We start from the raw sequence: 49,592 nt of genomic DNA, 5'->3' as shown, positions 1-49,592 counted from the left end.
GCCGGCCCCGCCCCCGGCCCCGACACCCTTGGCCGGGGGGGGGGGGGGGTGCCACGTTGGGGGGGCCCGGCCCTCGCCCCGGCCCCCACTCATCTGGCGTCGGTGAGTTGCCGGTGCCTTCGCCTGACGGGGCGAAGGGCGTCTTCGGGGTCGGTGAGCGCCGCCTCTGTGACCGGTGATCAGCCTCCCCGTGATGCCCGACTATTCGCCCGTCCCGGCCTCGGGATCGGAGGCGGTCACGAACGAAAGCAGCTGACGCCCGAGACCTCTCCTCTCTCCCCCGGCCGGGGCGGCTGTGGGAGGGTTCCCTGGCCCGCCGTCGGCTCTGGTGCCGGCGGCAGGGGCCTGAGGTCTCGGGCAGCCGGCAACTCGGACGGGCGGTGTCCTTATGCGGGTTCACCAAGCTGTCCGTTGTCCGCATCGCGAACCTGGCAACCGCCCTACTACGGCAGACGATGGTCGTCGAAGGGGTTGTCGGGCTCGTGGGGTTCGTACCGCTCGAAGTCGGGGCGGTCGATGAGCTCAGCGACTGAGAAGGGGTGCCGGTGGTCGGTGAGGAGCCGGTGGACGAACTCGGCGGTGGAACCCTCGAACCGCGCCCAGCTGTCGCCGTCCTCGTTGCGGGCGATGACCGGCCACCGGTTCGGGTCTGCGTCCTCCGTCAGCCAGTAGAACTGGTCGGCCTGGACGGAGCCAGCCCACTGCAGGAGCCCGCCCGGGGCCGGGTGGAGCTGGTGAGGCCGGTAGAGGTCGGCGATGCCGGGGTCGGCGGCGGCGAGTTCGGCAAGGTGGAGGGTGTGCTCGACGAGGCACAGGAACTGCGGGAACGGGTCGTCGTGGCCGGGCGGGGGGCCGGGCAGGGAGATGTCGAGGAAGCCTGCGAACGTGCCAGGGCCGAAGTGCTCCGCCAGGTGCCGGTAGTCGGGGGGGCAGGGCGGTACCGAGCCTGGCCTCGGCCGACGACCAGTCGACGGGCCACTGCCGCGACTTCGGCCGGCCCGTCGCGGCGGCGAGCCGCCGAACCCAGCGGTCACCCGGCACGTCGACCTCTTCCTCCCCGTCCTCGGCGAGCAGGCAGGCCGTCGCCGGGTCGGCCCGGCGGGCCGTCACCGCGACCAGGTGCGGCGCGCCGCCGTCGTTGTCCCGGACGATCCCGCAGCCGATCCAGCGCTCGCCCACCGCCCACCCGCACAGCTCGACCAGACGCCCGGCGAACGGGGCTACCAGCGGCAGCCCGCTGTCGCCGTCGAGCGTCGGGTCGACGAAACCGCCGGTCGCGAGGTTGCGCGACGACCCCCAGCGCGGGCGCAGCGCCTCAACGAGGCGGCGGTGGGCGGTGGTGAGGTCGCCGTCGGCCGGCAGGCAGGCGATGCCCGGGGCCGGGCGGGCCAGCAGGGCGTCGATGCGGTGCAGGTGGTCGGTGGTGTCATCCATGGCGTCAGTCAACCGCGGGCCGCTGACAGGGGTTTCGGTAGTTCTCGCCGCTGGCGATCACAGGTCGACGGTCAGCCGGCGGATCGCCTCGGTGTAGATGCGGACCAGCTTGCTCAGGTCGCTGTTCTCTCGTCGTCGCCCGGGCGCGGTCCTTCGCGGGCGTGGACGAGCGGTGTCATGCGGCTGGCGGAGGTCGAGAGCCTCGAATGGCCTACCTGGTCGACCAACTCCTGAAGCCCGCGAACTATTCAGTATTCTACCATAATTCGATGGAAAGTCATATTCATTGGGGATGTGGAAAATTGGCAACTCGTTCGCTATGTTGGCGCCCATGACTGCTAGCGCTGAATTAATTGTCGAATCCGGCGAATTGCGCCTGTGGACCGAACGGGTCGGCAACTCGAACGACCCGGCGGTCCTCCTGGTGATGGGGACCGCCGCACCCGGCATCGGATGGCCGGACGAGCTGGTGGATGTGCTGGCCGCCAGCGGTCGCCAGGTCATCCGCTACGACCACCGGGACACCGGCCGCTCCACCTGCCTGGACTTCGCCACCCACCCCTACACGCTGGCGGACATGGCAGCCGATGCGACGGCCGTGCTCGACGGCCACGGAGTCGCCGCCGCGCACATCGTCGGGGCCTCCCTGGGCGGTGCGATCGGCCAATGGCTGGCCGTTCACCGCCCTGAACGCGTACTGACTCTGACCGCGATGATGACCGGCCCGATGGGCCACAGTGCGGGCCCGGCCTGGGCGCGCGCCATGGCCGGCCAGGCACCCGACCCCAGCGACCTGCCGCCACCCGCAGCACGCTTCCTGGCGCACCTCGCACAACGCGCCGCTCTCCCGCAGGGGACTCGCGACGAGTACGTCACAGCGAACCTGGAGACGTGGCGCGTGCTCAACGGCGACATCCTTCCCTTCGACAAGCCTGCCGCTCGCCGCTTCGTGGAAGCCTCCTTCGACCGGACCGGTAACCACAGTGCGGCCCTCAACCACGATCTGGCTGGACGCCACATGACCGAAGACCGCCTTGCTCCGCTGTCCTCGATCAGGGCCCCGACACTGGTCATGCACGGCACGGAAGATCCCCTGCGCCCGCTACCGCATGGCCGTGCCCTCGCCGATGAAATCCCTCACTCCCGATTCCAGCCGATTCCCGGTATGGGGCACACACTGTTCTCCCCCGGACTTCCCCAGCAGATCGGCGAAATCATTCGCGAGCACACCGTGTAGGGAGCGGAACGTCGGGCAGGCAGCGGTCAGTCGGCGACGGCTCGCCAGGCGGGGCCGTCACCGTCGAGGTGAACCCGGCCGAACACCACGTCCGCGAAATGGACGCCGAAGCCGATCGTGCCCGGTCGGGCCAACTCGGCGACCAGGCGCCGGCGTTCCTGTGCGGCCCGGTCGGGGTCGAGGTCGGCGGCGGCCGACCATTCGGGGTGGTCCACCTGGACCGGTGAGTGCATGGCGTCGCCGAAGGCGATCAGCCGCTCGCCGCCCCCGGCGATGACGTAGGACGCGTGCCCGGCGGTGTGGCCGGGGGTGAGCAGCACGTGCACGCCGGGGAAGATCTCGTCGCCGTCGAGGACGGTGCGCACCTGTGGTGCCATGATCCGGAGGATCTCGTCGGTGATGCCGCGCGCCGCCAGGAGGTGGCGGTGTGCCCATTCGGGTGCGGCGACCAGGAGGTCGCGGCCGGCGAACGCGGGCAGGTCGCGGCCCGGGGCGGGGTTCCAGGCCCAGCCGATGTGGTCGAGGTGCAGGTGGGTGATGGCGACGGCCTCGATCGTGGCCGGCGGACGGCCCAGTGCGGCCAGGTTGTCGAGCAGCGCACCGCCGTGAATGGCCCCGCGCGGATTGCCCGGCTGGGCCGGGATCGACTGCGGGCCGAAGCCCGTGTCGATCAGCAGCGCACGGTCGCCGTGCTCCACCAGCAGCGCGCCGATGCCCGCCGCCAGGTTGCCGGAGTCGTCGAGGTACTGGGGGTGGGCGGCCCAGTCCTCCTCCGTGCTGCGGGGGAACCAGCCGCGCGCGCTGAGTTCCACCGCCCCGTCCGGCACGTAGGTCACCTTCGTGTCGCCGAGTCGGAGTGATCGTGTCATCGCCGGTCGCCGCAGTCGCTCGGCCAGCGGCGTCCGGTCCGTGGCCTGTTCCTTCGGGGTGTTCGTCATGGTCGCTCTCCTGGGGCGTGGCGGTGAAGGCGCGTTCGGTCGGTTTCGGTCCGACGTGGCGCCGGCCCGGTGGCGGGCGTGCCGAGCAGGGCACGGCCCGCGGATCGAGTGGGGAACCGTGGTCGGCGGTACCGGCCGCATCGGCGGCAGTGACCGCGGGTGTCCAGTTCACTCCGGTTGGAGCTCGCGATCCAGCAGCACTTCGAGTTCGCGACGATCACGAATCGCGATCGTCGCGCGCCGCCTCCCGACAGGCCTCCAGCAGGAAGCGCACGCGCTCGGGGGCGGCGGCACCGTGCACCGCCAACACGGTGGGCAGGGAGAGTGCCGCCTCGGCGCTCCGCGCTCCGGCCGGGGAACGCACCGGCAGGAAGGCCACCTGGTCGCCGCGCAGCTGGTGGGCGTGCGCCGCGTACACCACCGTCCAACCGGCAGCACCCGCGCCCAGCGCCGCAAGGGTGTCCTGGAGTGAGCTGTGCGGTGGTCCGGGCACGGGCTCGAACCCGGCGTCCCGGCAGGCACCCATGACCAGATCGACCAGCGGCGGGTTGCTCCGGCGTTCCGTCAGGTGAAGCGGTAGCTCCGAGAGCCGGACGAGGTCGACCTCGTCCGCCCCGGCCAACGGGTGGCGGGCCGGCAGGGCGACCACGAGTTCCTCCTGCCACACCGGGATCAGCCGCACGCCTTGCGGCGTCGTCACCTCCCCGCGCACGAAGGCCGCGTCCCACTCCCGGTCGGCGACCCGCCGCAGGCGCTCCTCCGGCGCCGCCGACGCCAACTCCACCCGGGTGCCGGGCGCGTTTCGCCCCAGCGCCGCCAGCACCCGTTCCAACCGCACGCCCATGCCCCGGCTCGTCCCGACGCGCAGCACGGTCTCCCGCTCGGCGACGAAGCCGCCGACCAGGTCCAGGGCCCGTTGTTCGGCCGCCAACACCTCACGGGCGCCGGGCAGGAACGCCGCCCCCGCGGCAGTCAGCCGCACGCGGCGCCCCGAGCGGTCGAACAGCTCGACGCCCAGCTCACGCTCCAGCCGACCGATCTGCTGGCTGACGGCCGACTGCACGATCATCAACCGCTCGGCTGCGCGACCGAAGTGCAACTCCTCCGCCACCGCCACGAAGTACCGCAACTGACGAAATTCCATGACCTCGACCGGATCGGGAGCAGGGCACCGCCAGGCTACGGCAAGCACCGGTGCCCCGGTCCGACCGCTCACCTCACCCCGTCGCGGGGGGCCTATCCCTGGGCGGTGGGGCGAACGACGATGTCGCCGACGTCGACACCGTCCGGTTGCTCGATCGCGAAGGCGATGGCGCGGGCCACTGCGGCCGGCGGGAGGGCGATCTCCATCAGCTTGTCGATCTGGGCCTTCGCCGCCGGGTCCATGTGCTCCGCGAAGTCGGTGCGGACGGCGCCGGGTGAGACGACGGTCACGCGCAGGTTGGGGCCGGCCTCCTGACGCAGGCCCTCGGAGACGGTGCGCACGGCGTTCTTGGTGGCGGCGTACACGGACTGGAGCGGGACGATGCGCAGTCCGGCGGTGGACACGGTGTTGACGAAGTGTCCGAATCCCTGCTCCCGGAAGAGGGGGAGGGCCGCGGCGATTCCGTACAGGACACCTTTGAGGTTGACGTCGATCATCTGCTCCCAGTCCTCGACACGCAGGTCGTCGAGGGGGGAGATCAGGCCGATCCCGGCGTTGCTGACGAGGACGTCGAGCTTGCCGTATCGGTCGCATGCCAGCTTGACGAGGTTGGGGAGGTCCTCGCGCCGCGTCACGTCCGTGCGGATCCAGGCGGCCTCGCCACCGACCTGTTCGATGCGGGCGGCCAGGGCCGCGAGACGCTCCGGACGGCGTGCCCCGAGGACGACCTTCGCGCCGCGCTCGGCCAGCAGAAGCGCGGTCGCCTCGCCGATGCCGCTGCTGGCGCCTGTGATCGCCACGACCTTGCCTTCGATTCCTGGCATGCTCGCCTGTCCTTCCAGAGTGCGGATTGCGGAGTTGGAGTGCGGAGTGTGGAGTGCGGAGCAGAGGGGGCGTCCGGGCAGGTCGGACCATGCCCTAGAGTGAAAGTGGAGGCTCCGCCACTTCGCCCAGGTTAAGTGGCGGAGCCTCCACTTAGCAACGGAGAATGAGCAACGGAGAGAGGGAGCGAGCCGCCGATGACCCGAGAGGCAGGGCGCCCGCTGAGGGCCGACGCGCAGCGCAACCGGGACAAGATCCTGGCCGCCGCGGTGCGCGTGTTCAGCGAGGAGGGGCTCGACGCGCACTTCGAGCGGATCGCCAGGGAAGCGGGCGTGGGAACGGGCACGCTCTACCGCAACTTCCCGACCCGAGAGGCGCTGATCGAGGCGGCGTACCGCAACGAAGTGGCCCGGCTGTGCGAGGCCGCCGCCGGCCTCCTGGCGACGATGCCGCCCGTCGAGGCCCTGCGGGTGTGGACTCGCCGCTTCATCGACTACGCCACCGCCAAATACGGCATGGCCGATGCCCTGCGAGCCGTCGTCGCCTCGGGCAGCAACCCCTACGCCGACAGTCACGAGATGATTCAGGGCGCCCTCGACTCCCTGATGGAGGCCGGTGCCGCCGCCGGAACGATCCGCTCCGACATCCGTCCGACCGACATGTTCGCCGCCCTCGCCGGAATCGCCCTCACCTCGGCCAAACCCGAGCAGCGCGAGCAGGCCGAACGCCTCCTCGACCTCACCCTGGACGGGCTGAAATCCGTGCCGCCTCAGTTGCCCGGTAACTGACGACAGAACCCGGACGTCACCAGGTCGCCGGTTCACCGCTCGTGCCGCTCGCGCCGACGAGCGACGGACGCCGCCCCGGACAGCGGCCCCACCGAGATCTGCTCGACGGGGGGAGTGGTTCGACCCGGACAACGCCCCCGCTCGCCTTCAGCGGCGAGGCGCCCGAACGCCCGCAGGACTGCGTAGACAGCGCATCAACGCACCGCTGACCCCGGCGTCCCAGACGGCGGAGGGCGTGTCCAGGCCCGCGCCGACCCCACGGGCCCTCCGGGCTCGCACACGGCCTTCGGCGTCAACACAAGCGTTGATCAAGTGTCAATTCCTGCTTCGCAAAGTCTCGACTTCCCTGTGCCGTCAACGGAAGGGAAGACCTGGAACACACGTCAATGCGCGGCAGTCACCCCCCGAGCGGGATTCCACGATGTCGACCGACCATCTGGCGTCGAGTCGCCGCGACACTCGTCCTCACCCTGACCGTGGGCCTGTTGCAGGCCCTCGCGGTCACGCAGGGGGCGCCCGCCGTCAATGCCCCATCTGCCACCGCGACGTACCCAAATCCATACAAACCTGACCAAGTCCTACTAGAGATGCCGGGGGCCGGGCCTGCAGGAGCGACCTGCCGGCCCGGCCGCTGCTGTGGGGAGCGGGCGCCCTACTCGGAGCTCCTCCCCGCGTTGACGTGACGTATACCGCCCACTGCTTCGATCGAGCGTCACTCGACACCCGGTGTCTCCTGATGAGGCGCCGTGAGATATGAGGAACGGAATGCTTGACCGTCATATACGTTCACAGTTGGGAAAAAGGTCGCCGATGACGCGATCTTTCCCGGCGCGCGTAGCTGTCGTCCTGGTGCTCGCTCTGATCGCCGTGCTCGCGCAGACACTCCCGACGTTCGCACCTCCCGCCTCCGCCGCGATCACAGATGTCACGGTGGCGACCTGGAACATGCGCGGGGGCACGGCGAAATGGTCGAACCCCGACGACCTGCCCCACCTCCTGGACCGGTATCACGTGGTCGCGTTGCAGGAGCATCCCGACACCGTGCCGCCCGGCATGGTGCAGACGGACATGAAGTTCGTGCGTCCGGGGTTCGACACCGATACGCCCGGGTGGAACGACGACGCAGACGGCGCGTTCCGCGTCGTCACGTACCAGTGGACCCACCCACAGAACGGCCGTGTCTACTACGTCTACTACCTGGAAACCCCTCGAAATGGCCGGGCGCTGGTGACGGTCAGCGATCGGGAGGCAGTCGCAGTCGGCGTTCTTCCGGCGGTGGGGGGTGTTGCCAATCCGCGCCCCGCGTTCGGTATCCGCCGCGATGACGCTTGGTTCTACAACATTCACGCGGACTCCCCAGGAGGCCCGGATGCCCCTGGCCTGGTTCAGGCCGTTGCGAACAAGTACCCAGGTCCGGCGGCCTCGTGGACAGTGATGGGCGATTTCAATCGGGAGCCCGACACACTTCCGCTGGGGCTGGGCGGGCCCGGGACTCAGATCATCGACTCCGGACTCCCGACGTACAAGGTACCGAACCCTGAGTCGGAATACGACTACATGGTTGCCCACGGGCTTCAAGCCGGCCATCAGTACGCGGCACGCCGCCTCACGTATATGGAGAGCTCCGACCACTACCCCGTTTCCTTCGCCGTCGACCCGAGCGGTCGGGGTCAGGTCTGCAACCGACCAGGTCCTCCGGTCCCCGCGCCCGCTCCCGCCCAGGCGCCGGTCGTACCCAGGTCGGCTCCGGCCTCCGAGGCCGGTGCCGACACCGCCGGGTCCACGTCTGAGGCGGACTGCGCTCCGTCCAAACCCAAGGCGATCGTCTCGCTGGGGGACAGCTACATCTCTGGCGAGGGCGGGCGCTGGGCGGGCAACGCGAACACGAAGGAGGAGGGGGACGTCTGGGGGACCGACCGGCGGTCGCGGTGCCAGACGGGGCAGGACTGCGTGTACGACGCGACGTCCTACGACTTCAACGGCAACCGGTGCGATCGCTCGGACGTGGCGCCGATCAAGGGGACGGAGTACGCGGACGTGCCGCCGGAGCGACGCTTCAACCTCGCCTGCTCCGGGGCGACGACCAAGAACATCCTCTCCGACGGGTTCAAGGGGCAGAAGCCACAGGTCGAGCAACTGGCCGACCTTGCCGCCGTTTACGACATCCGCCTGGTCGTGGTGTCCATTGGCGGCAACGACCTGGACTTCAGCGGCATCGTTGCGAACTGCGGGGTGGCCTACTTCGTCGCCGACGCCACCCTGAAACAGCCCTGCTCCCGGGCCAAGGAGGGCGAGTTCGCGGGCAAGCTCAACACCGTACGGGCCGAGATCGTCAAGACGCTGACCGCGGTCCGAGCCACGATGCTCCGGGCCCGACAGTCGAACTACGAGCTGGTGCTCCAGTCCTACCCGAACGTGCTTCCCGGCAAGGACGCACTGCGTTACGGCGAGGGCCAGACCTCGGAAGGCGGGACGGGCGACCGGAGCCGCTATGTGACGGGCGGGTGCCCGTTCCTCAAGGTCGACGCGGACTGGGCCCACACCTCCGTCGTGCCCCGGATCAGCGAGATGCTGCGCCAGGCGGCCGGGACGGCCGGGGCACGCTTCCTGGACGTGCAGAACGCCTTCGCCGGACACGAGCTGTGCGCCAACACCGCGCAGCAGGCGACGAGCGCGAACAGCAACGGCGCCCCACTGCCGACGGACAAGGCCGAGTGGGTGCGCTGGGTCCCCTACCTTCCGGGCTGGGAGAAGTGGGCGACGGCGAAGCAGGGCGACGTCCAGGAGGCCATCCATCCCAACGCGTTCGGGCAGCAGGCACTGTCGCGCTGCCTGACCGAGTTCGGCAAGGCGGCGTCCGGCTCCGATCGGTACATCTTCAACTGTGCCGGTTCGAACGACGGTATGAAGGTCACTCCGGACACCTCTGCGGTGCGTGAGGGCATCGTCCGACTGCGCAACGCCCGGACGGGGGAGGTGCTGGACGCCGAGACCGACAAGTTCGACGACTATCTCGTCACCCGCCCGGACAGCGGGAAGGCCAGCCAGCGGTGGCTGCTCCACAACGTGGGTTCGCAGATCTCGTTGCAGTCGGTGCAGCACGTCGGGCGCTACCTGGACCGCTACAACAACTGGACCAACATCGGCCCCAAGGAGACCGGCTGGTACGTGTCGAAGGCGGCCGACGGCCGGGTCGCGCTGTCCATCGGCGAGAACAGCAGGTGTCTCACGCAGGACCCGGGGAACCGCTCCAGGGACCTCAACTGGGTCAGCAACGACTTCTGCGCCAAGGGTGTCCAGGAGACCCAGTACTGGAACATCGAGTACCCCGGCGACGTGGTCATCACCCCCCGCGACCCGGACTCCGGCACGGATCCGCGTGAGGGCCAGCAGGTGGAGCTGCGCTCGGCCACCGGCATGGCCGTGGACCTCAGCGGCAGCAGCACCGCCGCCGGTACGAGCGTCCAGGCGTACGAGCCCAACGGCTCCGGCGCCCAGCGGTGGGTGATGCGCTCGCTCGGCGGCGGGAACTGGCGCATCGCCGCGTCGGCGAAGCCCGACATGGTCGTCGACCACGATCCGGGGCCGCACACCACCCACCTCATCCAGGCCCAGGAGGGCAACGCCAACCAGGTGTGGCAGCCCAAGGGCACCGGCACCGGCTGGTACACCCTGGTCAGCGGTGCCGACGGCGGCTGTCTGACCGCCGGCGCCGGGGGTGCCGCACTCGCGGTGACGGCCTGTGACGCGAACAACCAGGCCCAGCGGTGGAAGTTCCGGGAGACCGGGACGGGCACGCAGGTGGGTACGATCCGCGGGTTGGGCGGCAAGTGCGTCGAGCCGCGCGGTGGCAGCCGGGACGACCGGACCCCGATCCGGCTCGCGGACTGCGCCGGCTCCGACGGCCAGGCGTGGACGGTCGCGGCCGACGGCACGCTGCAGGCCCTGGCCAAGTGCCTGGACGTCGACGCCGGGCGCGCCGACAACGGGACGGCCGTCCAGCTGTACGCGTGCAACGGGTCCGCCGCCCAGAAGTGGATCTACTCGGCGCGCCAGGAGCTGCGGAACCCGAACTCGGGCAAGTGCCTGGACGTCCCCGGCTCGGACACCGGCCGGCCGCTGCAGATCTACGACTGCAACCGGTCCGACGCCCAGAAGTGGCAGCTGTCCGCCCGCCCGGTGGGCCAGCCCGACGGCGGTGACGCGGGCGACCCGTTCGACGCCTCCCCGGACGGGCGCGGCACCAAGCCGGCCGCCTCGGGGGACTGCCGTCCCGAGGGCATGACGCCCACCCCGGGCGTGGCGGCGCGGTACTGCGACGTGTACGACGGCGCGGGCCGGGAGTGGGTCGGCAACGACCGGACCCGGCGCGTGGTGGGCTACTTCACCGGGTGGCGCGCGGGCGTGAACGGCGACCCGAAGTACCTGGCGTCGAACATCCCCTGGTCGAAGGTGACGCACGTCAACTACGCGTTCGCCGACGTCAAGGACAACCGGATCAGCATCGGCGACCCGAACGACCCGGCCAACCCGGCGACCGGCCTGAGCTGGCCGGGCGAGAAGAACGCCATGGATCCGTCCCTCCCGTACAAGGGGCACTTCAACCTGCTGAACACGTACAAGAAGCAGCACCCGGCGGTGAAGACGCTGATCTCGGTCGGCGGCTGGGCGGGCACCCGGAACTTCTACGCGATGACCACCAACGCCGACGGCTCGGTGAACCAGCCGGGCATCGACGCGTTCGCCGACTCCGTCAGCGCCTTCCTGGACCAGTACGGGTTCAACGGCGTCGACATCGACTACGAGTACCCGACGGCGCTGCCCAACACCGGCAACCCGCTGGACTGGGACGTCTCCAACCCGCGCCGCAAGGGCCTCCAGCAGGGCTACAACGCGCTGATGAAGACGCTGCGGACCAAGCTGGACCGGTCGGGCGCGGACAAGGGCCGCTACTACCTGCTGACCTCGGCCGGCTCCTCCTCCGGCTACCTCGTGCGCGGGCTGGACGCCGGGCAGGCGCTGCAGTACCAGGACTACGTCAACGTCATGACCTACGACCTGCACGGCTCCTGGAACAAGTTCGTCGGCCCGCAGGCCCCGCTCTACGACGACGGGAAGGACAACGAACTGGCCGACGCCGGGATCTACAACGACCAGGCGCCCAACACGAAGGACTTCCAGAAGGAGGGCTACTTCAACACCGACTGGGCCTACCACTACTACCGCGGCGCCCTGCCGGCCGGCCGGATCAACCTCGGCGTCCCGTACTACTCCCGCGGCTGGCGCGACGTCCAAGGCGGCACCGACGGGCTCTGGGGCACGGCCGCGATGGCGGACCAGGCGCAGTGCCCGCTGGGCACCGGCGGCCGCGGGCCCGCCAACGCGCAGTCCTGCGGGCGGGGCGCGGTCGGCATCGACAACCTCTGGCACGACCTGGAGAACGACCGGGAGGTCGGCGCCGGGTCGAACCCGCTGTGGCACACCAAGAACCTCCAGGACGGCCGCACCCCCGGCTACCTGAGGTCCTACGGCGTCGACACCGGCCTGCCGACCGGGCAGCTGACGGGCACCTACGCGCCGAAGTACTCGGACGCGCTCCAGTCGCCCTGGCTGTGGAACGACGCCAAGAAGGTGTTCCTCTCCACCGAGAACGAGAAGTCGATCGACGCCAAGGCCCGCTACATCGTCGACAAGGGCATCGGCGGCGCGATGATCTGGGAGCTCGCCGGCGACTACGCCCAGCGCCAGGGCGGGGAATGGGGCATGGGCTACGACCTGACCACCCGCCTCGACAACGCCTTCAAGGGCGCCGGCGCCGCCGGCAGCACCAAGGCGGGCGGCCGGCCGCAGCCGGCCGAGGTGATCGACGTGAAGGCCGAACTGGTGGACTTCCCCACCGGGGAGAACGACTTCTACCCCGTCCAGCCGAAGCTGCGGATCACCAACAACTCCGGCGTCACCCTCGCCCAGGGCACCGAGATCGCCCTCGACCTGCCCACCTCGATGCCGCCGATCGTCAAGGACAACGACTACAAGGAGATGAAGGGCCTCGTGCCCGGCCACACCGGCCCCAACACGGGCGGCCTCAAGGGGGACTTCCACCGGCTCACCCTCACCCTCGGCTACTGCGAGGACCTGGCGCCGGGCAAGTCCCGGGACATCGACCTGAAGTACTACCTGCCGGTCACCGGGCCGTCCAACGTGACGTTCAAGATCGGCGGACGGGAGTACGGCTCGACCGGGGACCAGCGCCGCGACGTGCGGACGGTGGCCCCGCCCGCCCCCGCGGCCGGCAGCTCCTGCCAGGCCCCGGACTGGAAGCAGGGCCAGGTCTACCGGCCCGACGGCGGCCGGCTGTGGCGGATGTACGACAAGGGCGACAAGGGCTGGATGTTCGAGTACGGCGACAGCCAGACCGGGAAGCCCATGATGATCGACAACAACCCCGACCAGTCCCGCGCGCACCTCGTGGAGCTGAACGACCAGAACCCCAACCAGTACTGGCGGATCCAGGACGCGGGCGGCGGCCTGTACACCGTCTCCGGCGGCGGCAGGTGCCTGACCGCCACCGCCTCCCGGCAGGACATCGCCTCGCTCGCGTGCAACGGACGCAACGAGCAGAAGTGGCGGCTCGTCCCGATCGCCGACAACGGCAGTGAGGGGGCGCCCGGCGGGCCGAAGCACAACGGCCTGTTCAAGCTCCGCTCCGCGAGCGGCAGCGACATCGAGGTCGCCGGTGGAGCCACTGTCCGGGAGACCCACCTCCTCACCGGCGACCCGGCCGCCTCGACGGCCGCGTTCGTGAAGTACCAGGGCTACTACTGGTACGCCCAGTGGTACACCACCGCCACCCCCGGCACGGCGGAGGCCAACGGCGGCCGGCCGTGGAAGAAGCTGAGCCCGGCGCCGTAGCCCCGTCTCCCGGGACACAGCCGGCCGGCTCCTTCGTCGTCCAGGCCGGTCGGACCGCACCGCCGGGCTGTTCAGCGGGCGCCGCGCCCGGTCGGTGACGGCCCCGGGAGACACCCGGTGCCGTCACCTCCGGAGTGCGTCCCACAACGACCGCAGCGGGGATCGGTGCAGGTATCGGTGCAGGTATCGGTGCAGGGGCGAGGCCGGCCGGCGGTGAGGAAGTACCAGCCGGCGCGCGGCGCTCAGCCGCCCGTCGTGCCGCCGGGCAGCGGGATGACGGTGTCTGCGACGTGGATCATCGCGAGACGGTGCGGCCGGACTGGCTGCCGTTGTTGGTCGGGTACAGGTTCGCCCATGACAGGTTGCACGCGAACTGCCACCACGCGTTGTTCGTCCCTGCGTCGGCCACGTCGTTCCAGTTCCAGCTGTAGGTGTGGCCGCAGGTGTCCCCGGCGGTCAGGTAGAACCGCTCGTCGGTGCGGCCCGCGTTGACGTGCCACCCGACGGTCGGGCCGTTCGCGTACACCTGGTACCACGCGCCGTTGTTGCTGGTGGCGCTGTCGGAGCCGCTGTCGGAGGCGGACGCGGTGCCGACGGATGCGACGCCCACGCCGACCATCGTCGAAGTGACGACGGCCAGGGCGGCGAGAGTCTTCCTGATGCGCATGCTGTGCTCCCTTGGTGGATGAGCGTGTCGATGGCCCGCCCCCGGTGCGTGGACGTCATTGCGTGAAGTGGTGCAGCCGATCACGATGAGGGGGGTGCGCCGGGGGCGCGTACCCATGCCGCTTCCACTCCCTGCCCGCACAGTGGGCCGCCATGCAACTCTCCTTGGTGAACGGCCAGTTCGACGAGGGGGGTGCGGGGCGGCCCGGTCTCAGCATGACCTACTCCGACCGCCGGAGTCACTGCATTCGGCAGACGGACTCGAACTCGGCCGCAGTGGCGCGGCGCCTGCGCTGGTGAACCGGCTTGCCCGGCGGCCGGACGGTCGTCGGGCGCGGTCGTCACCGGCGGTCACAACGGTGGTCCCGGCTACATCCTGCTCGCCTGGTAGAACCCGACGTCGTCTGACGCGGCACGAGCGGCTCCGGGCGGGTGACCCCGCCCACCCGTCCTGGGGGTTCGCGACACCCCAGTTCAAGGCGCGGGGCGCTGGGACCGGACCTGGACCGGTAGCCCCCGGACCTGGAAGCCCCGGGCGGACAGGCGGGCGAATCCAGGGTAGCGTTTCAAATACTCAGAGTGACTGTATAGAGAGGTGAAGCCATGAAACCGATCGGCATGGGAGCCGCAGCGCTCCTCCTTGCCACCGGGACGGTGACCGCCGTTCAGGCCCCGGCCCATGCCGCCGACCCGGCCTACGGCTACACCTGCCCTACCGGCTACTACAGCGAGGAGGTCACGATCGAGAGAGTGTTCTTCGGCGGGGCCTGCATCCCGGATCCTGCCAGCACCGGACCCCGCTACACGTTCCGCGTCGCCGTGCTCACGGAGGGCTTGCCGAGTGGGGACCGTGAGTACGTCGACGCCACCTTGAAATGCGACGAGTTGCAATCCGCCGCCCCCGACGTCGTCGCGTCGCGCTGCGACTTGGTTGACACCGGCCTCACACCCCGGGCGACGGCGAAGGCGTAGGGCCGGCAGGGCATGGACTGATCCGGGGACCAGGGACCGGTCGTCGCGGCGTAGCGGGAGCGAAACAGACCCCCGGGCGGGCGTTCGGGCCACGTCGGGGAGTGCGGTCAAGGCGCCGGAGGCGACGTCGGCGGCCCGGCCGGAGCGGGGGCGTCCGGATTCCGTCGCCGTGGTGATCGCCTGCTGCATGGTGGCGAAGCCGCCAAGGCCCTCGAACGGGTGCTGGTCGCCGCCGGCAGGGCCTGGCCGGCTGTCGGTCGGCGCCCGGGTGTGGTGGCGGAACGGGACCGCCCGGTCGCCGGCTCGGGTGAGGCGGCGACCGGGCGGACGGGGTGTGCCGGGGTGGGCGGTGGGCCGTGCCGCGGGGTCAGGCGGTGGCCCGTTCGGGCTGCTCCGCCCGGCGGTCGGCGGGCTGTGCGGTGGTGGCGGGGGTGTTCTCCCGGGGGGTGGGGAGTGCGGCCATGATCGCGGCGGAGATCACGATGGTCGCTGCCCAGGCGAGCCCGTACCTGCCGACGGGGGTGTCGGAGAGCGGGCCGGCGAACCAGTCGCACTTGGTGAAGGCGAGCCCCAGCAGCAGGGCGAGCACCCAGGACACCATGGCCTGCCAGCAGAAGCCGCCGGTGTACCAGTAGCGGCTGTTCCTGCTGGTGTCCATGAGCCCGGCGGCGTCGTAGCGCACCGCGCGTGAACGGCGCCGGAACATGTCCACCGCGTAGACGCCGATCCAGGCCGAGAAGGAGACGGCGAGCAGGATGAGGAAGGTGATGAAGGAGCCCAGGAAGCTCTTGGCGACCAGCATCAGCAGCAGGCCGCCGACCAGCGAGATCACGGCGTTGATGCTGACGGCCGTGGCGCGCGGCAGCTTGACGCCCATGGTCTGCGCGGTGAAGCCGGCCGAGTACATGGAGAGGCTGTTGATCAGCAGCATGCCCACGATCGCGGTCAGCAGGTAGGGCACGGCCAGCCAGGTCGGCAGCAGGTCGCCGAGGAAGGAGACCGGGTCGGCGGCCTGGGCGAGGCCGGGTGAGGCCACCGCCATCACGGCGCCCATGAGCACCATGGGCACCATCACCAGGCCGGCGCCGGAGACCGTCACGCCGACGATCTTCCTGCCGGAGGCGGCGTGCGGGAGGTAGCGGGCGAAGTCCGGGCCGGTGGGGACCCAGCTGATGCCGCCGGCGGCGATGGTCCCGATGCCGGCGATCATCATCGCGGTGGTGCCCGCGGGCTTGGCGAAGACCTCGCTCCAGTGCATGGTGGCGACCAGGTAGCCCAGGACCAGCACGCTGAAGACGCCGAAGAGGTACGTCGACCAGGTGTTGCAGACGTTCAGCGCCTTGCGGCCCATGCCGGAGACCAGGAAGGTGCAGGCGACGAAGGCGAAGAGCGTGACGACGATCAGCGCGGTGTTGGCCTTGACGCCGAAGAGCAGGTCGAGGACGGTCAGCACGGCGTAGGCGCCGGTGACGGCGTTGATCGTCTCCCAGCCGAACCGGGCGATCCAGAGCACCGCGCCGGGGAAGAGGTTGCCGCGCACCCCGAAGGTGGCCCGCGAGAGGGTCGCGCCCGGCGCCCCGCCCCACTTGCCGGAGACCGACAGAACGCCGACCAGGCCGAACGAGACGAGCGCGGCGCACGCCGCGACGATCAGGACCTGCCAGAAGTTCAACTGGTTGAACACCACCAGGGCGGCGCCCATGGTGAGCAGCAGGACGCTGATGTTCGCGGCGACCCAGGTCGGGAAGAGCTCGCGGACTCTGCCCCCGCGCTCGTGGTCGGGGACGGGTTCGATGCCGCGGGTTTCTATCGCGCCGCCGGTGTCGGCGTTCGACGGGTTGTCCATGAGGGTGGCTCCGTGCGTGTGAAGCGGAGATAAATCGAACAAATGGGGTATTTATGGAACTCTTCGCGCGTAGCGCGGGAGTTGAGTCATCCTACTTTGTCCGCTTCGGTTCCCGGGCCTGGCCGGTACCGGAGGGGAGGACGTCACCCCCGCCCGCGGCCACTCCGCAAACGCTGTAAACGCCGTGAACAGCGCGAACGCCGCGAACGGCGGACCCGGCCCACGGCCAGGTCCGACGCGCTCGCGGCGTTCGCCGAGGAGGAGATCAGGGCCGGGATGCGCCGCCGGCCCGGGAGCGCGCAGGCCTGACCGGGCGCCGCCTGGTCCAGGCGCTCAGCGCGCACCCGGGAGGTCTCACCTGGGTCTCACCTGGTGAACAGCGAGCTGCCGCTGACGACGCGGGTGGTGCCGTCGGCGAGGGTGACGGTGACCGTGTCGGGGACGGCACGGTGTGACATCGTCCCGGGCCACCAGGCGGTCCAGCGGCCGTCCGCCACGGTGACCTGGAAGGTGCGTCCGGCGACCTGCATGGTGATCGCCTTCACGCCGGCCCCCACGGAGCCCTGCGCGTAGTTGAACATGGCGTCCCCGTCGCCGTGGGAGCCGCCCGTGTCGTAGGTGACCGCATCGGCCGCCACGTTCTTCACCGGGTCGATCGCCTCCCACAGGCCGCTGGTCTCCGAGGCGACGTAGCAGAGCATGGCCTTGCCGCCGCGGTTGACGACCATGGAGGCGACCTTGCCCCGCAGGTCCGCATTGGTGATCTTGACGGGTGCCCCGGCGCCCGGGCCGTCGGCCATCCGGTCCAGGCACCACTTCTCGGCGGTGGCGCCCGGGCCCGTCGAAGCGGCCAGCGGTGTCGGGACACCGGTCCAGCTGGCCAGCTCCGCGGAGCTCAGCGGCCCGCTGGCGCCGCCCCGCGAGGACTGCGTCACGGCCACGGCCACGACCGTACCCACGACGAGCGCACCGGCGAGGGTGACGGCCAGCCGCCGCCGAAAGCGCGGCCTGGCGGGGGCCGGGGCGGGGGTGGAGGTTGGGGCGGGGGTGTCGAGGTCGATCTGGCGCATCAGGCGCTCCCGGTGTAGGGCGTGGCGTCCTGCGGGGAGGTCGCGCTCGGCCGGCACGGGCACCTGCCCGAGCAGTTCCGCGCGCTCGACCGGCTCCGGCCGCTGTCCGGCGTTCACTGGTGTACCTCCTTCGTGGACGGGGCCGCACTCGCGGACCCACCCTGGATCTGGTTCCGGCCACGGCCGGGTTCCACTTTTTTCCGCTGCGCCCGGCGCTGGGCCGTCTCGGCGAGGCGGTGCAGCCGGGTCCGGGCCCGGGACAGGCGTGAGCGTACGGTGCCCACCGGTACGCCCAGGGCCTCGGCGGCCTCCTGGTAGTCCAGGCCCGCCCACACGCACAGGGCCAGCACCTCACGGTCCGGGCGGCGCAACCGCGCCAGCGACTGGTGCAGGACCGCGATCCGCGCCGCGTCGTCGATCCGCCCGGCCACCTCCTGCGCGAAGTCGGGAACGTCCTCGCGGGCCGGCGGGAGCTGCGCCAGTACCTGCCAGTGCCGCCGGGCGGCCCGGCGCTGGTTGCTGACCAGCTTCGTGGCGATGCCCAGCAGCCAGGGCCGCAGCGACCCGCCCTCCGCCTCGACCCGGTCGTGCCTGCGCCAGGCTTCCAGGAACGTCAACGACATCACGTCCTCCGCCGTCGACCAGTCCCCGGTGAGCCGGAACACGTGGTTGTACACCGCGCGCGCATACGTGTCGAAGAGCCGGCCGAACGCGTCCCGGTCACCGGCCCGCACCCTCGCGCGCACATCTCGATCTGAAGAGTCCACGCCCCCTATCTGGTGCCCCGCCCGCGCGGGTTCCTATGACCTGCGTCACCCGCGGAGCGCGCCTGGCCGCTCTACCGGCCCGCCCGGCCATCGTCGGAGCGATCGCCTGCACGGCGATCCCGCGCATCCGGTCGAAGGCCTCGGGCGGATCGTCGTGGTCCCCGAACTCGCGGGCAAGGCCGCGCCCGCGCACTTCGCCCCGCATGCCGGCCGCCTCGGCATCCAGCCCGCCGGCTGGTACCGGGCGAGTGGCGGGCAGTCCGTGCTCAGGCGGTTGCGTCGAGGGCCGGGGGCTGCCAGTTGTACGTCCGGGCGGAGCGGTTGAGCAGGGTGCGGGCCGGGAGGAGGCCGGCGAGGGTGAGGGCGGCATCGCGCAGGCGGGTGGCGGCGGGGGTGCGGAGGGCGACGAGGCCGCCGGTACGGCGGGAGCCGGTGACGATGGCGGTGGTGCGCGGGAGGCGTGCGGCGGTGTAGGCGGGGAGCGTGGTGGCCGGGTCCGCGCCGGGGGTCAGGGCGGAGGCGAGGACGACGGCGTCCTCGATGGCCTGGCAGGCGCCCTGGCCCTGGAAGGGGCACATGGCGTGGGCGGCGTCGCCGAGGAGGGCGACCCGGCCCTGGTGGTAGGTGGGCAGGGGGTCGGCGAGGTCCCAGACGTCGTGGCGCAGGACGCGCTCGGGTTCCGCGAGCGCGAGGAGTTGGGGTACGGGCGCGCACCAGGTGCCGAACCTGCGCAGGAGTTCGGCCTTCTCGTCGCCGTCGGCGGCGCGGGCGCCGGCCGGGGCGAGGGCGGCGCCGTACACGTAGACCCGGCCGTCGGCGAGCGGGACGACGCCGGCGAGCTGTCCGCGTCCCCAGACCTCGCCCACGGCATCCGGCCGGCGGGTGGGGGACACGACGGTGCGCCAGGTGGTGAAGCCGCTGTAGCGGGGGCCGGGGTGCCGGGGGAAGAGCAGCGCGCGGGTGGCGGAGCGGAGGCCGTCGGCGGCGACCACCAGGGCGGCGGGCCGCTCCCCGTCGGGGGTCCGGACGACGGCTGGTCCGGTGGTGCTTCCTGGGGTGCCCCCGGTGGCGCTTCCGGTGGTGCCTCCGGGGGTGCTTCCGGGGGTGACGAGGGCGGCGGGCGAGTTGGTGCGGACGGTGCCGTCCGGAAGGGCGTCGACCAGGGCGGCGATGACGTCGGCGCGGGCGACGGCGGCGATCGTGTCGCCGAAGCAGGCCTCGAAGGTGGCGGTGTCGGTACGGGCGAGCCAGCGTCCGGAGGGGTGGCGCAGGCCGACGGCGGGATGGGGGGTGGCGAGGGCGCGCAGGCGTTCGCCGATGCCGAGCCGGTCGAGGGCACGCAGGGCGTTGGGGGCGAGGGCGAGTCCGGCGCCGACGGGTTCGAGCGAGGCGGCGCGCTCGTGGACGGTCACGGGGATGCCCTGGCGGTGGAGGGCGAGGGCGGCGGAGAGTCCGCCGATGCCGCCGCCGATGACGATTGCCTGGTACGCGCCCATGAGTGAACTCCTCTCCCGGCACTACGGCTGTAGTGACCATGTCCCGCACCGTACTACACCTGTAGTTGGGATGGGATAGTGTTGGCGTGAAGGGGGTTCGGGCCCGCCCCGGGTCGGGACCCCCTGAAGAGAGAGGCCAGGACCGGATCCATGACACCGCCGCGCCCGACGCTGATCGCCGACGCCGCCATCGCCCTGATCGCCGAGCGCGGCCTGCGCGGGCTGACCCACCGCGCCGTGGACGAGGAGGCCGGACTGCCCGCCGGCTCGACCTCGAACCTCGCCCGGACCAGGGCCGCCCTGCTCGACCTCGCCCTCACCCGCATCGTCGAACGCGAGACCGGAGGCCACCCGCTCATGGCCGGCGGGCCCCAGCCGGACTGCTGCCCGCGCCACCTGCTCACCCAGGGAGTGGCCGAGCTGCTGTACGGCGCGCTCACCACCGGGCGCAGGCTCACCCTGGCCCGCCTCGAACTCGCCCTGGAAGCCACCCGCCGGCCCGAACTGCGCGCCGGCTACGACCGGCTGGGCGCGCGCTTCACCGACACCGCTGCCGCCCTGCTGGCGCAGAGCGGCTCGGCCGACCCGGCGGCCGACGCCCGACGGCTGATCCGCTGGTGCGACGGGCTGCTGTTCAACGCCACAGCGGGAAGCGGACACTGGCACGTGCCGACACCGGAGGACCTGTGCGGCGAGGTGGCACACTACCTCGCCGCACTGCTCGACCGGGACTGACCGGCCGGGACTGACCAGTCGGGACTGACCGGCCGCCGCGGACGCAGGCCCTCGACGCGGCGGGCTTCGGCTACCACCGCTGCTTCAGTTGGGTGTTCGCTGTTTCCGCCAGCGGGCCTGGTGGAAGATCGGTTCGACGGCGACCACGCAGAACGCGTGCATGGGCTGGTCCGTGCCCCTGGGGTCGAAGAAGCCCACCATGTCGCCGAGGAAGCTCTCGCCGTGCTGATGGACGTGGGGGTCTTGGGCGACGCGGTCGCCGGCGGCGGTGAGCCAGTCGCCGATCCAGAACAGCAGCTCGGCACGGGCGGTGATGACGATCGTCGCGGCGTACTCGGCGAAGCGGGCGGGGTGGCGATCGGCTCGGCGACGGACGTCGTCGGGACGGTCGGGAGACCGTGCCGCTGGGGCGGTCACCCTCAACGGCACCGAGGCGCGGCGCATCCTGTGCCGCAGATCCGGCCAGTCGGACGGCCGCAGTCCCGTGTCCTCACGGGCCAGGAGCATGGGCATCGGATGGGTGTCGCCGCCGGCGGAGGCCATCGGATGGGCGCCCGGTGGGACCGGAATGTAGATCGCGCTGTGCGGGCTCGCCGCGGCGACGCGGAACAGAGCGCCGAGCCGAAGGAGATCGGCGCGGCTTGCGCCCAGATACCCGACTCGGTAGTCGGGCGGGCGGACGAAAGTGTTGCGGAGCATGGGACCAGTGCTCAGGATCCGGCTGAGCCCGGATTCGGGATCGGCAACAGGGTGGCTCGTCACCCGCAACCGCATCCGACCGTCGCCAACCCCCATGCGCCAAGTACAACACGCGCGCCAGTGGCCTCAAGCTCCTTTTTTGCGAAGCCCTGGGAGCCCCTCGCGGTGCGGAGCACAACCATGGTCCCGACGGACCTCGACAAGCCCGTCGGCCGCCTCTCCGTCGGCCGTGAACTGCGGTTGGAACCGGGCCGGAGCGCAGACCCGGCACCGGTACGAGGACGAGACGTCGTTACCGGAACCTGACGGTACCGATGGAAGAGCGAAACGCGCCCCAGACCAGGACCTGACGTTCTGTTCCTACAGTGCCGGATATCCGCGACGCGCGGGGCGGACCGCGGCCGCCCCCCGCGTACGGACCGCACCTGAACACGAACCGCACCCGACCGAGATGGGCAACGATGTCAGCCACACGCCGAGAACTCCCCCGCGGCCTCTCCGCCGCAGCCGCCCTCCTGCTGAGCGCGACCACGGCAGCGGCGGTGCTGCTGCCCACCGCGGCCTTCGCCGCGGAACCGGACTCCGTCACCTCGCACGCCGGCGCCACGACCGCCCAGGAGCGCAGCCGGATCGACGCCTACTGGACCGCCGCGCGAATGAAGCTGGCGGGCGCCATGGTCCCCGAGATCACCCCCGTGCCCGAGGACGACACCACGCCCGACGATCCGCGTCCGTTCCCGCCGAACACGCCGGACCCCGGCGCCGTCTGGACCCACGGCGGTGCGGTGGACCGGAGCGTCGGCCGGCTCTTCTTCACCTTCTCCGACGGCTACGACGGCAGTTGCACCGCGACCGTCGTCAACAGTGCGAACCGCAGCACCGTCGTCACCGCGGCGCACTGCCTGCGGGGCGTCGGGGCTCCCGCCGCCGACGACACCTGGCAGCACAACCTCTACTTCGTGCCCGGCTACCGCAACGGGACGAAGCCGCTCGGCGGATTCAGCATCAAGTCGATGGCCACGTCCTCCCGTTGGGACGCCGATCCGGGCAGCACGACCTCGAACGACGTCGCCGTCGCCGGCTACGACACCGGGGTCCTCGTGGCGAACCCGTCAGCCGAGGGGCGCCGGATCGCGGACGTCACCGGAAGCCAGCGGATCGCGTTCACCGAGCCCGCGGCGGGCGAGTTCATCCACACCTTCGGCTACCCGAAGGACCGGCTCAACGACCCCAGCGCCAAGTACGCCGGTTCACGCATGATCCACTGCGCCGGACCGGACCGGCCGGCCCCCAAGGCGCCCCTGCTGTGGGGCGAGTCCTGCGACATGGCGCACGGGGCGAGCGGCGGCCCGCACTTCGCCCGCTTCGACACCCGGACCGGCGCCGGCACCGTCGTCGGCGTCACCACCACCACGGATGACCTCGCGGGCGGGCAGCCCGGCACGCTGTACGCCACCCGCCTCGGTGACAGTGCCCACCGCCTCTACAGCTGGGCCCAGGCGCGCTACTGACTTCGGCGCTTCGGGGTGATTGGCCTGTTCGTGTAGCTGACTGACGGTCCTCTGCGCGCTATGCCGTAGGTATGCGATATGCGGATGGGGGCGGGCTGACGGCGAAAGGTCGCCAGCGTCGCGAGGAGGTGCGGCTGGAGGCCGCCGGGTTGTTCGCCGATGGGCTGGGGCCGCCGGAGGTTGCCCGCAGGTTGCGGGTGAGCTCGAAGTCGGCCTGCCTGTGGCTCTGCGGCTCATTCGTGAACCGACCTGATGACCTCAGCCATTGCTCTCCTCTTGATCGGAAGTTGCGGTAGTTCTCGCCAGAAGCCCGGCGGGGTAGGCCCCGAACTGTGATTTCGGGGTAAGCACCATCCCCTTGGCTCAGGGCAATGACACCATCCGCGTCCGGGCCGGCCTGGACTCGCAGCTGTTCGACCTGACACTTCTTGTCAGCAATGTGCCGCAGGCTCTCCTGCAGGCCGGCGAGTTCGCCGAGCCACTGCATTCGTTGGGTCTCCCCGGGGCGGCGGGTGTTGATCTCGATCTCAAGCAGCCTGGGCTCTTGGACGAGGTCGAGACGGAGCATGGGGCACCTGACACGGGCTCATCCGAACTATGGCCTGTTGTGAAAGTGCTGGTCACAGCCATTCGTTGATGGCTGTGACCAGCACGGTCGCTTCGTAGCGGACGGCAGGTTTGTCGTATCTCGTAGCGGCGGCCCGTGGCGCTTGAGTTGGCGGCTCCTTCTGGAGGCCCCCTTTTCGCCGCCCCGGCGGCCTGCTGATGGGTCCGGTACGGAGGCCGCCCTGTCTTCTCACCCGCCGGCAGCAACTCCTCCAGTCGGATCCACTGTTCGTCCGTCAGGCCTCCGCGCCCCGCGCCAAGATCATCACAAACCGCGATCAGAGTTTCCAGGGTGTCGACGAACGGCTCCTCGCCGGCGTCATCGCCCGTCCCCGGCACGTAGTTCGGTGGCGATCTGGCGCCGGCCGGCGACCAGCGCCTCCAGCACCACCGCGACGCAGGCCACCAGCGCCAGGCCCACCGTGGGCAGTAGCACCGGCACCACCGTGGGCGACAGGGCGTTGCCGACCTCGTCGGCACCGACCAGCGTGGAGATGTCGAAGGCCGAGCCGAGCAGTCCGACCGCCGCCGCGGCGACCAGACCGCCGCCAACGGCCGCCGCCAGGGCCTGTGGCAGTGCCTCGGCGATGATCAGTGCCAGCCCCTGCCGGGGCCGCAGACCCATGGTCCGCAACCGGGCGAGCACCGCCGCGCGGTCGGGCGCGGCCTGGAACAGCGTCAGCAGGGCGGCGAGCAGGGCGAACCCCGCGCCGGCGAACGCCGCGTACCGGAACAGCCGCCCGGCGGCCTGCTGCAACGGGTCCTCGGCGAGCTGCGCGGCGTACTCGCGGCTGCTGCCCACCGTGTACCCGGGAGGCAGCCCGTGGGTGCCCCGGCCCGCGGCCGCGGCGTCCTCCGCGATCAGCTTCGTGATGCCCGTCGGCTGGGTCAGGCCCCGCTCCAGGAGCGTCGCCCTGACCTGGTCGGGGTCGAAGTCGCCGACGCCGAGCCACTTGTTCATCCGGCCGAGTTCGGGCAGGCGCTGCGCGGCGGGACCGGCGGGCACCACGACGAACGGCAGACCCGGGTCCGGCAGGGCCGGGGTGGCGGTGACGACCCCTGCGACGGTGGTGAGCAGGTCGTTACCGGTGAGCAGGTGCACCTTGGGCGTGCCGGTGGCCAGCCGCCCGGCCAGGTCACGGCTGAACAGTGCGGGCACCGGAGTGTCGGCGCCGCCGGGGGCACCGGCGAGCTGCGCCGCGTTGAACTCGCCGGCCCCGATGCTCCGGGCGATCTCCGCGTACGCCCGCGGCTCCGCGACCACCAGGACGGCCTTGGTGTAGTCCTGGTCGGCGCCGATGAACAGGGCCCTGGAGTCGACGCGGACCCCGGTCGAGGTCCGGACTCCCGGCAGTTCGGCGGCGGCCTTGGTGAACGACTCCGGCAGGGTGGCGTAGTCCGGGACGGTGATGGCGATGTCGCCGCCGGTCGCGGCCCGCGCGGCACGCATCCGGCTGTGCTCCACGGTGTCGAGCACGGTGGCGCCGAAACCGGTCGTGGTGACGGCGATCAGCAGCGCGAGCACCGGCAACGGGGACCGCCGCCGACGACCCGAGCCGTCGCGGGCGGCACGGGCCAGGCCCAGGAACCCGATCAGGCCGCGGCCGCGCTTCGTGAGTGCGGCCAACCGCCCGAACACCACCGGCACGATCCGGGCCAGCAGCAGCCCGCCGGTCACGGCGAGCAGCAGCGGGGCGGCCGCCAACAGCGGGTCCACGTCGGACCCGGCGTGGCCGACGCCGCGTCGGCGGACCTCGGCCACGGCCACGACGGTGACGGCCACAACGGCGAGTTCGCCGATCACCCGGCGCAGGGTGCCGATCACCCGGCCCCGGCCGCGGGCCACCCGCTGACGCGACCACAGCAGGGCGACACGGGCCGGGAAGGCCAGCAGGGCGAGCAGCGTCGCGGCGAGGGCCGCCAGTACCGCGTGCCCCCACCGGGGGGTGGGCAGCAGCACGGCGAGCAGCGTCCCGAGCGCGGCGGCGGGCAGGACGGTCACCGCACCCTCGCCGAGCAGACGCAGCACCACCCCGCGGCGTGAACCACCGCGGGCGTACAGCAGCCGGATCTCGGTGGCGCGCCGGTCGGCGCCGAGGACCGCGGCCAGGAGCAGCACCACGGTGGCGACGCCCGCGGCACCTGCCGGTCCGATCGCGCTCAGCGCCATCGCCGCGTGGTAGCGGGCGGCCGCCCGGGCGAGGACGTCGGGCAGGAAGGAGCTGATGCGCAGGTCCGCGCGCTTGGTCGCGGCGACCAGCGCCGTCGCGGCCTGTCCGGTCAGGAAGGGCTGGACGGCGGCGCGGATCCGGTCGAGCCGGTCGGCCCGCAGGGAGCCGGGGTCGACGGGCAGCCGCCAGAAGTCCTCGACGGTTTGGCCCCAACCGGTCAGCGCAGACAGGCTTGCGCCGTCGACGAAGCCGGTGGTCCGCCAGCGGTTGTCGCCGTTGGTGCCGAGGTTCAGGCAGGCTCGGTCCGGGCAGCCGAGGCCGTCCCAGAACGGGTCGAGCGGATCCTTGACGCGGTAGAAACCGGTCACCACGGCGGTCCGCCGCCCCGTGGGTCCGCCGGTGCCGCTGTCGACTACATCGCCGAGCTTGATGCCGACGGTGTCGGCGGCCGTCCGGCTCAGCACGATCGGCAGCGGGCCGGCGGCGGGCGCGTTGCCCGGCCACGTGCCGTCGGTGAGGGTCACGCGGTCGGCAAGGCCGTGCAGGTAGGCCAGGGAGAGCCCCGGGGCGGTCTCCTCGGCGAGCCGTGCGTACCCCGGGTTGTACATGTCGTTGAACGCGGTGCGGGTGCCGTGGGCCAGGCCCGACCGGGAGAGCGGGAGCTCCCTGCCGACCCGCGCGACGAGCTCCCGCTGCACGGCGTCGAGGCCGTCGGCGGTGTCGGTCGGCCGGGCTCGGGAGGCGGCGTGCAGGCTGGTCGGATAGATGCCCTGGTGGCTCACGTAGTCCGCGAGCGCCGCGTCCGCGTTCCGGTCCGCGACCCGGGGGAAGGCCGCCGCCAGGAAGACCGTGACGAGCACGAGGGCCGCCGTGAACAGTGCCGCGAGCGGACTCGCGCGCAGCCTGGCGCGGACCCAGTGCGCGGGGCGGAGGGCGGGCCCGGGGGTGCCGGCTTCGGTGGTCACATCTCCTCCACGTGATGCGGCTGGGCGACCGCCTTTCTGCTTCCTACGGTGGAGTCCACCGGACGCGTTCATCGCTTCGGTCCGTGCGCAGTTCAGCTGCGGACGGACAAGGCCGAGGGGCACGTCGGCGTTCGGATCAACGCCGACCGATCGCCGGATGACCGACGATGCTGTCAGATCCGACCGGGAGGCGGAAGGGATCTTCGCGAATCAATTCCGGTCCCGCCGGGATCCGTTGGACTTCTCTCCGCTACCTACAGGTCGAGCGGACAGCCCTTGACGCTGACACCAGCCGACATGTCGTCGGACGGCCAGCCACCCGGGTCAGGGGAGAAGCGGCCGGACGGCCAGCCATTCCTGAAGCTGGTCGTGACTGCGACCGGGTCGTAGGTGTCCGATGATCAGGTCGAGGTGACCGGTCAGGTTCTTGAGGCGGCGTAGCTCACCGATCTGCTCGGCAGGCAGGGCCCGCCAGCGGGCGCCCAGAGCGCCGGCCTTCGCAGGACTCAGGGTGAGCTCGGCGAGGGTGTCGGCGGCGAGAACGTCAGGGTCCCAGTCGGGGGCCTGGGCATCGGGGCAGAAGCGGTCGATGATCCACGCCCGGAGCATGAAGTCGTTCTGGGCCATACGTGCCTGTTCCCGAGGGCCGTCGCCGTGCAGGCGCGCGTTGACCCGCAGGGACAGCTTCGCCCATTGCTTGCGCTCCTCCGGTCCGAGACCATCCTCGGAGTGGTACGCGCGCAGGGCGCTGATCTCCCGGACGCCCTCCAACTCGCCACGGTGCCGACCAGGACGTTCGGCGAACGCGGTGAGCTGGTCGAACGTCAACACGCTGAGGTCTTCGGCCGGTTCACTTGCCGAGGCGGTGTCCATGGACATCAGCCTGTACCACTGAACGACTGACCGCTCGGCCGGCCTCCCCGGTCAGCGTCCGAGCGGGGCGACCGGGGTGGCCGGGGCGGCCTGTGCGACAGGCCAGCGGGGGCCGCCCGGGCTGCCCTGCCACGCCCACTGCTTCTCGGGGGTGACGGTGATCCCGTAGTCGTACAGTTCCGGCGAGCCGAGCGCCTCCCACTGGGACCAGGCGGTCATCACCTCGTCGCCGATCCGCCGCGGCCCGCCCTGGAACAGCACCGCGCCCCCGTCACCGTCCGCGGACAGCGCCGCCCACGAGCGGTCGCCGTCGTGGAACCAGACGTTGGCACCGTCCTCGCCCCGGCCCGTCAGAACGACGGCGTCCGGGACGGCGACCCGCACCGCGAAGCGCAGGTGCCAGTCGTCGGCCAGCGGCGCCGGATCGCGTTCCACGACCCGCCGCACCTCGGGCCCGCCACCCTCGCGCACCGCCGTGTACGTGGCGTGGTCACCGCGCGTCGGAGCCGGCCCGCGCCGGTCGGCCATGAACTGGGCCAGGCCCTGCACCCAGCCCGTCGCGCTGCGCCCGTCGTCGGCAACGGTGAGGGCGACGTGGCCGAGCCTGCCCCAGGGGTAGACGATCCAGCCGCCCGGCTTCGTCGCCTCCACCCAGCCCCACGGGACGGCCTCGACGGCGTAGGTGGCGTGGAGCCGGTCGACCCTGGCGCCGCCGGGCGGCCCCGCGTGGGTGGCGTCGCCGGCCAGCACCTCGGCGTCGACCCCGGCGGCCCCCAGGCGCCCGCGGGCGAACGCCGCCAGCCGCTCGTCGACCTCGGTCGACACCACCCGACCGGGTCCGGCCCGCCAGGCCGCCAGAGCACAGGTCCAGCCCTGCCCGCCGCCGACGTCCCACACCGTGTGCCCGGGCTCCAGCATGAGGCTGTCCAGCATGTCCGCCACCACGCCGGGCGCCGACAGACTGGAGGACGGCAGACCGTCGGTGACCTGGGTGATCGCCGCGCCGTTGACGTCGCCGTACAGCTCGTCCGCCCACCCGCCCGCATCAGTGGCGCGGTCCATCGCCACGTAGGCGCATTCGTCCCAGCGCCACAGCCGATCCGGTGCGAACAGGTCGCGCGGCAGCGCGGCCATGGCCTCCCGCAACCACGGCGAGTCCTCGGGCCACGCCCCGCCCTGCTCCATCGCCGCGTCCATCCGCACCCGACGCTCCACCAGGTCGGCGTCCGGGCTCACGACTTCTTGTGCTTCCCGCCCGACGGCGGCGCGGGAGGCACCTGCCCGTCCTGGTTGCCCGGCGGCGGGCTCCCCTTCTCAAGCGGCGCCGGCGGCTTCTGGTGATCGCCCATGCTGCTCCCCTTCCACGTACACGCTGACTGGCCGACCATCCTGGCGCAGCCCGGCGCCGGCTGGTAGACGGCGTGCGGTCGCACTTCGAGGGCGTGCGGGTCTCGGGCGCGCGCATCCCGGGAGCGCGGCCAGGTGCAGGCAGAGCCGGAGCCCGACGTGCCGCAGACAGCTCCCGCCGGGCGCCTCGCCGCACCGCAAGTACGGCGACGGAGCCCGCCGGGCCGCGGCAAGCCGTCAGCGGCGGTGGGCCGCACATGTCATCGCCCTCGTGCTGCCGGCGGCGCAGGCCCGCGAGGCACGGTGGCTTCGCTGGGCAGCGGGACTGGTGCCCGGTGTGCGGCGGGATCCTCCAGGCCGGGTTCGGGACCGGCTCTCGCTCAGTTCGCCGGCCGCGTGGAATGCTGCCCGGCATGATCAACTCTCCTGATACCGAAGCGCCGGGTGGGGCCTGGTCGTTCGCGGCGGCGCGTGAGCCGGCCGAGTTCCCCCTCGTCGGGGTCAACGGTGTGCCCGGTGTCGGGCACGCCGGGGACGGGAGGCGGACCCTGTGCGGGATCCGTGGCCAGTACCTGACGTTCTTCCTGCACCACTTCGAGCCGCAGGACCTGGCCTCGTGCCGGAAGTGCCGGGCGCTGGCCGAGGCGGCGCCGTCACGGCCGTGCGGGCAGGAGCGCCTGCACGACCTCCTCCTCCAGGAAGCCGACGACGGGCCGCTGCGGACAGACCTGCTCGCCGCGCTGCGCCGGGGCGCGCGGATCGCGTTCTGGGGCACCGGCCCGGCACACGGCCCCACCCGGTCCTACGCGCGGCTCGACCGGATGACGGAGGCGGCCGGCCCGGCCGCCGAGGCGCTCGCGGCGGCCGGCACCTCCGTCACGCTGGCCCGCGTCGAGGACACCGACCAGCAGTACCTCGTCGTCCTGCCGCCCGACGGCCGCGCCCGCATCGCGCGCGGCCCGGCGACCTCCTCTCCCGGTGCCTCGCCCAGCCCTCCTGCGGCGCCACCGCCCCCTCGGGACGCAGCGCAACCGGGCGACGGGCGGGACGGCCCGTGAGGCCTGCCCCGGTCCCGGCCGGCGCGAACCGTTCGGACCGACTCGACCGGCCGTTGCCTGGCCGCCGTCGACCCTTTCGTCGCCGACCGGACCGAGGAGAACCGGACCGTGGTGCGGGAGGCGTTCCTGGCCATCCCGGCGCCTCGTAGCGCCGATACGCGCTGGGCGACGTGGACAGAAAGGACGCACCGCTTCGGGTGCTGGTGACAGGGCCCGGGCGTGGCAGGGCAGCCCGGCTCCGGCCGGGAGCTGTCCGATACTGCGCAGGGCGGCAGTCACGGGATGGCCATGGGCGACGTGGGTGGTGTCTACGTCTTCGTCTGCCGTGCTTGCCCCCGCTGGCCCACGATCCACCGGTACGACTGCTGAACTCCCGCGAGTCGTGGCGTTGCCGGCCTGCGGTGCTGGCACACCGGCCCGAGCGCTCCCGCAGTCGCTCGGGGTGCGGGCTGAACCTGCCGACCGGCAGGTGGGGCTCGATCATCGTCCGCTGGTTGTACGCGAGTTGGCGACGCGTCACAGCCCACAGTCCTCCCTGTTCCGCTCTCGGAGGAGGGTGGAACCACAAGGCTGGTCACGACCTCACACAGGCCCTCATTCCCGCTCGTCGTGGCGGTTGGTGAACCAACGAGGTCCGCCATCCCGTTGAGACATGTACCTGACCGCCCTCCGATCGAGAGTTGGCTGCCATGACCTCGAAACGTGTTGTCCAGTCCTCCGTACTGACCGCCGTCCTGGCGCTGAGCGCCGGCTTGGCCCTGGCTCCCGCGGCGCAGGCCGCCGCCCCCTACGCCGGAACAGCGCAGTCGGCCACCCCGGCGGCGTCCGCCGGCTACGCGGTGCGCAGCACCAAGGTCACCCTGTCGAACCAGACCAGCAGCATGCTCTACCTCGGCTCGGCCACCCTGGCCCACGGGTGCTGGACCGCCGGCAGTCCCCTGCCCCCGAGCTACATCCTGCCGAACGTGGCCCCCAGCTGGAAAACCGAGTCGTGCGGGTTCCTGACGGGTACCGAGGGGCAGATCAGCTTCGGCGTGGACACCTGGAACGGGTTGATCCACTGGAGCAATCCCTATGCCGGGTCGAACATCAACGAGTGCACTGTCGGCGCGGGCCTCACGTGTGAGGTGATCGGCGGCAAGGGGAACACCGCCGAGGTCACCTTCGTGGTGCGGCGCGCCTGAGGCCCGACCACGCCTGGTCGTGCGGAAGCTGCCGTCCTCGCCGTCGCCGCCCGCCATTCGTCCTGCCACGATTGCGACTTGATCGGGCGTCAGATCCATCCGGGCGGGCTGTCGGAACCGTCTCGGACAGCGCGCCGGTTCTGAGTGGACCTCTGCGGGCGGCGACCGCGGTCCGGCTGCGCCGCGCCGGCCGCGGCGGCATCCGCACGCCCTTGCTGCATCCGCATTCCGCGCCAGGGCTGCCAGGGCGTGACGTTCCCGGTCGTGGACGGAATGAGGATCGGCTGCCGCCCCTGAGCCGAGCACCGCCTCAAGAGTGCTAACTTAGGCAAGCCTAACCAAGAAGCGCGACCACACAGCCCAGGGGGGCACCATGGCAGACCAGCCGACCCGCCGGACACCGCAGGCCCGTGAAGCACAGGTGCTGCGCACCGAGCGGATCACACCGCACATGGTGCGCCTGGTCCTCGGCGGTGCGGGGTTGGAGGACTTCGACGCCACCGAGTTCACCGACCACTACGTCAAGGTGCTCTTCACGCCCGAGGGCGTGAGCTACCCGGAGCCCTTCGACATGGCGCGGATCCGCGAGGAGTTCCCGCCCGAGCAGCGGCCGATCACCCGGACGTACACCGTGCGGGCCTGGGACCCGGCCCTGCGCGAGCTGACCATCGACTTCGTGGTGCACGGTGACGAGGGCCTGGCCGGGCCATGGGCGGCCCGCGCACAGCCCGGCGAGACGGTGCGCTTCCTGGGTCCCGGCGGCGGCTACGCCCCCGACCCGAGTGCCGACTGGCACTTGCTGGTGGGCGACGAGAGCGCGCTGCCCGCGATCGCCGCGGCGCTGGAACGGATGCCGGCCGATGCCGTGGTGCACGCCTTCGTCGAGGTCGCGGACGCCGCGGAGGAGCAGAAGATCGTCTCGCCCGCCGGGGCCGAGATCAGCTGGCTGCACCGCGGCGCGCGCCCGGTGGGCGAGGCGCTGGTCGAGGCGGTGGGCGCGCTGGAATTCCCCGCCGGGGCGGCATCCGCGTTCGTGCACGGCGAGGCAGGCTTCGTGAAGGAACTGCGGCGCCTGCTGCGCGTGGAGCGGGGCATCCCGCGCGAGCGGATGTCGGTCTCGGGCTACTGGCGGTCAGGTCAGAGCGACGAGGCCTGGCGGGCGGCCAAGCGCGAGTGGAACGCCCAGGTGGAGGCCGAGCAGGAGCAGGCCGGGCGGGAGTCGACCGGCTGATCCGCGCCGCCGGGTAGCCGCCCGTGTTGCGTGGACGCGGAGACCGTGGTCGCCCCGCGCGAGTTCGCCGGCGACGGCCACCGTCGGAACGCGGAACTCGTCGAGTACACACCCGACGGGGAGGCGGTCCTGGCCGGCGGCGCGGCGCTGCTCGGAGCGCGGGTGGAGGCGACGGCCGACGGTTTCGTGACGGGCCTGAGGTTGGTCAGGGCGGCGCTCGGGTTCCTCGGCGGTCAGGAGCTGCAACTCGACCTGGCGGAGTTCGGCTTCAACCTGACGGTCCCTCTCAGTCCGGGCCCGTCGGGATGTCCGACGGGCCCGAAGGGTGCTGGCGAGCGCAGGCATCCACCTGGTGCGGGGATCGGTCCCGGGCCGGGTGTGCGCAGTCCAGCCGGGCGGCGGCAGGGCGGCTTCACACCTGGAAGCTCTGGATGTCCGATGTCGTGCTCGTGAAGCCGTTGGTCGAGATGACCCTGACCTGAACCTGTGTCCCCGGGGGGAACTGGCTGTGGTCGATCGTGATCGTCGGGTTCTTCAGGCCGACCCCGACGGTCTGCCAGGTCCGTCCGCCATCCGTGCTCACCTGGGTCGCGAAGGTCTGACCGTCCTGCGGGGCCGGGCCGAAGTCCAGGGCCAGCCCGACGTTCCCGTCCTGTGCCGTCGTCGGACGGGCGCCGCGTAGGGCCGGGGCCGGGGCTCCGGGGCGGAAGGTGTCCACGACCTGCCCTCCGACGAGCAGTTCGACGGACGCCGGATCGGCCCCCACCGGGAGGACCGCGTCGACCAGTCCGGTGCGGTCCTGCCCCGGCTCCGGGTCCGACGACAGCTTGACCGTGACCGGGAAGTCCTGCGGGGGTGCACCGCCTGCCTGCTGGATCCGCAGCACCACCGGCACCTCGCCGTCCGGGCCGGCGCCGTCAGGCTGCCCGGCCCGTCCGGCGGGGGCCGGCTGGGCCGGCTGGGCCGGTTGTCGGGCCGCGGCCGACACCGGATTGACGAAGCGGATGTCACCGGCGCGCTGGGTGAGGTTGACGGTCCCGATCACGCTGACGAGCTGCCCGGTGTCGGGCCCCGCTCCCCGTGCCGCTTCGTCGGCCGCCGGCATCGGGGCCGCCGCGGTGGTCACCGAGAGTTGCGGGAACCGGTCGTCGGGGCGGCCGCCGGTTCGTGTGGTGACTCTCAGTTCGTGGGCGGCCTCGCGCAGCGGAGCCACCGGGGTCGGCGCCGGGGCGCCGGCTGCGAGGGAGTCCTCGGCCAGCAGGCGCTGGCGGATGCCCTCGTAGGTGTAGCTGCAGGGCCACTGGGAGTTGCAGTAGGTCATGACGTCGTGCCACGGCACGCCCGGCCGGGCGGCCATCGGCAGGTTCAGCTGGGGGTCGCCCACGTCGAAGCCGGCGTAGCTGTTCGCGTCGTTGGCCAGCTGTCCGTTCTGGAACGGGTAGTTCTGCAGGTCGTCCTTCGATTCTCCGCAGAATCCGGGGTGCTTGCGGCCGTAGGTGTGGCCGAGTTCGTGCCCGCCGTACCAGTCGGCGTACGTGCCGTCGAAGTCCCAGCCCCACGTCGCGGCACCGCACGGCGCCGAGGCGACGGTGGTGGGGTCGGGTGTGGCGGGCACCCCGGAGGCGCATCCGCGCATGAAGAACCCGCCGTCGGCCGCCTGGCCGAGGTAGTGGGTGCGCCGGTCACCGCCGGCGCTGATGTCGAGCGCGCGGATTGCGGCGAGCTGGGCGTTGGTGTCGGTGCACTGGAACGGCGGGGTGGCGGTGACGTCGATGATGGTGTGCGGCGCTTCGATGACATCGGCCACCGGGTAGGCGCGCTTGAGCCAGCTGATCAGGAAGGTGTAGTCGATGTCCCGCGGGGTGTAGGTCACTGGCGGGTTGCCCATGGTGTAGCGCAGCCCCAGGACTCGGACCCGGAGCGGCGGGGACTGCGTGAACCAGACGGCGGTGGCGCCGGGCGGGGTGTTGAACGGGACGTCGGCGCCCGTCATGGTGTCGGTCAGGGAGATCGAGCTCACGCTGAGTGCCCCTTCGGCCGTCAGTGCGCTCGGCACGACGAAGTTGAGGCTCAGGCCGGCGTCGGCTCGACGGGTGGGTACGTCCTTGGGTGCGGTCGGATCGAGGGAGACGGTATTGGCCGAGGAAACGGTGATCGGGGTGTCGGTGGGTGATCGGAGCAGGGTCACGGTGCCGTTCACGCCGGTGGCGGGGCCGCTCGCGCCGCTCACGTAGGCGCGGATCACGGTGACCTTGCTGGCGATCAGGGTGACGCTGTGCTGGAGGTCCTGAATGGCTTGGGTGACCTCCGTGGCGTCCAGCACGGCGAGCGTCTGAGTCGTCATGGCTGACTCCTTGGACGAGCGTTCCGGCCCTTTCAGGCTATGCCGCTCAGGGGCCGTTCGCCTGTACGGCGGCGGCGCCAGAAGGGGCTCAGGGGCCAACGTTGCTCCTGGGTATAGGCGTACCCGTGATTTCTTCGGTAGGCCGCCGCGATCCCGTCCAGGAACGCCGTGTAGTCGGCGAGCGCTGCCGTCGTCCGTCCCCCGTCGGCGAGGCAGTCGGCCACGGCCCGTCCGGCGCGGGCACCGGTGTGCAGCGCGGTGAGGATGCCCTGCGAGGAGAGCGGGTCGAAGGCGAGGGCGGCGTCCCCGGCCGCCACCCAGCCGGGCCCGGCCGCCGGGGTGAGCCGCAGGCCGTGAGCCGGCGCCCAGCGCGGCACGGGTGTCGCGGCCGGACCGTGCCCGGTCAGGCGGCGCCGGACGTGGACGGTGCGACTGAGTGCGTGCCAGAAGCCCTCTGGGGTGCGCAGGGACGGGGTGGCGAGGTCGGCGTCGGTCAGATGGGCGACCAGGCGCCCGGCCGGGATCCGGGTGGTGTACCACCAGCCGTGCGGCGCCGCCTCCACCAGGGTGCGGGCCTCGGCGTCCGCCGGGTCCGACGGTTGGCCCGGGTGCGAAGGGCGCGACGGGTGGCGGTCGGGGAACACGACGTACGCGGCGACGAGCCGGTCCTGCCGCCAGCGGCGGCCGTTGCGGCGGCCGATGACACAGCGTCGGCCGGTCGCGTCCACCGTCCAGCGGGCGGACAGCTCCGTCACGGCGCCGGTGGCCGGCTCGCGGACGGTCAGCCGGTCGTCGAGCCGGTCCAGTACGGTGGCCTGCCGCAGTTCGGCACCGGCCGCGACGGCCGCGTCCCGCAGGAAGGCGTCGAAGCGGAGCCGGTCGAGGTGCCAGCCGTGGCCGTATGGGTCGAACAGGTGGCTGCGGCCGTGCAGCGCGGCCGATCCCCAGGCGGCGTACGTGCCGGTGGAGACGGGGTGACCGGAGGCCAGGAAGGCCTCCAGCAGCCCGAGGTCGCCCAGCAGCGGTCGGGCGGCGGGCGGCAGGAACTCCCCGATCTTGAACACGGGTTGGGCGGAGAACACGGCGGCGGACGCGACCGGGGACGCGACCGGAGACGTGGTGGCGGACATGGTCGGGGACGCGACCGGGGACATGGCCGGGGACGCGGCGCCCGGCCGGTGCCGGCCGCCTCCGCCGTCCAGGAGCGTGACGCGGAGGCCGGCCCGGGCGAGGACGAGCGCCGCCACGGCGCCCGCCGGTCCGCCGCCCGCGACCACGGCGTCGACCGGACCGGACGGGCGCACGCGAACCGGCGGGTGAGGGGTCACCGGTTGGGCCGCAGGCGCTTGACCTTGTCGATGAACCCGACCGAGACCTCCTCGTCGGGGGCGTCCGCCATGGTGGCCGCGGTGGCCAGCGCGGCCGCGCCCAGGGCCGGGTCGGCGCCGCGGTCCACGTGCACGGTCATCAGGTTGCGCCCGGCCGGCGGGGCGGGCTCGGCCGGGAAGCTCACCTCGGACTCCACCAGGACCTCTGCCGGCAGCCGGGGGTCGTCGGTGGGGCCGACCCGGCGCTCGACCACCCCGAGCTTGCCGAAGTCCTGCACCATCGCGTTGATGGCGGCCATGTAGTCGCGGGGCAGCCAGCGGAGCCAGGTCCGCCGGTTCTGGAACGCGGCCAGGCGGTCGGCGATCGGGCGGGTGGTGTCCATCACCACCTCGTAGTCCTCCTCGGCGAGCACGTGGTTGGGCACCCGGGCCGGCCAGAAGGTCGGCAGGTACGGGTCGTACGGGCCGAAGCCGAGCGAGACGCTGTACTCGTAGCCCGACCGGCAGCTCGCCGTGTCGGTCTGCCACGGCACCGCCATCCACCGGGTCAGGCCGCCCGGGCCCTGGGCGTGCAGCGGGCCGTCGAGGGAGAGCGCGAGCTCCGGCGTCAGCGTCTGGCCGTAGTCGGGCGGGGCGGGCGCCAGCGGGTCGCGGTGCCGCACCCGGAACGGGCTGCTGTACAGGGTGATGTGGCGCATCGGCCAGGTCAGCTCGCAGCCGGGGTGGAAGGCGTCGGCGAGGCAGAACGACAGGGCCGCCCGGTCGAGGGTCCCGGGCTGTTCGGCGAACGGGACGTCGTCGAGGGCGGCGGGCGGCGCGGCCGTCGGGTCGTAGTCGTCGGCGAAGTCCCCGCGGGCCCACCGCTGCAGGAGGCGGTACTGCAGCGCGGAGAGCGTCATGTGCTGGCGCACGGACTGGGGCGGCAGGTTCATCGCGTCGCCGTAGACCGCAGGCCAGGGCACCGGCGACATGCCGTCGCGGTTGTAGTCGCGGACGGAGAGCCAGATCTGCCGGCGCAGCTCCCGCTGGACGGGCGAGGGGTCGGCCAGCGCGGCGACCCGGGCGGGGTCGAGGAGGTACTCGCGCCCGCCGAAGCCGAACTGGGTGGACAGGCCCTTGTTGACCCACTGCAGGCCGGACAGCCGGCGCAGCACGGGCAGCACGTCGCGGGTGAACGAGACCTGCGGCGGCTCGGGGAGCTGCCCGGCGCTGAAGAAGGAGTCGCGCACCAGGTCGTACATCGTGCGCACCGAGGCGAGTTCGGGCGCGTAGTTGGGGGGCGCGGTCACCACCCAGGCCGGCTCGACCGGGATCGGCCGTCCGTCGATGCTCACCTCGGCGGTGACCGGGCCGTCGGAGGTGTCGTCGTACCAGCCGTCGTTGTTGGCGAAGGTGTCGGCGGGGGTGCCGGTGGAGGAGGCCGAGACGCCGTGGCCGCCGAGGAAGACCAGCCGGCCGCCGTCGTCGGTGCGCAGTTCCCCGAGGTAGACCGGTTTGCCCATGAAGGTGCCGGTGTCGAAGCGGTACTCGGGTTTGTCGGAGCGGTTGCGGCCGCGCACCGAACGGGGGCCGGGGTCGATGACCAGGAGGTCCGTGCGCTGGTCGGCCTGGATCTTGGGGTTGCGCAGGTTGCTGTCGTCGGCCTGGTTCGCCTCCGGGATGTCGAGGGCGATCTGGAACTGGTACCAGGCCGCCTTCGCGTTGGCGACGTGTACGGTCCAGCGCAGGTCGGCGTTGTCGGCGGTCAGTTCGGCGACCGGCTCGCCGGCGGCGTTGTAGCCGTACACCCGGAACCGGACGCCCTGGCGCTTCAGGGCGCCGGTGACGTCCTTGTAGCTCCCGACCGGCAGCGGGGCCGGATCGTCGACCTCGGGGCCGAGGACGAAGTCGTCCATCGTGCTGTCGCCGACCCGGGCCACGCCGATGGCCGGGTGCACGGCGGCCCGGACGATCCGGGTGTCGCGGGCCGCCGGCGGGGTGATCTGCGGGCGGGCGGGGCCGGGCTCGGCCGTCGGGACGCCGTTCACGTCGCGGCGCTGTTCGGCCGAGGCCAGGTACACCGTCCTGCGCACCTCGGCGATGCTGCCCACCGGGGTGTGCTCGGCGAGAGCGTGCCACGGGTTGAGGGAGAGGTTCTCGCCGTACGCGGCCTGGCCGCGGGCTGTGACGTCCTGCTGCTGGAAGGTCAGCCGGGCCACCTTCACCGGGGCGCTCTCGGACTCCTCCCACCGCACCGTCGCCTGGTCCAGCGGCATCTTCTCGTCGTCGGTGCGGAACTGGAGCATCAGGTCGAAGGCCGCCGGACCGGCCTTGAGTCGGTGGACCAGGTCGGCGCCGAGGTAGGTGGGGTCCTCGTCGGGTGGTGTCGCCGCCGGGTCGGCCGGCTCGCAACCGGCGGGCACCAGCTTGTACTTGACGAAGCGGTCCGGTCCGAAGGCGTAGGACAGCACGCCCCAGTAGGTGGCGGTCAGCACGCTCTGCTCGAACGTGGCCATCGCGTCGAGGATCCCGGCGGTGACCGGATGGGCTTCCAGGTACTTGTCGTAACTTCCGTCGATGACACCGGCCTTGGTGAACTCGCACATGTCCTGGGCGGTGTCGACGAAGAAGACGTCGAAGTTCTGCAGCAGCAGGTCCTGGGTGCCGGCCTCGGCGTAACCCTCCAGCAGCTTCGGGCCGGGCACGCCGAACAGCTTGATGCCGACGCCGAGGGTGGTCTTCAGGTCGGGAGCGCCGGGCACGGTGTCGCTGGAGAACCGCACCCAGGCGGGCAGGCCGCCGGCCTGGGTGCGGGCGCTCTCCAGGAACCCGACGCGCAGGTCCGACGGCAGGTCGTCGGCGACGGTGAGCGTGCCGCGGGCCACGCCGTGCGGCTTGAGGAACACCGGCCGCTTGACGGGGTCCTGGCCGCGGGCCATCCGCACGCCCTGGGTCAGGTCCACGAACATCTGCTTCAGTGCGCCGGCCGCGTCCTCGGCGCAGCCGGGCAGGGGCGGCAGCCCCGCGGTGTCGTCGAAGGGCTCGGGGGTCCCGGTCATGTTGTGCTCCCGTCGGTGCGCTGGTGGAGGGGTCCAGGCCGGTGGAGCACCTCGGTCGACGTCGCGCGGCTTCCGGACCCCGGTCAATCGTGCACAGACCTTCGAGGGGCTGCGCGCCGACGTACGCCCGAAACGACCAGGCGGCGGGCCCGCTGCGCGCCGCCTCACTCCAACCGGCCAGCAGCGCTCGCCCACCCCGGGGTCCGGTGGCAGCGTCTTCGGTGACCGGTGCCGTCAGTGGCCCGGTCGGCCCGGCCGACTGCCCCGAGGAAAGGAAGGTCCATGACCAGAAGAGGATTCAGTGTCACCGTCCAGGGCGACCTGGAGGGGGACGTGCTGCAGCGGATCGGGGACACGGTGCGAAGGCTCGTCCTCGACCAGGTCGCCGAGCTCGACCTCGCGCCGCCGCTGCGCGAGGTGCCGCTCGGCGGGGCCGGTTCTGCCGGCGACGCGGTGGACGCGCTGCTGAAGCGGCCGGGGCCGATCGGGTTGCAGATGGAGCAGGAGTAGTAGTGACCGAGACCGAGGCCGGCCCGGCCCGAGCCGGGGCGACCTGCCCGAGCAGCCTGTGCGCCCCGGGCCACCTGCTGCTCGGCATCGTCCGGCAGGACGGCACCGTCGCCGCACTGCGCCCGCCGCTGACGGTGGACGCCGAGTTCACGGCCCGGGCCTCCGCCCCCGGTCTGCGCCCGCCCGAGGCACGGTTCCGCTTCGCCGGGCCCTGCGTCGAAGCGGCCTGCGGCCAGTGGGAAGGGTCCCGCTGCTCGCTCGGCGACGCGGTGGCCCATGCCGCGTACGAGGTGGGCGCGGACGACCCGGACGCTCCGCTTCCCCCGTGCGCCGTCCGCTCCACCTGCCGCTGGTGGCAGCAGAGCGGTTCCGCCGTATGCCGAGTCTGCGACCGGATCGTGCACACCATCAAAGCGCCCGCCGAGACCACCAGTTCGAGGACACTCTCGAAGCCTGGGATGTCTCCGTCCTGGCCTGGGTCTCCTCATGGCAGTGAGGAATGCACCGCTGATGCTTCAAGTTCCCGCGCGGCCGGATCGGGCCCTGTCGCCCGCGCGAGCGCCCCCGCGGCAAATCAGCGGAGTCACCGAAGGGCAATTTCATAACAGCCTGTCTTCACTATGAATACTCAGAGTGACTGCTATATGTGGGTACATGACACATGAACAGCACTCAGCGCCTCCTGGGCAGCGCCCGCGGCGCGTCCGGACGGCCCGGCTCGCCGCAGGGGCCCTGGCCCTGATGGTCGGCGCCGCAATGCCCCTGTGCCTGGACACCGGCACCCAGGCGCAGCCTCGGACCGGCGGCTCGCCCCTGGTCAGCGAGACGTTCACCCAGGCCACCGCCCCGGAGTTCACCGGCGTGGGGTCGGCCTGTCTCACCGGCGCGCCGGCTGCCGCCGCGCCCGGCCCCGGGGACCATCCGCTGGGCGGCTGCCCCGGCGGCGTGGGCCCGGTGCCGCCCCCCGACGGCGCGCCGCACGGCTATCTGCGGCTGACGGACGCGTCCAACGACCAGGCCGGCGCGATCCTCTACAACAACGCGCTGCCCGCCAATCAGGGCCTCGATGTCACCTTCGACCAGTGGCAGTACGGGAGCACGACCCCGGCCAACCCCGCTGACGGCATCTCGTTCTTCCTGGTGAACGGCGACGGTGCGCTGGCCCACCCCGGCGCCTTCGGCGGCAGCCTCGGGTACGCGCAGAAGCTTCCCGACGACGACCCCACCGCCACCTTCCTGCCCGGCGTGGACCGCGGCTACCTGGGCGTGGGGCTCGATGTCCTCGGGAACTACTTCGGCGACTGGGAGCACCGCGGCAACGGCTGCCCCACCCGCTCGCCCGCCGGGACGGCGTTCCGCGTCCCCGGTCCCGGGGCCAACATGGTCACGGTGCGCGGCCCGGGCGACGGGATCGAGGGCTACTGCTTCCTGACCGCCACCACCAGCAACTTCAGCACCACCGCACCCTGGCCGTCGACGCTCCCGGGCACCCTGCAAGGGCCGCTCACCGTGCTGCCCCCGGGGGCCACCCCCGCCCAGGCCGAGACCGCGCTCGAACCCTCGCGCCGCCGGGTCCATGTCGAGCTCACCCCGACGCCCGCCCCGGTGCTCACCGTGTCGGTCGACTTCAACGACGGCACCGGCTCCCACCAGGTGCTCAGCACGCCCGCCCCGCAACCGGTGCCCGCCACCTACAAGTTCGGGTTCGCGGCCTCCACCGGCCTGTTCACCGACGTGCACCTCATCCGCAACGTGGTGGTGAGCAGCAACCAGCCGCTGCCGCAGTTGAACCTCGTCAAGCAGGTCCGGCAGCCGCTGCCCGGTGACCTGGTGGCCGGGACACGGGTGCCGTACGACTTCGTGGTCACCAACTCCGGTGCCACGGACATCACCGGCCTCGCCGTCAACGACCCGAAGGTCGGCCCGGTCTCGTGTCCCACGACGACGCTCGCGAGCGGCCATACGGTCACCTGCACCGCCACCTACACCGTCACCACCGCCGACGTGACCCACGGTTCCATCGACAACACGGCCACCGCGACCGGCACCTCGGGCGGCCAGCCGGTCTCCTCGCCGCCGTCCTCGCAGAGCGTGCCGATCGAACGGCCGCCCGGCCTCGCCATCGAGAAGCAGGCGCAGACGCCCGGCCCCTACACGGTCGGGCAGACGGTCACCTTCCGCTACACCGTCCAGAACACCGGGGGCACCGAGCTGACCGGCCTCCACGTGACCGACGACCACGTCGCCGACATCACCTGCCCCTCGACCACGCTCGCCCCGGCGGAAAGCCCGGGCGACCGCACCACCTGCCACGGCACGTACACGATCACCGAGAACGACGCCACGGCCGGCTCCGTCACCAACACCGCCACCGCCACCGGCACGGCGAACGGCCAGCCGGTCACGTCCCCGCAAACCCAGCTGACGCTGCCGATCGGGGCGCCGCACCTCACCCTGAAGAAGCGGGTCCTCTCGCGCGGCCCCTTCGCCGTCGGAGACACGGTGGAGTACTCCTACACGGTCACCAACACCGGCAGCACCGACCTGCACGGCGTGCTGGTCGACGACGACCGCATCGCCGACGTCAGCTGCGCCGCGACCACGCTGACGCCCGGGGCCGGCACCACCTGCCACGGCACCTACACGATCACCCTGGCCGACATCGAAGCCTGCAAGACGGCCCACAACCGCGGCGGCGGCGAGAAGGGCTGCGACATCACCAACGTGGCGTTCGCGGCGGCCACCGACCCGCACGGGAACCCGATCGTCAGCGAACCCGCCAAGGCCACCATCACCGTGGGAGAGAAGAAGGACTCCTACTGCCACAAGCACCCCGGCCACGGCCACTGCCGCAAGGGACTCACCGAGCCCGCGCCCGACCAGGAAGACGACTGACGACACCTCGCCACCCCCGGCCCTCGCGCCCCCTTCCCGCACCGCGTCCCCTTCCCGTACCGCGTTCACGCGCCGCTTCGTCTAGGGTCCGGGCCGGTCGGCGTTCCACCCCTTCGGTAGGGCCTCGTCGCAGAAGACGCAGACGAAGTCCTCCTCGCGCACGATGTTGAGTTGCCGGCAGGACGGGCAGCGGCGGAACAGCACCTCGTGCGTGAAGCCGGACGGGCGAACGACCCCGGCCTGGTCCAGGGCGCCGGCGACGGCCGGCCACGAGCTGACGTCCGGGCAGTAGCCGGTCGACTGGTTGCCGACCTCGTCGACCGCCCACCGCCCGGACCCCTCTCGGAAACCGATCTCACCGGCGCCCAGGACCATGTCTCCACCAGCAAACACGCCCACGTGCTCACCGCGGCGCGGTACGAGTCGCAGGGCCTCGGCCCGGCCTGATCGACAACGAAGGTGAAGGGCTCGGACAACACGCTCCCCGGTTCCACCACGTCGGTGTGTTCTCCGGGTGTTCGGAGATCTGCCGCTGACGTCGTCGACCCCGACGCGGCCCAGTCTGAGCTAGGTTCTCCCCGTGACTCCTCCTCGGCGTAAACGCCGGGGCTTCTCGTTAACCCTGGCGGGCGTCGCGACGGGCCAGCCCGGCCCGTAGAACGTTGATGGCTCCTACCGTGTCGGCGTACGCGCGGTGGCCGCAGGCGACGCAGTGGAACTTCTCCTGAGTGGGCCGGTTCTCCTTCGCGGTGTGCCCGCATTCAGGGCACTCGCGGGAGGTGTTGCGGGGGTCCACGGCGATGACTTCCCGTCCGGCGCTTTCAGCCTTGGCGTGCAGGATCGTCAGGAACACCCCCCAGCCGGCATCCGAGATCGAGCGGTTGAGTCCGGCCTTGGCCGCGGCACCGTTGGGCAGGAAGACGCCCGGTTGGTCGGGGTCGGGCTTCGGCGCGGGGGCCGCGAGCATGTTGCGGATCTTCAGGTCCTCGTGCGCGATGAAGTCGTGCTCACGGACCAGCCCGAGGGCGGCCTTGTGGGCGTGGTCGAGCCGTTGACGGCGCACCTTGCGGTGCAGGTCCCCGATCCTCCGGATGGTCTTCTCCCGCCGGTTGCTGCGTCGCTTGCACCGGGACAGGGCCTGCTGTGCGGCTTCGAGCTTCGCGGCGGCGGCACGGGCGTGACGCGGGTTGGGAACGAACCCGCCGCCGGAGTCGGCGAGGAAGTTGGCTATCCCGAGGTCGATGCCGACCACGCTGCCGGTCGGGGGCAGCGGCTCGCAGTCGCCCTGCTCGGCGGTCAGGATCACGTACCAGCGGTTGCCCTCACGCTTGACCGAGACGGTCCTGACCCTGCCGGCCACCGGGCGGTGCTGGTTGACCTTGACGTGTCCGACGCCTTGCAGACGGACGCGGGTCACGGGGTCGTGCGGGGTGGAGTCCCAGCGGCAGCCATCCCCGTCCTTGGGAAACTCCACCGTGTCGAACCGGTTCACTCCACGGAACCGGGGGTATCCCGGCGTCCGGCCGGCCTTCACGCGTCGGAAGAACGCGGCGAACGCCTTGTCCAGACGGCGAAGCGTGGCCTGCTGGCTGGAGAACGACCAGCGTCCCTGGCGCTGCGGGTCGAACGCCCGTATGTCCTTGAGCTGTGCGGACTGCTGCCCGTACTTGATCGAGGTCTTGGAGACGTGCCGGTACGCGTCGCGGCGCTCCTGAAGCGCTCCGTTGTAGAGCGAGCAGTGATCGCGCAGCATCTCGCCGAGCGCTTGCGCCTGGCCCACGGTGGGCCGTATGAGGAACTTGTACGCACGGATCATCCGACCCACCCCCTTTCGATGCTGACGGTTGGTCATCCTACCCTTGGCCCATGTCACCACGCTGGGAACCCGACCCCGATATGCGGCGGGGAAACCACGTTGTCCACAACCTGCACGCGCACTTGGTATTCGTCACCAAGTACCGGCGGGACATCTTCACCGACGAGATGCCGACGCGGTGCAACGCGATCATGCGCGACGTGTGCGAGAGCTTCGGCGCGGAGCTACGCGAGTTCAACGGCGAGGGCGATCACGTCCACCTGCTGGTGCACTACCCGCCGAAGGTCTCCGTCTCAAAGCTGGTCAACAGTCTCAAGGGTGTCAGCTCCCGCTACCTGCGCGCCGAGTACACCGGGCGCACCAACCGCATCGGCATGGGGTCCGTGTTCTGGGCCCCCTCGTACTTCGCCGGGTCCTGCGGCGGCGCACCGCTGAGCATCGTCAAGGACTACATCGAGAACCAGAAGCGGCCCACCTGACCGTCACCACGCAAGCGCAGGGACCTACGGCGCTCCGCGCCTCCGTGCCAGGGATCGCATTCCCTCCCGGCCTGAAGGCCGGGATTCCCTGCGAAGATCAGGTGATGGCAGACATAGACCCGCTGGTACCTGTCCTTGCCGGGCTGGTCGTCGACAGCTGCGACGACGACGAAGTGGATCCCGACTCCGCGGTGAGGATGCTGGAGAGCGTGGCCTCGGTGCTCAAGGGCCTGCCGTCCGAACAGCTCGACAGGTTCCTGGTGGTGCTCAGGAGTCTGGCCGAAGTGGAGCCCGAGCCCAGTCGGCGGGAGTTCTTGGAGGCGTTCCCCTTCACCTGCGGCTTGGTCGAGGAAGAGTCCTGCGCAGTCGAGACGTCTCCTGGCACGCTGGTGGCATGAAAGGTTTCCAGGACCGAGAGCCGATTGATTCGCTCGTTGCCGCGGACTCTCCCTCATGGAGCGTCGGGGCCGCTGCAGGGCGTCGGCTGGCGGTAGTACCTCATATCGAGGACGTCGCCGAAGTCCTCCACCGCCTTTTGCTCGATGTTCAAGACACCGGAGTGACCTCGGAGACAGCCGTGGCCTTGTTGGTACGTGAGGACCTACCGGGTCTACGCGCCGTGCTCGCCGCCCTAGCCAACGCGACCAACCAGGGAACCGCTGACCAGCTCAGCGCAGAGCTTGACTGTGATCTGCGCTGGATGACCGGCAACGGCATGACCGAGCTCATCCGGCAACTCAAGACGCTGACGTCGGACGCAGATTCAGGGGTTCGCGACGAGGCCCAACGGCGACTCTCACTCCTACGACAGAACAACTGATCTGCGGTGGTCCGTCACCACTGGCGCAAACCGCCGTCGGCCCACCTTCGGTGACACGCGGTCCAGGTTCCCTGGCACAGGTCAGGGGGCGTTCAAATGTAAGCAGCTGAGGAGAGCGAAGGCCGTAGGCCGACGCTGGGTCTGATGACGGCACCGACGCCACCTCGCCGTGTGCGCACTCACTGGCTTCCCTGTCTCCGCGCTCCGGTCCGGACCGGGGCCGGTGTGGATCGTGTCCGTGTCGATGGCGTGGGGGAGCACAGCGTCGGCGGGTTCGGTGTTGTCGGATTCCGTGAGGCCCGCCGTTCCTGTCGACTCCTTCGGTTCCGTCGGGACCGGAAATTCTTCGGTGTGTTCCCGTCCGGGTAACCCCGTTCAGGGCTCCGGGACAGGAAGATTTCCTGTCCCGCATGTCGGTGCCGTCACCGCAGGGGGCTTGTGAGACGAAGCCAGTCCGGCTGCTGCTCCGTTCGGCGCCGGGTTTCCGAGGGCACAGGCCCGTTGGGCTGTTCGCAGGCGCTGGTGGCGACGGCGGTCGCGCCACCATTCCAGCCGGTCGTGTGAGGCCTGGGGGAAGACGGCGTTGAGTACGGTCCAGGCCCCGGCAGGTGCGGCAAGGAGCAGGATCGCCCACCAAGGGGTGTGGTTGTGGAGCAGGAGGACCGGTGAGATGACACCGGCGGTCCCGGCCAGGGGCAGGGTCCGGTTGCGTTTGTCCACCTGAAGCCTCTCTCTCCTCAACGACGGCGGGGGCTGCTCGTCCCGCGTGTGACAGCGTTCCTTCACCGAGTCAGGGGCGATGCAGTGTTGTCCTGTTGTGTGCCCCGGGTGGAGAGGTCTCTTCCACCGTGGTGGAGAGGGATGGAAGGTGTCGTCGGTTGCTCAAATCCATCGTCGAAGGGGTTGTCGATGCTGAGGGACTACTCGGTGAGGTCGCTGGCGAGGAACTCGCCGGCCTGCCGCCAGCTGTTCCGGCGGTGCCCGCCGCCCTGGGGCGCTGTGCCCCGGGGTGCTGGGCCGGTTGGGTTGACCACCTGTTAGCGTGCGCGAATGGAAGATCTGGGAGCTGTGGTTTGGCCGCCTGAGCCGGTCAGGACCGGGAGGCTCGTGCTCCGTGAGTCCGAGGTCCGGGACCGTGCGGCGTTCATCGAGCTGCTCGCCTCGCCGGAGGTGCACGCCTACCTCGGTGGCCCCCGGCCGCGTGACGAGCTCGAGCGCGAGATGCCCGGGGCGCCCGAGCGGTGGCCCGGGAGTTTCGTCGTCGAGCTCGACGGATCGATGATCGGCCAGATCCTGCTCAGGAGGGCGACGGGGCACCGCCGTCCGGCCGCCGCGGGGAAGATCGATCTCGGCTACCTGTTCCTGCCGCGGGCGTGGGGACTCGGGTACGCCGCCGAGGCCTGCGCGGCGGCACTCGGCTGGCTCGCCGAAGCGCTTCCCGGCGAGCCGGTGGTGCTCACCACCCAGAGCGCCAACATGGGCTCGATGCGTCTGGCGGCGAAGCTGGGGTTCACCGAGGTGGAGCGGTTCGAGGCCTGGGGCGCCGAGCAGTGGCTCGGCATGCGCTCCCCGGCCACGCCGTCCGATTGAGCCTGCGTCGCAACCGCCGGGGAGCACCCGCCCGCCTGCGCGGAGGGAGGCCTGCAACCGCGACCTGCCCGCGTGGATGCCGTCCGTCACCTCGGCGCATCCGTCGCTGCGGACCGTCCCGCCGCCCGTCGCCGTGCCCGCTGTCTCGCGTCGAGTGGGCCCGTCCGTGAGGAAAAGGCTTATGCAGGCCGGTGCGCCGTCCTCGGCGGAGCCAAAGCCAAAGCCGAAGCCGGTTGAACCGGTGGAGCGTCACGTGTGTGCCCTGACGCTCCTGGGGGGCTCGGTGCCGTGGGCGCGGATTGCCGTAGTCGGTCCAATCGAAGGGGACCGTGCCCAACGCCTCGCCTGCCGTCTGACAGTCAGATCGGGAGTGCCGTCGACGACGCGGCGCCCGTCGAGGCCTTCGCCATCAACCTGTCGTCGGCCTCGGGGCTGTCCCGCTACTTCCGTCAGCCCGGCGGCGGAGACGTGTCGGTGGGTGAGACTCAGCCAGCACCCGAGTGGTTCGGCGACGACGACGCCGACACCGACGCCCTGGCCGAAATCCTCCTGGACGACCAGGCCTGGCCGACGTTCCGCATCCCGTTCCAAGGCGGTCACAGCGCCGTCGTCGTCTACCGGAACCTCATCGGCGACTTCGGGATCGACTACCTGCTGACCCAACCGGCTTGGCCCCGGACATTGAGCCTGTCCAGCTTTGACGGCGACTGGTACGGTCCGGGCCTGTCCTGGCGCGACATCCTGTACACCGCCGAGACGCCGGACCTGACCGCACCCTGCGTACACGACACCGCGGCCCGCCTCGTGCTTCTGCTGCCGCTGCTCGCCGACGACGAGTTGCCGCCGGAAGCGCCGGCGCGCGTGAACGCCGCTCTCACGGCCATCGGAGCACCCGAGGACTCTGCCCAGGACACGGCTGACCACCTCCTCCGGAACAGACGGCCCGCAGCCAGGCACCGTGGTGGTGCCGAGTCTCCGCTGAGCGGTCGCAGCTACCGGCACACTGAGCCCGGCTCAGATGAATCGGCGGTGTTGTGGGCGCTCGACCAACGACGTGTCAATGACCGGCGTTGGCGACCGCGGCCCAACGCCGTGATCACCGCCCTCGGCGCGCCGACGAAGCCCCGCCCCGCAGCTCCACCTTGACCCGAACGCAATCCCGATCCTTCGGAGGGGCTACCAAGTTCATGCCCGGCATCGTTCTCGACCGGCTGTTCTGATGCTCCTATGGGTTGTCAAGCGGTGGTGAGCCATTCGCGGTAGGCGTTGGCGAGGTCGTCGTTTCGGCGGGTGCCGCGTTCGAGGGTGGAGATGGTGGCGGGCCAGACGCCGAAGTGGTTGGCGACGGCGGTGAGGGTGATGTTCTTGGCCTGGCGGGCGGGCCGGAGGTCGGCGGTCTCGGGGGCCGTGACGGTCGTGGTGAGGCAGCGGAAGATCTCGCGGGCGATGGCGCGTTTGAGGAGGCGGATGATCTCCTTCTTGGTGCGGCCGGCCTCGCTCTGGCGGGCGACGTGGTCGCGGGTGCGTCGGTCGCTGGACATCCGGCACAGGGCTATCCGGTAGAGGGCGGCGTTGGCCGCGCGGTCTCCGCCGCGGGACAGGCGGTGGCGGTTGGTGCGGCCGCTGGAGGCGGGCACGGGTGCGGCTCCGCACAGGGCGGCGAAGGATGCCTCGCCGCGGAGTCGGTCGGGGTTGCCGCCTGCTGTGATCAGCAACTGGGCGGCGGTGTCGGGGCCGACCCCGTGGGTGGCTCGCAGGCCGGGGTTGAGGTCGGTGACCAGGGCGTCGAGCGTCCTGGTGAGGGTGTCGTGCTCGTCGGTGAGGGCTTTGACGCGTTTGGCGAGGGTCTTGAGCGCGGTCAGGACCGCGACGCGGACCGTGTCGCCGGCGGGACGGAGCCGGGCGAGGGTGTCGGTTCGCTTGTCGCCTTGCAGGGCACCGTACTTGGCGCGGATGTCGTCGGGTGCGCCGATGAGGGTGTGGGTGATCTGGTTGAGGGTGGCGGTGCGGGCTTTGACGGCGGAGCGGGCCGCGTTGTGGAGGGCGCGGATGCCGGCGACGGTGTCGTCCTTGGGTGCGGCGTCGGCCCGGCCGGAGAGGGCCGCGCGGGCGGCGGCGTAGGCGTCGATGGGGTCGGACTTGCCGATGCGGCGGCGTTCGGCCCGGTCGGGCCGGTTGACCTCCACGACGGTCAGGCCGGCCTGGCGGGCGGCGTGGGTGAAGCCGGAGCCGTAGGAGGAGGTGCCTTCCACCCCGATCGCGGTCACGGTGCCGTGGGCGGTCAGGAACGCGATCGCGGC

The 49,592-nt window shown here is 71.6% G+C and carries 37 protein-coding genes and 1 pseudogene; 19 read left to right on the top strand and 19 right to left on the bottom strand.

Annotation, left to right across the window (positions count from 1 at the left end):
• Window positions 1-443: 443 nt before the first annotated feature.
• Window positions 444-1,034 (bottom strand): hypothetical protein, encoded by a 591-nt coding sequence (locus tag ACFV6D_RS12855; RefSeq protein ID WP_063351877.1) that lies wholly within the window; start codon window positions 1,032-1,034, stop codon window positions 444-446.
• 85 nt (window positions 1,035-1,119) lie between these two features.
• On the opposite strand from ACFV6D_RS12855, the gene ACFV6D_RS12850 reads away from it, so the two are divergent.
• On the top strand, window positions 1,120-1,668 hold the full coding sequence (locus tag ACFV6D_RS12850) for a hypothetical protein (protein ID WP_380559585.1): 549 nt from the start codon (window positions 1,120-1,122) through the stop codon (window positions 1,666-1,668).
• 97 nt (window positions 1,669-1,765) lie between these two features.
• Window positions 1,766-2,671 carry an alpha/beta fold hydrolase gene (locus ACFV6D_RS12845; protein ID WP_380559583.1) on the top strand — a complete coding sequence of 302 codons (906 nt, stop codon included), beginning with the start codon at window positions 1,766-1,768 and terminating at the stop codon, window positions 2,669-2,671.
• 26 nt (window positions 2,672-2,697) lie between these two features.
• Here the strand turns inward: ACFV6D_RS12845 and ACFV6D_RS12840 are convergent, their stop codons facing one another.
• From ACFV6D_RS12840 to ACFV6D_RS12830, 3 genes are all read right to left on the bottom strand, one after another.
• Window positions 2,698-3,609 (bottom strand): MBL fold metallo-hydrolase, encoded by a 912-nt coding sequence (locus tag ACFV6D_RS12840; protein WP_380559581.1) that lies wholly within the window; start codon window positions 3,607-3,609, stop codon window positions 2,698-2,700.
• A 217-nt stretch (window positions 3,610-3,826) separates the two neighbouring features.
• Entirely contained in the window at window positions 3,827-4,753 is a 927-nt protein-coding gene (locus tag ACFV6D_RS12835; RefSeq protein WP_063351876.1) for a LysR family transcriptional regulator, read from the bottom strand.
• A gap of 92 nt (window positions 4,754-4,845) precedes the next feature.
• Window positions 4,846-5,577 carry an SDR family oxidoreductase gene (locus tag ACFV6D_RS12830; RefSeq protein WP_380559579.1) on the bottom strand — a complete coding sequence of 244 codons (732 nt, stop codon included), beginning with the start codon at window positions 5,575-5,577 and terminating at the stop codon, window positions 4,846-4,848.
• 195 nt (window positions 5,578-5,772) lie between these two features.
• On the opposite strand from ACFV6D_RS12830, the gene ACFV6D_RS12825 reads away from it, so the two are divergent.
• Entirely contained in the window at window positions 5,773-6,363 is a 591-nt protein-coding gene (locus ACFV6D_RS12825) for a TetR/AcrR family transcriptional regulator (RefSeq protein ID WP_380559577.1), read from the top strand.
• A gap of 1,950 nt (window positions 6,364-8,313) precedes the next feature.
• Entirely contained in the window at window positions 8,314-13,275 is a 4,962-nt protein-coding gene (locus ACFV6D_RS12820; RefSeq protein ID WP_380559575.1) for a glycosyl hydrolase family 18 protein, read from the top strand.
• Window positions 13,276-13,570: 295 nt separating this feature from the next.
• Here ACFV6D_RS12820 and ACFV6D_RS12815 read toward each other — a convergent pair whose 3' ends face one another.
• Window positions 13,571-13,942, bottom strand: a complete 372-nt coding sequence (locus ACFV6D_RS12815) for a hypothetical protein (protein WP_063351872.1) — start codon at window positions 13,940-13,942, stop codon at window positions 13,571-13,573.
• Between the two features lie 602 nt (window positions 13,943-14,544).
• Between ACFV6D_RS12815 and ACFV6D_RS12810 the strand changes: the two genes are divergently transcribed.
• Window positions 14,545-14,913: a hypothetical protein gene (locus tag ACFV6D_RS12810; RefSeq protein ID WP_380423346.1), complete on the top strand. Its 369-nt coding sequence runs from the start codon at window positions 14,545-14,547 to the stop codon at window positions 14,911-14,913.
• 367 nt (window positions 14,914-15,280) lie between these two features.
• On the opposite strand, the gene ACFV6D_RS12805 is transcribed toward ACFV6D_RS12810, so the two are convergent.
• From ACFV6D_RS12805 to ACFV6D_RS12790, 4 genes are all read right to left on the bottom strand, one after another.
• On the bottom strand, window positions 15,281-16,759 hold the full coding sequence (locus tag ACFV6D_RS12805; protein ID WP_380423347.1) for a purine-cytosine permease family protein: 1,479 nt from the start codon (window positions 16,757-16,759) through the stop codon (window positions 15,281-15,283).
• Between the two features lie 365 nt (window positions 16,760-17,124).
• Window positions 17,125-17,946 carry a hypothetical protein gene (locus ACFV6D_RS12800; protein WP_380559573.1) on the bottom strand — a complete coding sequence of 274 codons (822 nt, stop codon included), beginning with the start codon at window positions 17,944-17,946 and terminating at the stop codon, window positions 17,125-17,127.
• The gene (locus tag ACFV6D_RS12795) at window positions 17,943-18,575 is read right to left on the bottom strand and encodes an RNA polymerase sigma factor (RefSeq protein ID WP_380423349.1); all 633 of its coding nucleotides are present in this window, start codon (window positions 18,573-18,575) and stop codon (window positions 17,943-17,945) included. The genes ACFV6D_RS12800 and ACFV6D_RS12795 overlap by 4 nt, the downstream gene beginning before the upstream one ends.
• Window positions 18,576-18,862: 287 nt before the next feature.
• Complete coding sequence (locus ACFV6D_RS12790) at window positions 18,863-20,092, bottom strand: FAD-dependent monooxygenase (RefSeq protein WP_380559571.1); 1,230 nt, start codon at window positions 20,090-20,092, stop codon at window positions 18,863-18,865.
• Window positions 20,093-20,242: 150 nt separating this feature from the next.
• On the opposite strand from ACFV6D_RS12790, the gene ACFV6D_RS12785 reads away from it, so the two are divergent.
• Window positions 20,243-20,827 carry a TetR/AcrR family transcriptional regulator gene (locus ACFV6D_RS12785; RefSeq protein WP_380559569.1) on the top strand — a complete coding sequence of 195 codons (585 nt, stop codon included), beginning with the start codon at window positions 20,243-20,245 and terminating at the stop codon, window positions 20,825-20,827.
• Between the two features lie 84 nt (window positions 20,828-20,911).
• On the opposite strand, the gene ACFV6D_RS12780 is transcribed toward ACFV6D_RS12785, so the two are convergent.
• Window positions 20,912-21,526, bottom strand: coding sequence for a hypothetical protein (locus tag ACFV6D_RS12780; protein WP_380494404.1), 615 nt, complete (start codon window positions 21,524-21,526; stop codon window positions 20,912-20,914).
• Between the two features lie 461 nt (window positions 21,527-21,987).
• Between ACFV6D_RS12780 and ACFV6D_RS12775 the strand changes: the two genes are divergently transcribed.
• The 3 genes from ACFV6D_RS12775 (at window position 21,988) to ACFV6D_RS12765 (ending at window position 23,674) form a co-directional block, all read left to right on the top strand.
• Complete coding sequence (locus tag ACFV6D_RS12775) at window positions 21,988-23,037, top strand: trypsin-like serine peptidase (protein ID WP_380494402.1); 1,050 nt, start codon at window positions 21,988-21,990, stop codon at window positions 23,035-23,037.
• 71 nt (window positions 23,038-23,108) lie between these two features.
• On the top strand, window positions 23,109-23,333 hold the full coding sequence (locus ACFV6D_RS12770; protein ID WP_380559567.1) for a helix-turn-helix domain-containing protein: 225 nt from the start codon (window positions 23,109-23,111) through the stop codon (window positions 23,331-23,333).
• A 62-nt stretch (window positions 23,334-23,395) separates the two neighbouring features.
• Window positions 23,396-23,674, top strand: coding sequence for a hypothetical protein (locus ACFV6D_RS12765; RefSeq protein ID WP_380559565.1), 279 nt, complete (start codon window positions 23,396-23,398; stop codon window positions 23,672-23,674).
• Window positions 23,675-23,962: 288 nt separating this feature from the next.
• On the opposite strand, the gene ACFV6D_RS12760 is transcribed toward ACFV6D_RS12765, so the two are convergent.
• The 3 genes from ACFV6D_RS12760 to ACFV6D_RS12750 all read right to left on the bottom strand — a co-directional run bounded on the left by ACFV6D_RS12760 (window position 23,963) and on the right by ACFV6D_RS12750 (window position 28,888).
• Window positions 23,963-26,779 (bottom strand): hypothetical protein, encoded by a 2,817-nt coding sequence (locus ACFV6D_RS12760; RefSeq protein WP_380559563.1) that lies wholly within the window; start codon window positions 26,777-26,779, stop codon window positions 23,963-23,965.
• Window positions 26,780-27,103: 324 nt separating this feature from the next.
• On the bottom strand, window positions 27,104-27,652 hold the full coding sequence (locus ACFV6D_RS12755) for a hypothetical protein (RefSeq protein WP_380559562.1): 549 nt from the start codon (window positions 27,650-27,652) through the stop codon (window positions 27,104-27,106).
• 51 nt (window positions 27,653-27,703) lie between these two features.
• Complete coding sequence (locus tag ACFV6D_RS12750) at window positions 27,704-28,888, bottom strand: protein-L-isoaspartate O-methyltransferase (RefSeq protein WP_380559560.1); 1,185 nt, start codon at window positions 28,886-28,888, stop codon at window positions 27,704-27,706.
• A 524-nt stretch (window positions 28,889-29,412) separates the two neighbouring features.
• On the opposite strand from ACFV6D_RS12750, the gene ACFV6D_RS12745 reads away from it, so the two are divergent.
• From ACFV6D_RS12745 to ACFV6D_RS12735, 3 genes are all read left to right on the top strand, one after another.
• Window positions 29,413-30,057 carry a hypothetical protein gene (locus ACFV6D_RS12745; protein WP_380494394.1) on the top strand — a complete coding sequence of 215 codons (645 nt, stop codon included), beginning with the start codon at window positions 29,413-29,415 and terminating at the stop codon, window positions 30,055-30,057.
• Between the two features lie 689 nt (window positions 30,058-30,746).
• Window positions 30,747-31,241 (top strand): hypothetical protein, encoded by a 495-nt coding sequence (locus tag ACFV6D_RS12740; RefSeq protein ID WP_380423355.1) that lies wholly within the window; start codon window positions 30,747-30,749, stop codon window positions 31,239-31,241.
• A gap of 373 nt (window positions 31,242-31,614) precedes the next feature.
• On the top strand, window positions 31,615-32,472 hold the full coding sequence (locus ACFV6D_RS12735) for a siderophore-interacting protein (RefSeq protein WP_380478610.1): 858 nt from the start codon (window positions 31,615-31,617) through the stop codon (window positions 32,470-32,472).
• Between the two features lie 412 nt (window positions 32,473-32,884).
• Here the strand turns inward: ACFV6D_RS12735 and ACFV6D_RS12730 are convergent, their stop codons facing one another.
• Genes ACFV6D_RS12730 through ACFV6D_RS12720 form a run of 3 tightly spaced genes read right to left on the bottom strand, consistent with a single transcriptional unit; the run spans window position 32,885 to window position 39,182 of the window.
• Complete coding sequence (locus ACFV6D_RS12730; protein WP_380559558.1) at window positions 32,885-34,816, bottom strand: hypothetical protein; 1,932 nt, start codon at window positions 34,814-34,816, stop codon at window positions 32,885-32,887.
• A 32-nt stretch (window positions 34,817-34,848) separates the two neighbouring features.
• Window positions 34,849-36,120 (bottom strand): tryptophan 7-halogenase, encoded by a 1,272-nt coding sequence (locus tag ACFV6D_RS12725; protein WP_380559556.1) that lies wholly within the window; start codon window positions 36,118-36,120, stop codon window positions 34,849-34,851.
• 20 nt (window positions 36,121-36,140) lie between these two features.
• Window positions 36,141-39,182 carry a LodA/GoxA family CTQ-dependent oxidase gene (locus tag ACFV6D_RS12720; protein WP_380559554.1) on the bottom strand — a complete coding sequence of 1,014 codons (3,042 nt, stop codon included), beginning with the start codon at window positions 39,180-39,182 and terminating at the stop codon, window positions 36,141-36,143.
• A 282-nt stretch (window positions 39,183-39,464) separates the two neighbouring features.
• Between ACFV6D_RS12720 and ACFV6D_RS12715 the strand changes: the two genes are divergently transcribed.
• Together ACFV6D_RS12715 and ACFV6D_RS12710 are read left to right on the top strand one after the other, a co-directional pair.
• Window positions 39,465-39,692, top strand: a complete 228-nt coding sequence (locus ACFV6D_RS12715; protein WP_363367991.1) for a hypothetical protein — start codon at window positions 39,465-39,467, stop codon at window positions 39,690-39,692.
• Between the two features lie 756 nt (window positions 39,693-40,448).
• A complete protein-coding gene (locus ACFV6D_RS12710) occupies window positions 40,449-42,587 on the top strand; it encodes a hypothetical protein (RefSeq protein WP_380559552.1) in 2,139 nt (712 codons plus the stop codon).
• A gap of 81 nt (window positions 42,588-42,668) precedes the next feature.
• On the opposite strand, the pseudogene ACFV6D_RS12705 reads toward ACFV6D_RS12710, so the two are convergent.
• Both ACFV6D_RS12705 and ACFV6D_RS12700 read right to left on the bottom strand, forming a co-directional pair.
• Window positions 42,669-43,084, bottom strand: a pseudogene (locus ACFV6D_RS12705) (hypothetical protein).
• A 119-nt stretch (window positions 43,085-43,203) separates the two neighbouring features.
• A complete protein-coding gene (locus tag ACFV6D_RS12700) occupies window positions 43,204-44,403 on the bottom strand; it encodes an RNA-guided endonuclease InsQ/TnpB family protein (protein ID WP_380559550.1) in 1,200 nt (399 codons plus the stop codon).
• Window positions 44,404-44,453: 50 nt separating this feature from the next.
• Here ACFV6D_RS12700 and tnpA point away from each other — a divergent pair, with 50 nt between their 5' ends.
• The 5 genes from tnpA (at window position 44,454) to ACFV6D_RS12675 (ending at window position 48,438) form a co-directional block, all read left to right on the top strand.
• Window positions 44,454-44,882, top strand: a complete 429-nt coding sequence (gene tnpA, locus ACFV6D_RS12695) for an IS200/IS605 family transposase (RefSeq protein WP_380559548.1) — start codon at window positions 44,454-44,456, stop codon at window positions 44,880-44,882.
• Window positions 44,883-44,986: 104 nt separating this feature from the next.
• Window positions 44,987-45,280, top strand: coding sequence for a hypothetical protein (locus ACFV6D_RS12690; RefSeq protein WP_380337681.1), 294 nt, complete (start codon window positions 44,987-44,989; stop codon window positions 45,278-45,280).
• Window positions 45,277-45,702 carry a hypothetical protein gene (locus ACFV6D_RS12685; RefSeq protein ID WP_380494927.1) on the top strand — a complete coding sequence of 142 codons (426 nt, stop codon included), beginning with the start codon at window positions 45,277-45,279 and terminating at the stop codon, window positions 45,700-45,702. Before ACFV6D_RS12690 ends, ACFV6D_RS12685 begins: the two co-directional genes overlap by 4 nt.
• 1,050 nt (window positions 45,703-46,752) lie before the next feature.
• The gene (locus tag ACFV6D_RS12680; protein ID WP_380494929.1) at window positions 46,753-47,292 is read left to right on the top strand and encodes a GNAT family N-acetyltransferase; all 540 of its coding nucleotides are present in this window, start codon (window positions 46,753-46,755) and stop codon (window positions 47,290-47,292) included.
• Window positions 47,293-47,766: 474 nt separating this feature from the next.
• A complete protein-coding gene (locus tag ACFV6D_RS12675; protein WP_380559546.1) occupies window positions 47,767-48,438 on the top strand; it encodes a hypothetical protein in 672 nt (223 codons plus the stop codon).
• Between the two features lie 89 nt (window positions 48,439-48,527).
• Here the strand turns inward: ACFV6D_RS12675 and ACFV6D_RS12670 are convergent.
• A partial coding sequence (locus ACFV6D_RS12670; RefSeq protein ID WP_380559544.1) for an IS110 family transposase occupies window positions 48,528-49,592 on the bottom strand: 1,065 nt, incomplete at its 5' end.

This window comes from Kitasatospora sp. NPDC059812 (assembly GCF_042732075.1).
In the GTDB taxonomy this organism is placed as follows: Bacteria; Actinomycetota; Actinomycetes; order Streptomycetales; family Streptomycetaceae; genus Kitasatospora.
Note: the sequence above shows the minus strand (reverse complement) of the source record. Positions and strands in the feature narration are given on the sequence as shown.

Excerpts from the sequence above, each read along its gene's own strand:
- ACFV6D_RS12845 (WP_380559583.1), top strand. The coding sequence starts at position 1,766 with ATGACTGCTAGCGCTGAATTAATTGTCGAATCCGGCGAATTGCGCCTG.
- ACFV6D_RS12840 (WP_380559581.1), bottom strand. The coding sequence starts at position 3,609 with ATGACGAACACCCCGAAGGAACAGGCCACGGACCGGACGCCGCTGGCC.
- ACFV6D_RS12835 (WP_063351876.1), bottom strand. The coding sequence starts at position 4,753 with ATGGAATTTCGTCAGTTGCGGTACTTCGTGGCGGTGGCGGAGGAGTTG.
- ACFV6D_RS12830 (WP_380559579.1), bottom strand. The coding sequence starts at position 5,577 with ATGCCAGGAATCGAAGGCAAGGTCGTGGCGATCACAGGCGCCAGCAGC.
- ACFV6D_RS12825 (WP_380559577.1), top strand. The coding sequence starts at position 5,773 with ATGACCCGAGAGGCAGGGCGCCCGCTGAGGGCCGACGCGCAGCGCAAC.
- ACFV6D_RS12815 (WP_063351872.1), bottom strand. The coding sequence starts at position 13,942 with ATGCGCATCAGGAAGACTCTCGCCGCCCTGGCCGTCGTCACTTCGACG.
- ACFV6D_RS12810 (WP_380423346.1), top strand. The coding sequence starts at position 14,545 with ATGAAACCGATCGGCATGGGAGCCGCAGCGCTCCTCCTTGCCACCGGG.
- ACFV6D_RS12805 (WP_380423347.1), bottom strand. The coding sequence starts at position 16,759 with ATGGACAACCCGTCGAACGCCGACACCGGCGGCGCGATAGAAACCCGC.
- ACFV6D_RS12790 (WP_380559571.1), bottom strand. The coding sequence starts at position 20,092 with ATGGGCGCGTACCAGGCAATCGTCATCGGCGGCGGCATCGGCGGACTC.
- ACFV6D_RS12785 (WP_380559569.1), top strand. The coding sequence starts at position 20,243 with ATGACACCGCCGCGCCCGACGCTGATCGCCGACGCCGCCATCGCCCTG.
- ACFV6D_RS12780 (WP_380494404.1), bottom strand. The coding sequence starts at position 21,526 with ATGCTCCGCAACACTTTCGTCCGCCCGCCCGACTACCGAGTCGGGTAT.
- ACFV6D_RS12775 (WP_380494402.1), top strand. The coding sequence starts at position 21,988 with ATGTCAGCCACACGCCGAGAACTCCCCCGCGGCCTCTCCGCCGCAGCC.
- ACFV6D_RS12770 (WP_380559567.1), top strand. The coding sequence starts at position 23,109 with ATGCGATATGCGGATGGGGGCGGGCTGACGGCGAAAGGTCGCCAGCGT.
- ACFV6D_RS12755 (WP_380559562.1), bottom strand. The coding sequence starts at position 27,652 with ATGGACACCGCCTCGGCAAGTGAACCGGCCGAAGACCTCAGCGTGTTG.
- ACFV6D_RS12745 (WP_380494394.1), top strand. The coding sequence starts at position 29,413 with ATGATCAACTCTCCTGATACCGAAGCGCCGGGTGGGGCCTGGTCGTTC.
- ACFV6D_RS12740 (WP_380423355.1), top strand. The coding sequence starts at position 30,747 with ATGACCTCGAAACGTGTTGTCCAGTCCTCCGTACTGACCGCCGTCCTG.
- ACFV6D_RS12735 (WP_380478610.1), top strand. The coding sequence starts at position 31,615 with ATGGCAGACCAGCCGACCCGCCGGACACCGCAGGCCCGTGAAGCACAG.
- ACFV6D_RS12730 (WP_380559558.1), bottom strand. The coding sequence starts at position 34,816 with ATGACGACTCAGACGCTCGCCGTGCTGGACGCCACGGAGGTCACCCAA.
- ACFV6D_RS12720 (WP_380559554.1), bottom strand. The coding sequence starts at position 39,182 with ATGACCGGGACCCCCGAGCCCTTCGACGACACCGCGGGGCTGCCGCCC.
- ACFV6D_RS12715 (WP_363367991.1), top strand. The coding sequence starts at position 39,465 with ATGACCAGAAGAGGATTCAGTGTCACCGTCCAGGGCGACCTGGAGGGG.
- ACFV6D_RS12710 (WP_380559552.1), top strand. The coding sequence starts at position 40,449 with ATGCCCCTGTGCCTGGACACCGGCACCCAGGCGCAGCCTCGGACCGGC.
- ACFV6D_RS12700 (WP_380559550.1), bottom strand. The coding sequence starts at position 44,403 with ATGATCCGTGCGTACAAGTTCCTCATACGGCCCACCGTGGGCCAGGCG.
- tnpA (WP_380559548.1), top strand. The coding sequence starts at position 44,454 with ATGTCACCACGCTGGGAACCCGACCCCGATATGCGGCGGGGAAACCAC.
- ACFV6D_RS12690 (WP_380337681.1), top strand. The coding sequence starts at position 44,987 with ATGGCAGACATAGACCCGCTGGTACCTGTCCTTGCCGGGCTGGTCGTC.
- ACFV6D_RS12685 (WP_380494927.1), top strand. The coding sequence starts at position 45,277 with ATGAAAGGTTTCCAGGACCGAGAGCCGATTGATTCGCTCGTTGCCGCG.
- ACFV6D_RS12680 (WP_380494929.1), top strand. The coding sequence starts at position 46,753 with ATGGAAGATCTGGGAGCTGTGGTTTGGCCGCCTGAGCCGGTCAGGACC.